Consider the following 56,146-nt stretch of genomic DNA (forward strand, 5'->3'; position numbering starts at 1 on the left):
GGTCGGCACCGAGCAGCAGCACGTCCCACGTGCCGTTCGCGAGCGTGTCGAGCGCCGCGCCGCCGGACGACACGCACCGGACCGTGCAACCGAGCACATCCAGCTGCTCGCGGAAAATCGACCCGTTGACCGCCGCATCGTCGGCCACCAGCACACGCGGCACACGCGCACTGGAGGCCGGCAACAACGGCTGCCAGAAATCGGTCGCGCGCCCCGGCCCGCGCGGCGACTCGGCGGTAGCGACTCGCGCCTGCGCGATCGCCATGCACAGCCCGTTCAGCGAATAACTCGACACGCGGATCGTCCGGCCCGCGACATCCGGCTGCAGCGGGCCGTCCGGCGTAGCCAGCACGACCGGGGTCTCCCCGCCGAGACTGTCGAGCTCCTCGCGCCGCCATTGGTCGGAGTCGCCGAAGAGCACGATCGCGTGTGCACGCGCGAGGCACCCGGCGGCAATCCCGATCGGACTCGGATGCATCGCGACGTCGAAACCCCATGCCCGCAGATGGGGAAATGCAAACGCACGCCACGCGTCCTCCGGCGACACGACGATCAGCGTCTGGCCGGCGCCCGCGCCGGCCGGGGATTTCGGCGCAATGCCCGCGCGCAGCGGCAAGCGCACGGTAAACAGGCTGCCGACACGCGGCGCGCTGTCGACCGAAATCGTGCCGCCCATCGCCGCGACCAGCCGATCGCACAGCGCGAGCCCGAGCCCCGTGCCGCCGTAGCGCCGCGTGATCGATGCGTCGACCTGCGAGAACGGCTTGAACAGCCTGTTCTGCTGCGCGAAGTCGATCCCGATGCCGGTATCCTCGATGCCGATCGCGATCTCGGGCGCACCACGCGCACTCCGCCCGACCGCCACGCGCGCGACGATACGCCCGTCGCTCGTGAACTTGATCGCGTTGCTCAACAGGTTGCCGACCACCTGTGCGAGCCGCGTCGGATCACCGCGCATCCGCTGCGCGCCGCTCGCATCGATATCGGCGAACAGCGACAACCCTTTTGCCTTTGCGACCGGTGCGAAGGCCGCGAGCTCGCGCTCGATCACCGCGATCACGTCGAACTCGATCGACTCGACCGACATCGCGCCAGCTTCGATCTTCGAGAAATCGAGCACGTCGCTGACGATCGCGAGCAGCCCTTCGGCCGACGCGCGCAACGTCCGCACGCGGCTCTGCTGCGATGCATCGAGCGCCGTGCGCTCGAGCAGCTCGAGGTTGCCGAGGATCACGTTGAGCGGCGTGCGGATCTCATGGCTCGTCGCGGCGAGAAACGACGACTTGGCCGCATTTGCCGAATCGGCCGCGCGCACGGCTTCCTCGAGCTGACGAACGAGGCGGCGCTGCGCGCTCGTGTCGGCGAACGTCGCAATCAGCACGTCCTCGCCCTGATAACGTGCGCTGTGCGCGATGACCTCCAGGTGCAGCGGCGCATCGCCGCGTGCGTCGAGCATGAGTTCGGTCGTCATCGTCCGGCCTGCCCCGCCGTTCGCGACGAACGCGTCGTACTTCTCGAGTACCTGCGCGGACAGCGCATGGTGATCGCCTTCATGCGGCAGCAGCATCTGCGTGAGCGCGTCGCTCGCGAGCATCACGCGCCGGTCGGACAGCGACACGAGGCCGATGCCGACCGGCGCCATCGCGATCACGCTGCGGCACAGCGCCTCGCTGTCGAACACGCGGGCCGAGCGTGCATACACCGGCACAAGCACGCGCCGGTGAAAGCGCACGAGCAGCAACCACATCACGACGATCGCAACGAGGGTCGACGCCGCGAGCGCGCCGGCCTGCACGCCGATGCCGGCCACCACGTCGCCCCACGACAGCGCATAGGCGATCGTCCAGCCGGTTGCCGCGAGCTTGCTGCTGAACACGATCGCGCCGTCGCGAAAGAGCGGCTCGGCGGACACGGCGCCACGATGCGCGACATCGAGGTTCAACAAGCGCTCGGTGAGTGCGTTCGTGCGTTCGACGTCGGGATCGATCGCGATCAGCCGGTTGTCCGCCGACGTGACGAAGAACGTGCCGGCCAGGGCCCGCCCGGGCAGCCATGACAGCAGGTATTCGGGTGCGTATTCGGTGACCAGCACCGCGAACGGCTGGCCGGCGGCGCGCGCCTCGGCGGCAACGCGGATGCGCACCTGCCCGGTGACGGGGTTAACGTAGGGCGGCAGCCAGCGGACATTCGGCCGACCGTCGTTCGGGGCCGGCGGCGAGCCGTCGAAATCGACGCGCAACGCATCGAGCACGTGCGCACGTGCGCCGGCCGACGCCAGTGCGGGATTGTCGCGCGTCAGGTGCGGCACGAGGCCGAAGACGCCCGTGCGCGTGCTGTAGTGGTAACCCTCGAGCGTGCGCCCGCGATTGAGCGAACTCGCCGCGCAGATGCGCGACAGCAGGAACGACAACGCGAGATAGCGCGCGACCTCGTCGCGCTGCGCCGTTTGCCCCGGCACGCCGACCACGAGCGACGGATACGGCTTGATCGCGAGCTGCTGGCCGTCGGCGAAGAACGTGTGCACGACGTCGGCCGGCGCCGCGCCGATCTCTCGCCAGATGAGTTGCGTATTCGTGACGCCGTTGCGGAACGACGTCTCGGCCACCTGTATCTCGTCCGAGGCTTCCTCGACACCGTTCAGGAAATTGCGCCGCTCGCCGTCCAGATAGCCGTAGACGATCGACGTGATCCCGAGCCCGCAGGCGATCAGGATCAGGATCGTGACGACGATGCCGCCCCCGAACATCGAAATGCTCTGGTAGCGGCGAATGGACTGAAGCGTGCTGTATGACATGACTCGGCGTGACGGAGCCCTGGGCGCGGACCTGCAGCAGATCCCCTGCGGATGGACGTCACGATGGAAACAATCGGGATAGCGATGTCCCGATCATGCCAAACGACACTGCGAAAATCAGGCGTGCATTATCCTTTTAGTACACGTCCTATTTGTTTGAATGATGGTTTTGAACTTGAACGAAACTCGACGGCGGAATCGTGTGTCGCGCACCTGTCCGTCCGGACAGGTTGCTTCATCGAATCGCGGGAGGCACGCCCGAAATGAAACACCGCCGGCAAGCCGGCGGCAAAAGATGCGTCAACGAATCTCGCGACGCACCGAGGCACCCGATTCGACCCGCGCGGAACGACCCGGCAGGATCGCCCGCGCACCGCCGTTGTGCCGGCAGCGCCCGCTCAGTTCTGCGTGAGCGGATTGAGCGTCGTGCACAGGAAGCCCGTGCAGTTCGTCGGCTTGAAATAGAACGATGCCGTCACGATCGGCGGCGTGGTGCCGAGCGCGATATCGCTCAGGTAAGCGGAGCCTTGCGCACCGAAACCGTTCGCCTGCTGCACGAAGCTCGCGCCGGTCGACTGGATCGCGGCCGACTGGTAGGTGAAGGTCGGCGATTGCGTCTGGTCCTTCACGTAGACCCACGAGATCGTGCTGCCGAACAGCATCCCGCCCTTCGCGCGATAACCCTTCGCGCCTTCGCTGTTGGCCTGCGCGATGAAGTCGCTGACGTTCGTCGTCGGCGCGAGGGCGTCGTACGTGTAGGTCGCGCCCGACGCATTGTTCTTCATGTACACGTTCGCCTGTACCGAGCCGATCACCATCGGGCCCAGGAACCAGTAGCCCGACTGGCCCTGGCCGTTCGCCTGCGTGAGGAACGCGTTCGGGTCGGCAGGCAGGCCGGTCGTCGTGTACGTGTAGGTGGCCGACGAACCGCCATCCTTGCGATACAGGTAGCCGTACGTGAGCGGCCCTTCGTAGCGATAGCCGTTCGTGCCCTGCGTGTTGGCCTGGTTGAGGAACGTCGTCCAGTCGCCCGGCGTGGATTGCAACTGGTACGTGTAGGTCTGCGCGGTGCCGTCGTTCACGAAGATCGAGCGCGAACCGCCGCTGGATGCGTTGTAGTAATAGTCGCCCAGATAGCGGTAGCCCTTTGCGCCTTCACTGTTGAGGAGCGTCAGGAAACTCGCCTGATCCGCCGCGGTCGGCTGCGCGTCGTAGCGCCACGTCATCGTGCCGCCGCCCGAACCGCCCGAACCGCCCGAACTGCCCGAGCCACCGCTGCCGCCGTTGCCGCCGCTTCCACTACCGCCTGTGCCACCAGTGCCGCCGTTGTTGCTCGTCCCCGATCCGCCGGACGCGGCGGGCGAGGAATTGTCGTCGCCGCCGCAAGCGGTCAGCGCCAGACAGGTCAATGCGATCAATGCAGCGGCTTTCATCGGGGTCACCTCGAAGCAAAAAAGATGAGCGAAGCCGGTACGCGCGGAATCACACCACGCGTACGGACAGTCTCGAATCGGAAATCGGCCCGCGGCGCGCCGCGGGCCGGTCAACGTCAGTTGACCTGCAGCTGGCCGCCGCGGCCGAGGCCGCCCTTGACGTCCTGCGCCTTGTAGCTGCGCAGTGCGACGACCATCTTGTTGTACGCGTCGATGAACGCGACGACCGTCGCCTTGCCTTCCGGCGTCGACGAGAAGCCCGCGAGCGCACCGCCCACGCCGCCGCCGAAGCCGCCCAGCGCGGCACCGTAGTTGGTCGCCGTCGAGCTGCCTTCCGATGCCGCGATCTGCACGGCCGAGCGCACGTCGAACAGCGTCAGCGTGACGACCGATGCCTTCGTCTGCAGGTGGCCGGCCACAGCCGCCACCGCGCTGTTGCCGATCAGCCCGCCGATCATGCTGCCGATGCCGCCGATCGGCGAATCGTTGATGACGATCTGCGGTTCCATGTAGTAGTCGGCCGCGACACGCTGGCCCTTCTGCTGCTTCGAGCCCGCGCGGTATTCGCCCGAGTTGCGCTGCAGCTGCGTGATGCGCGACAGGCGCGCGTCGCTCTTCTGGTTGCCGATCGACGTGATCACGAAGCAGTTCGACTGCTGGACGGCCAGGCGCAGCAGCGGGTCGATCGTCGTCATCTTGGTCGCGCTGCCGAACGGGCCCCACCAGTCGGCATTGCGGCCGTCGTCGACCGCGATCGTGCCGAGCGGCGACGCGCAGCGCTGCAGCCCCGTATCGGCGCCGGCGCTCGTGCCGCCCGCGGCGGCACCGGTCACGCCCGCGTTCTGACCGCCGGGCGTCACCATGCCGCCGCAGCCCGCCACGGACGCGCAAAGCGCTGCGACCAGCGCACCTTGAGTGAGACGTTGGGAAAGGTTGGTCTTCATGTCGTTGTCGATCGATTAGAGTCGTTGTTCGGCTTATGTGTTCGTGCGAACTTCGATAAGCCCCCCGGCTGGCGCGCGATGGTGGTCTCCCCGCTGCTGCCCCCGTTGCTTCAGGCCCGGTCAGTAGTACCAGTACGTCTGCTGCCAGACGCCGTAGTACGGATAGCCCGAGTACCAGTAGCCGTAATAGACGTCACGCCACTGCGTGCGCCATTTCCAGTCTTCTTCGTCTTCCTTCTTGGCCTTGCGTGCAAGGTCGAGCAGCTTCTTCGACTCCTTGTCGCCGCGGCCGGCCGCGATCGACAGCCACTTCTCCGCTTCGCGCGCGTCGGAGCCCATTTCCTCGAGGCCGAACAGGTAGAAACTGCCGAGCGCCTTCTGCGCCTGCAGGTCGCCGCGCTCGGCGGCCTCGCGCATCCACTTGAGGGCCTGGTAGCTGTCCTGGCGCACGCCGTCGCCGCGGAAGTAGCGCAGGCCGAGGTCGTACGCGGCCTTCGGCTGGGTCTTCGCGGTTTGCTTCAACGCGGCGATGCGCGGATCTTCCCGGTCTTCCGAATCGTCCTTTTTCTGATAGGAGACCTGATCTTTCGGGCGGTAAAAACAACCTGTGTCGTCGCAGATCCGCACCGTGTTGCCGGTGACGGACGGATCCTGCGCGCACGCGGCCAACAGCAACAGCAGCCCCGGTGCGAGTAGACGGCGGAACATTGGTACTTTCCTCAAGTTTTATTGGCGCCGCAATTCTTCGAGCCTTTCACCCCCGTGAGCTCGCACCCGGCGGCGCGCGGCGCAACGGATACAATCCGTCGACGCCGACACGCACCCCAAGGCTCTCTCAGGTTCTCTCTTCGAATCGTTCAGTCACCGCTTCATTGTTGTCGCTTTTCGTTGTACCGGCTCCCGCCGGCTGCGATCTCCAAACATGACGCGACAAACAAAGGTGACGTGGTGAGCAATAATAATGGAGAAAAACAGCATGTCAAGGTGATTCGCTTTTTCAAAGTTTGCGTGTCACGTCAGTTTTGATATGCTCTCCCTCGCCAAAACCCCTGGAGACCCCATCGAGATGTCCAACAGCGAGCAGGCCAACGTCGATCTGATCACCGCCAACAAGGTGCGCGACCTACTGAACCGGAACGGCATTCCGCCGCGAAGTCACAACACGACGATCGCGAACGTGCTCGGCCTCAGCTTCTCTGTCGTCACCCGCAAGATGAAGGGCCTGATCCCGTGGAACCTGTCGCAGTTGCAGGACATCGCGACGCATTTCGGCGTGCCGCCCGCGATCCTGCTCGACGACAAGGGCACGCAGCCGGCCGCCGCCGAGATGATCGACGCGACGCTCGTGATCGAGTCGCGGCGCTTTCGCTGCCGCGCCGCGATCTCGACCAAGGCCAGCAGCCAGATCGAGACGGACTTCGTCGCGCTGCAGTGGCAGGGCGAGTGGCTCATCACCGAGCGTCAGCACGCGCGCGAGGGCCGCACGTATCCGGTCGACGTGATCGAGCTGCGCTCGTCCCAGCCGAACGTGTATGCGGCGCGGATCGCCGTGGTCGACGATTCGCAGGACGTCGCCGAAACCGTATGTGAATATTTCATCGAAAAAGGCGTGAACGCGATTCCGTACTTCGACGGCGCATCGTTCCGCAAGGCACTCGAGGTAGAGGATTTCGACGGTTACATCCTCGACTGGATGCTCGGCGACCAGACCGCCGCCGAACTCGTGCGCGGCATCCGCTCGAGCGAGAACAGCGGCGCGCCGATCTTCCTGCTGACCGGCAAGATCTCGACCGGTGAAGCCAGCGAAGACGAAATCGCGCACATCGTGTCGCACTACAACGCGCGCTGCGAGGAAAAGCCGGTGCGCCTGCCGATCCTGTTCGCCGAAGTGGCGCGCGAACTGAAGATCACGCTGCCGGCCGCGGCCGCCGCGAACTGAGACCGGAAACACAAGCCACCACACCACGCGGCAAGACCGAGGGAATGACATGCGAATTCCGACCATCTGGACCAAGAGCCTGCTGACGGCCTGCCTGCTCGGCATGGCCGCCGCGGCGTGGGCCGCCTCGTCGTTCACGTTCACCGTCGACGGCAAGATCGACAGGCACAACCAGCCGGGCAAGACGGCCTACGTCTTCTCCGAACAGGCACTGATGGCGCTGCCCCAGCACACGATCGTCACGTCGACGAGCTGGACGCCGAAGGCGACCTTCACCGGTCCGCGCCTGTCCGACATCCTGAAGACCGTCGGCGCGCACGGCACGCAGATCGAGTTCCGCTGCATCGACGAGTACACGTTCACGATTCCCGTGTCCGACGCCGACCGCTACGGCGTGATCCTCGCGCGGACGATGAACGGCAAGGTGCTCGACAACGACAACTATGGCCCGCTGTGGATCATGTACCCGCGCGACCAGTATCCCGACGAACTGAAGACGCCGCTCGGCGAAGCCAAGTTCGCGTGGCAGATCATCGGCCTGACGGTGAAATGAAACGCGGGCGATGGAAAAATAGAAAAATCATCCTGGTCCTCGGCTCGCTGTGGATCATGGGGTTCGCCGCGTGGGCGTTCCTGCTGTGGGACCTCCTCGCCACCTCGGTCAACGAGGGCGTACTCGAAGGGCCCCGCGAAGGCGTGTTCTGGACCGCCGCGCAATACCGGAACGTCTATACGCGGTTCGACCGGCAACTGATCCTCTACGCGACGCACGAGGACGACGACTTCAATCACGTCCAGATGCAGCTCGACAGCCTGTCGGTGTCGTTCGGCTTTCTGCAGCGGCCGTCGGAAGTGTCCCAATACTGGCTGCGCATCCCGCGCGCGCGCAACGAGATCGATGCGCTCGGCGAATTCATGACGCGCCTGAAGCGCGACATACCGCCGTTGCGCGATTCGCCGAAGCGCGCACGGCAGGTGATCGACGACGTGAACGCGTACTGGCCGAAGGTCAACGGCCTCGCGAACTATTTCCGCGCGATCGAGATGGCGCAGCGCGACTTCACGTTCCATCAGCTGAAGGAAAAGCAGCGCGCGATCCTGATCCTCGGCATCGTGCTCGGCGTGATCCTCTGCGCACTGTTCCTGCTGCTGTTCTATACGATGCGCACGCGTGACGACCTGCTCGAACGGCAGGACGCGGCGCTCGACGCGGAACGCAAGGCGTCCGATCGCGCGTTCGAAATGATCGAGGCGAAGAACGCATTCCTCGGGATGGTCAGCCATGAGTTGCGCACGCCGCTGCAGGCGATCTGCGGATCGGTCGAGATCCTCCTCGCGCGCCCGCAGTCGGACGCGAACCTGAAGACGATCCGGCGGCTGCAGAATTCAGCGCTGTCCCTCGAAGCGCTCGTCAAGGACCTGACCGACTACATCAAGCTGCGCTCGACGAAGCGCCTCGCCGAGCGGGAAACCGTCGGCATCGCGTCGCTGCTCGCCGAGGTGCTCGACCCGCTGCGCGAGAAGATCGCGGCCAGGCGGATCACGGTCACGCAGCGAGTCGAGCCGCACGACCTCGCGATCCGCTCCGATCGCAAGCTGCTGCGCCAGGTGCTGTCGAACCTGATCGAGAACTCGGTCAAGTACACGCTTGGCGGCTCGATCGACGTGTCGATCACGCTCGCCGACGCGCCGGCCGGCCAGCAATTGAAGATCGCCGTGCGCGACACGGGCGCCGGCATCGCGAAACAGCACCTGTCGAAGATCTTCGAGCCGTTCTATCGCGCGAACGACGCGGTCGGGCTGCATGTGGACGGAATCGGCATGGGGCTCGCCGTCGTGCGCGAAATCGTGACGACGCTGCGTGGGCATGTGGACGTGCGCAGCACGGTGGGCGAAGGCAGCGAGTTCGTCGTGACGCTGCCGGCCGAAGTGCCCGGCATCGACACCGCCGGCAATGCGGCCGGCGACGCGCCCGCGCTGCCGCACGCGGCCGCGTACCGCGACCGGCGCGCGCTGGTGGTCGACGACGACGACAACGCACGCGAAACGCTCGGCGCGATGCTGTCGGCGCTCGGCATCGACGTCGATCTGTGCAGCACCGGGCAGGAAGGCGTCGCGCGCTTCGGTGCGAGCCGCTACGACATCGTCGTGCTCGATCTCGAGCTTCCGGACCTGAGCGGTTTCGACGTCGCACGGCGCATTCGCGCGGTGGCGCAACCCGACGACGACGGCCGGCATCCGGCGATCCTCGGCGTCAGTGCATATGAATCGGCTGCGCTGGGCGAAAACAAGCGGGTATTCGACGCATTCCTGCCGAAGCCCGTCCACCTGCGCGAACTCGGTGCGCTCGTCGACAAACTGCTCGCGTAAGCCCGCGATGCCGTGTGCGCACAGGCACCGCATTGCGAGCCGCGCGCGACGTCACCCGTAGAGACTCATTCGCCGATCAGATGCAGCACGATGTCGCGCCGGTGCGCGGCGCGGCGATGCTCGAACAGGTAGATGCCCTGCCACGTGCCGAGCACCATGCGCCCGTGCTCGACCGGGATCGACAGCTGTACCTGCGTGAGCGCCGTGCGCAGATGCGCGGGCATGTCGTCGGGCCCTTCGGTGTCGTGCTCGTAGCGCGTGGCGTCCTCCGGTGCGAGCGTCGCGAAGTAGCGTTCGAGATCGCGCTGCACCGACGGATCCGCATTCTCCTGGATCAGCAGCGACGCCGACGTATGGCGGCAGAACACCGTGAGCAGGCCGGTGCGGATCGCCTGCTGGTCGACGAATGCGCGCACCTGCGGCGTGAATTCGACGAGGCCGCTGCCGCGCGTGTCGACGCCGATGTGCGTGATGGCCTGTTGCATCTCGGCGACCTCAGGCGAGCGCGGCGAAGCCGTCGGCTTCGATCTGCTTCGCGTCGGCCGGACGCACGACGCGCGCGACCTCGACACCGTCACGCAGGAACACCAGCGTCGGCCACAGCTTGACGCCGAACGAGCGGCCGAGCGGACGGCCCGGGCCATCCTCGATCTTCAGGTGCCGCACCGCAGGATGCGCGGAGAACGACGCAGTGATCGCGGGCTGCGCGCCTGCGCAGATCCCGCACCAGTTCGCGCCGAATTCGATGACGGTTGCGCCGCCCAGTGCGTCGACTTCCGCGCGCGTCGGTGCATTGGCGGTGTAGCGTTGCTCGGTATCCATCGGGCCCTCGTGTGCGTTGGCGGAACGTGGCCGCGCCCGCGTGCGTGGTGCGGCGGTCGCGGCCTGCGATTTCCTACTCTAGCGGAAAAGCGCGCGTGATGCCGGCCTGCCCATTGCGGCGCCCACGCCGCCTGCGCCCCCTCCGGAATGACACGACAAGATTCGGAGCGCCGCGCCGCCGCGACAGGATCAGCATGCGGACTGATTCGTCACCGAGGGCACCCGCCATGAATGCGCCGCATTGCGTCACCGAACCGAACATCCTCTATTTCGGCACGCCCGTCGTGCTTGTCAGCACGCTGAACGAAAACGGCACGCCCAATCTCGCGCCGATCTCGTCCGCGTTCTGGCTCGGCTGGCGCGGCGTGATCGGCATCGCCGCCAGCTCGCAGACCACCCGCAACCTGCTGCGCACCGGCGAATGCGTGCTGAACCTGCCGTCGTCGGCGCAGGCGGACGCGGTCGACCGGATCGCGCGCACGACGGGCACGCATCCGGTGCCCGACGGGAAGCGCGCGAGAGGCTACGTATTCGAGCCCGACAAGTTCGGCACGGCCGGGCTCACCGCAACCGCGTCGCAAACCGTCGCGCCGCCGCGCGCGCTCGAATGCCCGGTGCACATGGAAGCGGTCGTCGCGGCCGCGCACGGGATCGGCGACGAGGCGCCGGACCTGCGCGGCCACATCCGCGTGTTCGAGTTGCGCATCCAGCGCGTGCACGTGCATCCCGACCTGCTGATGGAAGGCCACGCGGACCGCATCGATCCGGACAAATGGTCGCCGCTGATCATGAGCTTCCAGAAGTTCTACGGGCTGGCGCCGCGGCAGGTGCATGCGTCGCGGCTCGCGGAGATTCCGGAGCGCGCGTATCGCAGCCCCGATATCGAGCGTTCGCGTGAAGCGGGCATGTTGACCGGCGCCGGACGGTAACGAAGCACCCGGCGTAATGGCAGTAAACCAGGCGCGTCGTCGTGCCTCCACCGGCGGTATCGACGCGGCTACGCCGCCCCCGCACCGCCTCGTACTGCCGGCCCTGTGCATCGCCGTGCCGATCGCGCGGATCGACACCGCGAGCCTATCCCGCCTCGCGGCCCGCCATGCGTTCCATCCATTGCTCGAACGCGGACACCGCGGCATCGTCGGCACGATCGGCGTTCGTCACCAGCATGTAGTCGTCAGCACGCCATACGGGCGATGCGATCGGACACACGAGGTGCCCCTCGGCGAGATCGCGCCCGATCAGCGGCAGTGATGCCAGGGCCACGCCGAGCCCCTCGATCGCCGCGCCGAGCTGAAGATTCACATGATCGAATTCGACATGACGCGCGGCGCGCAGATCGGAAGCCCCCGCTTCCTGCAACCAGTGCGACCAGGCAGAGCGCGTCGTGGCCGAATGCAGCAGGGTGTGATGGCGCAGGTCGGCCACGCTCTGTATCGGTTGCCGGCGCAGCAATGCGGGATTGCAGGCCGGCACGCGCAGGTCGGGCATCAACGGGCGCGATACGACGCCCGCGCCCTGCTCGGGACCGGAACGAACACCGATATCGAAAGCGTCGGCGACATAGCGCAACTTGCGCGATGTCGTCGACACCCTCACGTCGATGTCGGGGTAGCGCGAATGGAAATCGGCGAGCCGCGGCAGCAGCCAGCACAGCGCAAAGCTCATCGGCACATTCACCCGCACGACGCCCGATATCCGGTGCTTGAACGTGTCGTGGCGCAGCCGCCCCACCGCGGTACCGAGGCGCTCGAACACGTGGCTGACGTCATGCAGCAGCGCGGCCCCTTCGTCGGTCAACACGACACCGCGCGGACGACGGTCGAACAACGGCAGGCCGAACCAGTCCTCCAGCAGCCGGATCTGCTTGCCTACGGCCCAGTGGGTGACATGCAGTTCCACCGCCGCCCCCGCGAAGCTGCCGTGCCGCGCGACCGCATCGAAAGCGCGCAGCGCATTGAGCGGGGGCAACTCGCCCCGGCGCTTCGCCGTGTCCTGGTTGTCGTTCATGACGTGACTTTTTCTCTCTGTTGACGCGATTTTAGTTCAATTGAAATGGCCGCTGCCTCAACCATAAAATTGACGCATCGAGCGTGAAAGCGATGCCACGAGCGGCTTCCACCGACCGCTCGCACGGAGCGAATGACAATGCGCCTGCCGGTTTTTTCCCCTCCCGCGACGCGGGAGACTGCGCCGCCCCGACGGCGCGTGCTGTGGCTGTCCTGCATTGCGCACGCAATGCACGATGGCTATACGGACATGATCTACGCGTTGCTACCCGTGTGGCAGTCGGAATTCGGGCTCGACTTTGCGGCCCTGGCGATCCTGCGCGGCATCTATGCCGGCACGATGGCGACGCTGCAGTTGTCTGCGGGGCGCCTCGCGCAACACCTGGGCAGCGGCACGACCCTCGCCTTCGGCACACTGCTCGCCGCGCTCGGTTATGCGCTCGCGGGCCTGTCGGGTGGCCTGCTCGGTCTGGGCGTGGCGCTGGCGATTTCGGGCGGCGGATCCAGCACGCAGCATCCGATCGCATCGGGCGCCGTCTCCCGCCTCTATGGACGCGATGCGAGAGGCCCGCTGAGCATCTACAACTTTGCCGGCGATCTGGGGAAATCCGCACTGCCGGCCGCCATTTCGCTGCTCGTGACCATGATGCCGTGGCGTCACGCGCTATGGATCGTCGCCGGATTGGGCTGCGTCGTGGCCGCCGTCATCGCGCTCTGGTTTCCCGCCGTGCCGCGTGGCGCCGGCAAGACGGCGGTCAAAGAACAAGCGTCCGCTCAACGCAGCGGCACCGGGGGAAGCGGATTCCCCACGCTGTTTTCCATCGGCGTGCTCGATACGGCGGTACGCATGGGACTGCTGACATTTCTGCCTTTCCTGCTCAAGGCAAAAGGTGTCTCGCCGCAACTGCTGGGAACGGCGCTTGCACTCGTTTTCACAGGCGGTGCGGCCGGCAAATTCATGTGTGGCTGGCTGGGCGCGCGTCTGGGTATGGTCAGGACGGTGCTGCTCACGGAGGGGGGTACAGCCGTGTGCATCGTCGCGGTGATGTATCTCCCTTTGGCACTTGCCATGGTGCTGCTGCCGATTCTGGGTATGATGCTCAACGGCACTTCGTCGGTGCTGTACGGAACCGTTCCGGAGATGTCCGCACCCGAGCGCACCGAGCGCGCATTCGCGATTTTCTACACAGGGACGATCGCATCCGGCGCGATATCGCCTGTTCTCTACGGTTTCCTGGGCGACAGGATCGGTGTGCATGGCGCCACGTATGCGACCGCGCTGACCGCCCTCGCGATTTTTCCGCTCGCCCTCGCACTGCGCCCGCATCTGGCGGATGACTGAACAGGATGAACACCATGACGAACGCTGACTACCCGACCGTCGCCCTCGTCGGTCCGGGCGCAATCGGAACGACCGTCGCCGCGGCCCTTCATGAAGCCGGCCGCACGCCGGTGATCTGCGGCCGCTCGGCGCACGAACAGTTGAAGCTGCGCTTCGACGGCGGCGAGATCGTCGTGCCCGGGCCCGTACTGACCGATCCGCACGCGGTCGAGGAAAAGTTCGATCTCGTGTTCGTTGCGGTCAAGTCGACGCAGATAGCGAGTGCGGCACCCTGGGTCTCCGCGCTATGCGATGCGAATACCGTCGTCTGCGTGCTGCAAAACGGCGTCGAGCAAAAAGCCGCGTTCGCACCGTATGCGGCCGGCGCCACGGTCGTGCCTTCGGTCGTCTGGTTTCCGGCGCAACGCGAATCGGGCGCATCGGTGTGGCTGCGGGGCAAGCCTCGGCTCACCCTGCCCGATACGCCGGCGAGCAACGTGGTGGTCTCCGCTTTGCACGGCACGCGCTGCGCGCCGGAGGTGGCGGAGGATTTCATCTCGCTCGCCTGGCGCAAGCTCTTGCAGAACGCAGTGGCGGGACTCATGGTGCTGACCGGTCGCCGCGCCGGCATGTACGCGCGAAGCGACATCACCGAACTGTCGCTCGCCTACCTGCGGGAATGTCTCGAGGTCGCGCGGGCGGAGGGCGCGAAGCTGGGCGATGAAGTGCCGCAGGAAATCGTCGATGGATTGCATGGCTTTCCGCCCGATTTAGGTACGTCCATCCTCGCCGACCGACAAGGCAACCATCCGCTCGAATGGGACTGCCGGAACGGCGTCGTGCAGCGATACGGACGAACGCACGGCATTCCGACGCCGATCAGCGATCTGGTCGTTCCGCTTCTCGCTGCCGCCAGCGATGGGCCGGGCTAGTCGCGAGCAAACCCCAGGGGATACGATCGACGCGAGACTCACCGCCTTACCGGTCATAGAATTCGGCCGCAGGTCACCGGCTCGCGCCGCACTGTTTCTCGTCAGCAGCGACGGGCGTTTCGTCAACGGCGTGAACCTGAGTGTCGACGACGGGAGGTCGCCGCGCTGACCTCCCGCCAGGACGCTCACTCCGCCGCCCGGTGATACATCGCAACGTAGCGAGCCCGTGCAATCACTTTCCCGTGCATCTGATATGCCACGAGGGCCGGGCTCGACGTGGCGTTCACGTCGATACTCGGAACAGAGAGTGCCGATGCCGTAACGATGTACCGGTGCGACTCCCCCTGAGGCGGGCAAGGCCCACCGTATTTCGCCGCGCCGAAGTCGGTCAGCGTTTCGATGGCCCCCGCAGGCATCCGCTTCGGATCGCCCGAGGCGCCCTTTTCGATCGACGTGTCGGATGCCGGAATATTGACGACGCCCCAATGCGTCCAGCCCAGTCCGCCCGTCGGGGCCTCGGGGTCGTGAATGGTCACGACGACGCTCTTCGTTCCGTGAGGAAGATGGGACCACGAAATGCGTGGCGAGACGTTTCCGCCGTGGCAGCCAAATCCGCCGTAGACCTGTTCGTTCTCGAACCGGCCATGGTTCAGGTCATCGACTTTGACGGAGAACGTTCCCGCGACAGCGATGGTCGGCACGATCGACAAGAGCATCGCGGAGCAGAGGGTCGATCGCGGCAAGAAATTGAATGTCATGGTTGCTCCGTTGAAAAGGACGGCGTTTCCGCAGCAGGCAAGAACGATCCAGCCGGACGAAGCGGACGGGTTGCCGGTTTCGTTGCGGCAGATACGTCGGGTTGGAACATGAAACAAGCGTTGTACAACCCGCGCTCAAACAAATTGTAGATTTGGATTCCCGACGTCAGTAGCGTCGCCAACGCGTTCACCGTGTTGTCTTGATGGCAACAATTGACGACCGGCATGTCTTGAAATTGCGATCGCGACTGTCACGCTGAAGCGGCGGCGGCACGAGAAGCAGGCATGGCAAACCGGCCGACTGCACGTCGCGGAGCATTCCCGCGTGCCCGCAATCGGCCGCCGCGCGCGCCTACGATCGGACGATCAGACTCCGTGCAGATCGCCCGGTTGCGTCGAAAAGCGCATCGCGGCGAATCAGATAACATACAGGCCGCCACCTTTCCACGATCAAACCGACGGAGTGTTTTCAGTGATTCAACCGACCCCTGTATTCAAGGACAATCTCGCGCAATTGCCGGCCATCGACGGCATCGCGCGCATCGATCTCGTCGACGCGAACGGCGACGTGGTCGCGACCATCGAGAACCAGCCGGGCAAGCAGGGCTCGCTCGCGGTGTACAACTATCTGCAGCAGGCATTCGGCACGCTCGACGCGAAAGCGGCCGAGCACGGCCTCGCCGTGTTCGCCGAACATACGGCCGACGCACGCAACCGCCCGGGCGCGCACCCGAACGTCGATCGTCTGCTGGCGATCGTCGACGGCGGCGAAGCGCTGCGCATCGACGTCGTCGCGAAGGGCTGAGCAAGCGGCGGAGCGACGATACCGGGCATCAAGGCGCGGTACGTTCCTGCATCTCGTCGACCGACGGAGGTGCGTGCGGCATCGTCGTTCCGACTGTAGCGCCGCGCCCGGTCTTGCCGGCTTGCCGCGCTGATGTCGCCGAGGACACATCTCTTTCGTCGAGCACATGCCACGGCCTGCTGCTTGTCGGCATGCTCGATGAAAGGCGCAACCCCACCCATGTCTCGACGCACGCACGCGCTCGCATTTGCACATGCAATAACGGCGCTGCGCACGGGTCATCGTCATCGCGAATCGCTACTCCGATTCAGTCTCCCGGGAAGATCGCTCGCGATACCGGCGCCGAATCGCCCCGCCATCCCTCCTGGGCGGCAAATTCCTTGCAACACATCACATAGCGCCTGCCGCTGAAGCCGCATGCCGTCCCGGCATCGCGAGATGCTGCCGCCGAGCCTCTACCAGGCAAGGTACAGATGGGTGATGGCCAGTCTTCCTGCTCATCGCAGAAATAGCGTGGTCGCCCAAGCGAAATATCCGTGGCCCCGGATCGCAGGTCGTCAACACCATTGCTTCCGAAACGACGAGCGCGTAGCCGTCGATTTGATCCATACGGTTCCGGACTGGCGGCACGAGCAACGAGATCACGGCCACGAGGAAGCGCACGGGGCTAGCCGGGCAGTGCTCCCCGGGTTGTGCATGACCGGAGGTGGCGCCCCGTGCTGAGGTCGCGCCAACGTCACCATCAAGAAATTCTTGATCCCGTGTCGCCTCTGCCCGAGGCAGCTCAACGCCGCGGATTGCAGATGCCACACGCACGCGTCGACGCGTCCGCCGGCGAGGATGCGTTGTACGCGTCAAATCGATCGAGGCGGGATTCGCGAGTATCTCATTCAACCGGATACGCAACCAGATCGCGTCCATCTCGAATTCACGGACAAAAAACACCGCCCACTTGAATAGGGCTTTATAAAAACAAGTAAAAAGTCTGAGAAAGATGATTTTTCCTCTTCGCCCGACATAAATTTCGAAAAACTCCATCGACGAATTCAAGCCAGTCATATATTCCGGAATACGTCGCCACCGATCGCCCGCCCGTCCTGCCCGTCCTGCCTGCCATCTCCGGCATTCGACCGTCTCAATGTCAAATCCTTCTGACAATTAAAGTAATCCCCCCCAAACCACCCCAAAAAATCTTTTTTCGTACTTGTACTACGAAATAGCAATACAACTTCGGACACATCCAATTCAAATAAACACCCCCCCAACAGTACCATTGCACCAACTCTTCCAAAGAGTTAACACCCCTCCTTTAAATCACGTTGAAACGGAAACATCATGGCTCTCAACAAAAATATTCTCGCTATCGCCGCGGCAGCGGCCACGTTCGCGGCAGCGGGTTCGGCTATGGCCGCCGACGGCACCATCAACTTCACCGGCGCGATCACGACGGCATCGTGCTCGCTGACGGGCGGCGCAGGCGCCAACGTGTCGCCCGGCGCCGGCGGTCAGAGCATCGCAGTCAACCTCGGCACGGTGAGCGCGGATTCGATCGGCAACACCGTTGGCGGCGGCGTCGCCGCAGGCACGCAGATCAACCTGAACCTCGACTGCGGCAACACCGGCACCGGCCTGACCACGGTCAAGATGAAGTTCGATCCGGCCACGGGTACGGGCCTCGACGGCAAGAACAACAAGCTGCTGAAGGTCTCGGGTGACGCGGAAGGCGTCGGCATCGGTCTGTACGACAGCAACAACAAGTTGCTGAACCTGGCTGCCAACGAAACGTTCGACGCCCCGCTCGTGAAGGGCGGCCCGGACGACGCGCCGACCTACACCGCCGCGCTGAATCTGCGTGCCGGCTATGTCGCGAACGGCGCAGCAATCAAGGCCGGTGTGGCAAACGGCACGCTGCCGTTCACGCTGACCTACGAGTAAGCACCTCTTCGGGCGACGCGCCGGGTCACGGTCCCGTCGCCCTTCTCACTTTTCAATTCCATCATGAAACGATCACTCATTGCCGGGCTGGTCGCGGCCAGCTCGCTATTACCCTATTCCGGCGCATCGTTCGCCGGCATCTCGTTGAATGGCACGCGCGTCGTTTACACGGCGCAGAGCAAGGAAGCGTCCGTTCTCGTCAGGAACCCGTCGAAGCAAGACGTGATGATTCAGTCATGGCTGGAATCGGACGACCAGAAAAGCGATCTGCCGTTCGCGATTACGCCTTCGCTGAGTCGCCTTGGCGCCGAAAAGCAGCAAACGCTTCGGATCTTCTACGCCGGCCAGGGTTTGCCGACTGACCGCGAATCCGTGTTCTGGCTCAGCGTGCAGGAAATTCCGCAGAAATCGGATGGCGATAACACGCTGCAAGTCGCGGTGCGCCAGCGCATCAAGCTGTTCTATCGGCCGGCCAACCTCGCCAGCAAGCCCGAGGATGCCGCCAAGCAACTGCAATGGCGCTGGCGCGCGGCGGGTGGCAAGTACGGCATGGAGGTCGTCAACGCCTCCCCATATTACGTATCGCTGGTCAGGGCAACGCTCAATAGCGGCGCGCAAACGCATTCGATCAATACGGAAATGATTCCGCCGCAGTCGACCCGTCAACTCAGCGTCAAGAACTACAACGGCCAATCGCTTGCACCAGGCGCCAAGGTCAACTTCGAGTCGATCAACGACTTCGGCGCGACCGAAGAGAACAACGCAACAGTCTCCAACTGACAACGCATTCCGTCAGCTTCAGCTTCGAGTCGCTCGATAGAAATTCGCATTACTAATTTACTGGAGGCGCGCATTCCTGAAATCAGGGCAGGTAGGAACGGCACGCGATCAAGGTCAAGGCATGGATACCACTGAAAAGAAAATCGATTTGCGGGTAGCGGCATGCCAGGGAGCTACCTGTCTGGTGGCGCTGGGAAGTCTCGTTGCGGCAACGACCGTTCAGGCGGCAGAGTTCAACGAACTCTTCCTCAAGAAAGGGGACGCACCTGTCGAGCTCAAATACCTCGAACAGGGTAGTTCCGTACCGCCCGGCACGTACGACGTCGACGTGTCGCTGAACCAGCAGCCCGGCAAGCGCGAATCGATCGTCTTTCAGGCGAACGGCGGCGAGGTCAAGCCCGTCATCACACTCGGCCTGCTCAAGGCGCTCGGCGTGGACTCGCAGCGGCTCGAGCGGGAAAACAGGATTCCGGCCGGCCTGCAAGACGACGCGGTGCTGAATCTCGCGGAGATCGTCGACGGCGCGTCGGCGGATTTCGACGTCGGCACGTTGTCGCTGAACATCAGCATGCCGCAGGCCTACGTGCCGGGCCGGTCGCGCGGCTACGTGGATCCGTCGAAGTGGGACGACGGCGTAGTAGCGGCCTACAGCAACTATCAGGCCAATTTCAGCCATGACTCCGACTCCGGTTACAACAGCTCCTACTATTACCTCGGCCTGCGCAACGGCTTCAACGTCGGCGGCTGGCGGCTCAGGAACGAATCGGCGCTAACCGGGCGCCGCGGCGCGAAGTCGCAGTTCACGTCGAACCGTACCTACGTGCAGCGCGACCTGCGCGGTATCAGAGGCACGCTGTCGGCAGGCGAACTGTATTCGGCCAGCGAAATCTTCGACAGTTTCCGCTTCGTCGGCGTGCAGGTCGGCTCGGACACCGGCATGCTGCCAGACGACGAGGTCGGTTTCGCGCCGGTCGTGCGCGGCATCGCGCAAACCAACGCGGTCGTCGAGGTGCGTCAGAACGGCTACGTGATCTACTCGACCACGGTCACGCCCGGCGCATTCGAGCTGAAGGACATCTATCCGAGCGGCTCCAACGGCGATCTCGAAATCTCTATCACCGAATCCGACGGCAGCGTCCGGCGTTATACGCAGCCCTATTCGTTCCTGCCCGTGATGATCCGGCGCGGCTCGGTTCGCTATTCGTTTTCCGCAGGGCAGTATCGCGGGGTCGGCGAAGTCCGCCCGAAGTTCGCGCAGGGCACGGTGGTGTATGGCCTGTCCGACAACTTCACCGGCTACGGCGGCCTGATCGGCGCACAGAACTATGCCGCGATCGCGCTCGGCGTCGGCTTCAACTCGCGGCTCGGCGGCATTTCGTTCGACATCACGCATAGCCAGTCGAACGCGCCGGGCCGAAAAGCGAACGGGCAGAGCTTCCGGTTCCTGTACTCGAAGACGCTGGCGGCCACCGACACCACGTTCACGATGGTCGGCTATCGGTATTCGACCGACGGCTTCCGTACGCTGAGCCAGCACGTCGACGACATGAGCAACCGGCAAGGCGACGGCGTGCGACGCCAGAAGAGCCGTGTCGACCTGAACATCAACCAGTCGCTCGGTCGCAACGGGTCGGTCTACGCGAGCGTCGGCGAAACGAGCTACTGGAACCGCGGCGGCACGAGCCGCAACATCCAGCTCGGCTACAGCGGCTCGCTGAAGAACCTCAGCTACAGCGTCGCGCTCGCGCGCACGCAGGACACGGGGCCGTTCGGGCGCACCGACAACCAGATTTCGGCGACGGTCAGCATTCCGTTCGGCAGCAGCGCACGCGCGCATCGCGCGTACTCGAACGTCACGGCGTCGACGCGCGGCGACGTGAGCGTCCAGGCAGGCGTATCGGGCTTCCTGAACGACAGGAACACGGTCAACTATTCGGTACAGGGCGACTACCAGAAGGGCAACGGCGGCTCCGGCGGCGTGGGTCTCGGCTGGGATACGCCGATGGCGAAACTGACGTCGAACTACACCCAGTCCGGCCACGGCAAGCACGTCGACGTCGGCGCAACCGGGTCGATCGTCGCGCATCGCGGCGGCGTCACGCTCGGCCAGCCGGTCGGCGAGACGTTCGCGATCGTCGAGGTGCCCGGCGTGAAGGGCGCACGCTTCGCTTCGTCGTCGACGGTCAGCACCGATCGTCGCGGTTATGCGGTGCTGCCTTACGCGCAGCCGTACCGGTACAACTGGCTCAACATCGACACGGAAAGCCTCGGCAACGACACCGAGATCACCGAGAACGCAAAAACGATCGTACCGACGCGCGGCGCAATCGTGAAAGCACGCTTCGCCGCGGAAACGGGCCGCCGCATCCAGTTCGACGTGACGACGACCGACGGCAAGAAGGTGCCGCTCGGCGCAACCGCTTACGACCAGAACGACAAGGTGCTCGGCATGGTCGACAACGCATCGCGCGTGCTCGTTTTCGGCGTGAAGGATCAGGGGCGCCTGTCGATTCGCTGGAGCGAAGGCTCGTGTGAAGGCAATTACGCGCTGCCGCAGCAGAACAAGGCGCTCATGTACGAGCGTGTTGCGATGAGCTGCCGCATGGCCGGCCGGTAACGCGAAGCGGTGATCGTGCACAGATGCTCGGTACATCCTGCAAGCCCGGCGCACACGACAACGAACACTTGAAAGGTATACGAATGCGCAACACGATCTTCTCTGTCATTTTGTTTGGCGCTGCGGTCTCGCCGGCCCTTGCCATGTCGGCCTCGGATTGCGAGTGGGGGAACGGAACATCTCTCGCGGGTAATATCGCTATGTACTACGTTAACGGTTACTCCACCCCTGAATTCAATCCATCGGTTCCAATCGGCACCGTACTCGATTCGAGAACAGTCTCCGCATCGGGACTAAGCAATACTCTTTCTTGTAGCCAGATCGCCGATACCATACTCCACGGACGATTATTCGGAACAGCAGAACCCGTATATAACACTTATCCGACTACCATTCCTGGTGTTGGGGTGCGCATTCGCTTTTCGAATAACAAAAATTGGCTCCCATTCACTGTCAACTGGGGTACATCGATGATCAATATAAGCACCTCATCCTTGATCATCGAATTCGTCAAGGTCGGCCCGATCACTGCAGCGGGAACGTTGAAGGGCGAACTCGCTGGAAGTTATGTGAATGGAACGATTCAATACAGGTCGATCCGCATCCAGGGCGGGATCGAGATCAAGCCGAAGGTGCCGACCTGTTCAGTCGCGACCAAGCAGATCGCCGTCAAGATGAGTCCGACCGGCAACGACTTTTCGTCGAAAGACTTCAGCGGCGTCGGTAGCACTACTCCCGAGCGCGACTTCAGCATTCAGTTGAATTGCACGGGCGGTGACCTAGGCACATCGACCAACGCATACGTGACGCTGACCGACAACTCCAATTCAGGCAACCGCTCGAATCGGCTGTCGCTCACACCGAACTCCGAGGCATCGGGTGTCGCAGTCCAGATTCTGAGAAACGGGTCTCCGCTGAATTTTGGTCCGGATTCCAGCGCCCCGTCGAACCCCAATCAGTGGAAAGCCGGAAACATTCCGCAAGGACAGGGGGTATTCACGATTCCGTTGACCGCGCGCTATATCCAGACCGGCACGTTGAAGGGCGGGACGGCAAATGCGGTTGCGACGTTCACGATGAGCTATCAATAGCGGGAAGGCAGCGAACGGCGTGCATGGTGCATGGCACCTGACTGGGCAGGATCGCTCGAAGCGAGCGTTCGATCGCATCCCGCCTGCCGGTTCGCTCATCGCGCCCTCTGCACGGCCAGTCAGCTCAACGCCCGTTCATGCCGCAAACGGCCTGGGTGTGGCTTGCGCTTCGCAGCACCGCTCGATACACGGCGCAACAGCAAACAACAACAACTGGCCCCTCCAGGAATCCCGGCTACCTCATAACCCGTGGAGCCGCACGCGCACACGTGCCCCGCCGGCCAACGTCCGCTCGTCGAACTCGACACGACCGATCATCCGCTGTCGATTGACCTCCACAACGAGATGCCCGCCGAACGCGCGCAGGCGCTGTTCGAGAAGGTGCTGCATCAGGACAGATCGGCGCACTGACGTCGCCGTCTCGCGCATCGCGCGCCACCGAACCGGGCGTACGCGTGCCCCATCGTGACACCGGCGCGGAAACCCGCGATCATCGCGGTTGCCTGTTCTTTCCTGGAGACCATCCACATGCCTCGCATGACTGTCCAGCTATTTGCCCGCCACGTCGCATCGATCGCGGCATTTGCATGCGTGGCGCTCGGCGGCGCTGCGTCGGCCGAGACGCTGCGGACGGCCTCCGATATCGTCGGCGCGTCGCTAGTGCCGCTTGGCGCGCTGCCGCACTCGCCGGAGAACGGCACGCTCGATGCGTTTTGCGCGCGATATCGTGCGAAGACCACCACCGCGGCCGGCCGCGACGTCGCGAGGCTCGGCTGGATCGTGACGTCGGAAGCGCCGCTCGGCCGCTACACGGTCGTCACGTTCGCGAGCGGGTTCAAGCCTGGGACGAGCGCGATCTGTTTTGCGCGCAACGCAAACATCGGCGTCTTCGACGGCACGACGCTCGTCGCGCTCGGCTACACGGCACGCGCGGCCGGCTGGCAACTCGGCTCGGTCGAGTCGCTGGAAAGCGGTGCGCTGCTCGTCTGGGGCGGCGATGGTCCGTCGGCGCCCGTCGGCGAGCTGCGCGAAGAGCATGGCGGCTTGCGGCTGACCGCGGTCGCCGCGGAGCGCACTTATTGTCACGGCCGTGCGGTCGTGCCCAATGTGTACGGCAAACCACTCGACAAGGCGCGCAAGATCCTGATCTCGCACGGCTGGCAGCCGCTGCGGCCGCACGAGAAGCCGGACCCGCTGGACGGCGCGGCGACGCTCGCGAAGCACGGGATCATCGAAGCCGAAGCGTGCTCGGGCACCGGCATGGGGTATTGCGCGCTGCGATACCGGAGCGCGGCCGGCGTGCTCGGCGTGACGACGGCCGGCGGCGAGCCGGACACGCCGTCGGCGAATACCGTGATCGATTATCAGGTGGCGTGCCGAAAGCAGTAAACGTCACGGAGCGGTGCGTCGGTGCGTGTGTCTGATTCACGCGAGACGGCGCGGGATACCTGCATCGTTGCATCGAAATCGGAGCAAATCCGTTGCCGGGCGGCTGCGTCGGCACATCGAATCATCGGCCTTTCGGGCGATTGACCCGCACCGCCCCCCCTCTTAAACTGACCTCCCTTTCACGCCTCCCCGGCACAAAAGGACTTCCATGATCGACCTATCCACGCTCGCGCTGTTCTCCGGCGCATGTCTCGCGCTGACCGCCACGCCCGGCCCCGACATGCTGCTGATCGCGTCGCGCAGCGTGAGCCAGGGGCGGCGCGCGGGGTTCGCCACGCTCGCGGGCATTCAGGCCGGCACCTACTGCCACGCACTCGCGGCCGCGCTGGGCTTGTCGCAGCTCTTCGTCGCAGTGCCGATCGCGTATGACGCCGTGCGCTTCGCAGGCGCCGCGTATTTGCTGTATCTCGCATGGAAGACGTTCCGTTCGGATGCGACCGCGCTGTCGCCCGTCGCGTCGCCACGCCGCCACTCGACCGCGACGATCTTCCGCCAGGGCCTGACGACGAACCTGCTGAACCCGAAGATGGCGCTGTTCGTGCTCGCGCTGTTTCCGCAGTTCGTGCACCCCGAGCACGGTTCGATCGCCGTGCAGATTCTCGTGCTCGCGACGGTGCTGAACCTGATCGGACTCGTCGTGAACGGCGCGGTCATTCTTTCCGCGAGCCGGCTGAGCCAGCGGATCGGCGCGCGCCGCCGGCCGTCGAAGCTGCCTCAGTATCTGCTTGGGTCGGTATTCGTCGGATTGGCGGCACGGCTTGCGGTGGCGGGGCGGCAGTAGTCGTAGCCGCTGCCCGATTCAGGTGCCACCCGAACGGCCACGTTCAGGCCCGTTCTCGACACACCCGCGCGTATCCGCCACTACCCGCAACGCGTCGCTCTCGAGCAAGCTCGCCGGCGTCACGGTGCGACGCCGCCACGGAATCCGGCCGAAATACCAGATCCTCCAGAAACCGAGCGGATGATCGGGATTCCGGCGCAGCAGCATGTCGAGGGTCTCGACGTCGCCGAGCACGATCCGCGTCGCATCGCGCACGACTTCGCGCACGAACCGCGAGCAGAACTGCCGGCGCGACGCGAGATTGAAACCCGTGTCGTACACCACACCGGTCCGGCGCATCGCCGCGTCGACAAGCCGCCGCCGCTGCTCTGCATCGAGCGGCTGCTTCAGCCGCGCGATCACGCATGCGCCGCGATCGGAGCGCGCGAGAAACCGCGACATCGTCGTCACGCGCGATAGCGGGAACGTGCTCTCGGCAACGAGCGGTTCCCCGTCGCGCTCGCCGACGACAATGCCCACGTGATTCGTCCATGAACGCGTCGCGTTCGCCACTTCGAGAAACGGCCGCACGGTCACGCGGATGAAGACGATGTCGCCGATCTCGGGCTCGGCCGGCAACGACCGTTCATTGCGACGGGAAGCGCCGACGGAGAAGAAACGCCGCCAGTCCGTGCCGGGCGAGCGGATCATGAGCGGCTGGCAGCCGGTGTCGACAACCATACTGACCTCGCGCGAGTGATGATGGCGCGAGCATGTCAGCAGCGGCCGGGCTCCGCATCCGCTTCGTGCGCGAGGCCAGGTATTCGCGCCGCCCGGTGGCGGATTTCGATACCGGCGTGAATCAGCGCGCGGGCGCGGCTGCCTTCAGCGCGTCGCGCCCAGCGCCACGCGCAGCCGCTCCATCAATTGCGTGTAGTGGCGCAGCACGTCGTCCCTCGGCACGACATTCGCCGTCGCGAAACGGTCGGACCACGCAGGTTTCCACTCATACGAGCCGTGCACGCTGCGGTCCCCATCGGGCGCCTGGATCAGCGAGCGGATCCGCGCATCGCGGCCCGGGCCCGTATGCATGTCGAACAGCGCGTGGATATACGTGTGATACGCGTCGTACACGTCGTCGTCGAACAGGTAGCGGTAGATGTGGAACGTACGGTCGAGCTCGCGCTTCGCGCGGATCACGTCGTCCGGCGAGATGTCCTTCCAGTAGCCGATCCATGTGTAGAAGCACAGCAGCGCATTGAGCTGCGGCGCGACCGCGTCGTACAGCGCGAGCCGCTTCTCGATCAATCGCTGGTTGGTCCATTGCACCAGTTCAAGGCGCTTCAGCCGACGCGCGACGAGCCAGCCGAGACACGCGACCGACAACGGCGTCAGCACACCCAGCACGAGCTTGACGATTTCCAGCGAATTCCACGGATTGTTGATTGGCTGCATGAATGGCCCGACAAGAAGAAACGCATCCGCGCCGGCGCATGATTCGGTGCGCGCGGCGCCTGCCCGATTGCGTCGAAATTGACCGTTAGTTGCTTGCGCATCGAACGTCGCGCGACAGCACGGGCGACATGCCCGAAGCGGCATGATGCGTCAGTCTATCGGGCGATTGTCACCGAGCCGTGACCGTTCGTCGACCCGTCGTCGTGAGTCGCCGCGCCCGCGTCGCGTTACGTCGGCAGCGCCGACGTCAGCTTGACCTTCTGCATCGGAATGTCCGTCTTCACGCTCAGCACGCCCGGGATGCGCGTGAGGGTTTCCATCTGGAAGCGCCGGTAGTCGTCGATATCGGCCGCGACGACGCGCAGCAGGAAATCGCAGTCGCCCGCCATCAGGTGGCATTCGACGACTTCCGGCATCTGCTGGACGGCGTCGGCGAAGCGGTTCACCGATTCCGCGTCCTGCCCCTTCAGCCACACGCGCGTGAAGATCGTCAGGCCCTTGCCGACTTTCGCGGGATTCAGCACGGCCACGTATTTCTCGATCACGCCGGCTTCCTCGAGGAGCCGCACGCGCCGCAGGCACGGCGACGGCGACAGTCCGACCTCGTGCGCGAGTTCCACGTTCTGCATGCGGCCGTCGCGCTGGAGCGCGCTCAGGATCCGGCGGTCGATGGCGTCAAGTTTCATTTGGCATCCGATTCCAAGAAATTCCCAAATCCTTCGTTCGATGCCAAATTCTCCGAAAATCATGGCCACAACGCAACCCGATTCGAGTCAAAAAAGCAGACAATTCCTCCCCCGAAGGAGGAGTAATGAGCAGTAGCGTTTCAACGTCGTCAGGGCTTCGCGACAAGCCCGCCTATGTCGCCGAGATGGGTCGCGGATTGCGCGCGGCGCTGCCCGTCATGCTGGGTTTCGTGCCGTTCGCGCTCGTGCTGGGCGCGCAGGCCGCGCAGAAAGGGCTGAGCCTGTTCGAAGTGCCGATGATGACCGGCATGAACTTCGGCGGCGGCTCCGAATTCGCGGCGATCCACCTGTGGACGTCGCCGCCGCACATCGCGCTGATCGTCGCGATGTCGTTCCTCGTGAATTCGCGCCACATCCTGATGGGCGCTGCATTCGAACCGTATATCCGCCGCCTGCCCCGCCGCCGCGCGTTCTTCGCCCTGTTCTTCATGTGCGACGAAAGCTGGGCGATGTCGCTCGCCGACGCCCGGGCGCGCTCGGCCACCCACATCAGCGTGCCCTATTACGCGGGCATCTGCGTGGGGCTCTACCTGACATGGATCTCGATGACCACGCTCGGCGCGGCGGTCGGCCCGACGATCGGCGACGTCGAGCAGTACGGCTTCGACATGGCGTTCACGGCCGTCTTCCTGGTGCTGCTGCGCGGGATGTGGAAAGGAATGCGCGCGAGCCGCCCGTGGTTCGTGAGCCTCGTCGTCGCGGCGGCCACGCACCTGGCCGTGCCCGGCGCGTGGTACGTTGCGGCCGGCGCCTGCGCGGGGCTGATCGCCGCGCTGCTGTGGGAGCCGCGCGATGCCTGATTTCCCGGATATCAGCACGGTCGCGACGATCGTGCTGATGGCGTCGACGACTTACCTGTCGCGCATCCTCGGCTACGTGCTGCTGCGCAATCGTACGCTGAGCCCGCGCATGGCATCGGTGATGGAGAACGTGCCCGGCTGCGTGCTGATCTCGGTGATCGCGCCGGCCTTCGTGTCGACGCGCCCGGCCGACCTGCTCGCGCTGGCCATTACGCTGATCGCGGCGACACGCCTGTCGATCCTGCCGACCGTCATCGTCGGCGTCGTGTCGGCCGGCCTGCTGCGGTACCTGCTCGGATAAACGCGAGTAGCGCGGGTAACGCGGATCCGACCCGCCGCATGGGCGGTCTGTCGAACCCGAGAACGGGCGCACGATGCGCCCGTTTTCGCATGCGCGCACGGTGCAAGGCACTGCGCGGCACGACAGGCGTCGCGGCGGGATGCTAGCCTTCCGGGTGTACCCGCGATGCCATCTCCCCTCATTGCCTACCTGCGAGGATCGTCCCGATGCAAGAAACCCGCCCGCTGTTCGACCGTGTCCTGCTCACCAACGACGACGGATTCGACGCCCCCGGCCTTGAAGTGCTCGAACAGGTCGCCACGCAACTGGCGCGCGAAGTGTGGATCGTCGCGCCGGCGGAAGACCAGAGCGGCACGTCGCATTCGCTGAGCCTGCACGAACCGCTGCGCGTGCATCGCAAGGGCGAGCGCCGTTTCGCGGTGCGCGGCACGCCCGGTGATTGCGTCGCGATCGCGATCAGCCACCTGATGAAGGATGCGCGGCCCGACGTCGTGTTGTCCGGCGTAAATCGCGGCGCGAACCTCGGCACCGAAACGGTGTTCTCCGGCACGGTCGGCGCCGCGATGACGAGCATGCTGGTCGGCGTGCCGGCCATCGCGCTGAGCCAGGCCTTCACCGACCGCAATGCGGTGCCGTGGGGCACCGCGCTTGCGCTCGCGCCGGACGTCATTCGCCGGCTCGTCGCCGCCGGCTGGGACAGCGACGCGTGCCTCAACGTGAATTTCCCGGCACGGCCGGCCGACGACGTGCGCGGCCTGAAGTTGACGAACCAGGGGGCCGGTACGCTGCAGGGCGTCGAGATCGTGTCGGGCCGCGATCCGCGCGAGATCGACTATCACTGGCTGAAGCTGGCCCGCGCGCCGCGTGAGGACGATCCGGATTCGGAAACGGTCGCACTCGGCGAAGGGTATGTCGCCGTCACGCCGCTGAAGTTCGAGCGCACGCACGACCAGGCGCTCGCGCAACTGCGGTCGCGCCTCGGCTGATCCGCGTACGCGGGCAGGAAAGCGGTCGCGGCAATCGCGTGCATGATTCTTGCGCGCAGCTGTCCGGCCGCGACATTGCATCACGACATCACCGCATCGCCACAACACCGCGACGCTGTATCCCCACATCCCTTGCATCACGGCATCACTGCATCACCGCATCGCCGCATCGCCGCATCGCCGCATCGCCGCATCGCCGCATCACCGCATCACCGCATCACCGCATCACCGCATCACCGCATCACGTCAGGTTCATCCCCCCGTCGAGCATCACGATCTCGCCCGTCACGTAATCGGACGCGACGAGCATCGCGACCGTCTGCGCGATGTCATCCGGCGCCGCCGCCCGCCGCATCGGCGCGCGCTCGCGCCAGAGCTGCTGCGCGTCCGTCCAGTCGGCCGTGAGCGGCGTATCGACGAGCCCCGGCGCGACCGCATTGACGCGAATCGCCGGCGCGAGCGTGCGGGCGAGCAGCCGCGTCGTGTGATTGAGCGCCGCCTTCGCCGCCGCATAGGGAATCGACGCGCCCTTCGGCCGCACGCCCGCATGCGAACTGACGTTCACGACGCACCCGGCCCGCCCGTGCGACGCCGCCTCGCGCAGCGCAGCCTCCGCTTCGGCGACGAGCCGGAATGGCGCGATCACGTTGATCTCGTGCATCTCGCGCCACACGTCGGGCGTCGCCGCGGCAAGGTCGTCATGCGGAATCACGCGGCTGACGCCCGCATTGTTGACGAGGACGTCGAGCCGCCCGTGCACGGCCAGTGCGTCGCGAATCAGCCGCACGCGTTCGGCATCGTCGGCGAGATCGGCCTGCACGTAGGCCGCGCCGAGTTCGCGCGCCATTGCGCGCCCCACGTCCGCCGAACTGCGCGAATGCAGAATCACCGCATAACCGTCCGCCGCCAGGCGGCGCGCGATCGCCGCGCCGATTCCCGACGTCGATCCGGTGACGAGCGCGACCGGCCGATGCAGCCGCGACGCGCGCGGCTCGGCGACGGTTTCGGTTTCAGGTTCCGTTTCGGGAATCGGGGCAGAAATCGGCGGAAGCGGCGCGTCCATGTCGGGGAACCCTGTCAGTGGCGTTCCCGCATCATAAGCGCGACGACGTCTCCCAGACGCGAAAGTCACCGCGACCACCACGAGGGTCGCTCCGGCGAAGCCGAATCGGCCGGCCATCCAGCCGGCCGGCAACGCGCGGATTGCACAGCCGAGATCGCATCAGAACCGATACACGCTCGGCGAGCGAGCGCGCCCGCCAGCCTGGCCCGGCCGCATCGGACGCATCGGACACGGCGGCAATCAGGCCCGGACAGACCATCGCCGTGCCGAGACCGGGCAACACGCTCGCCACGAGCCGCCAGCCACCAGCGCAACCGCCCCGTCAGCGCGGTCGGCGCACGCCCGGCCGCCCGCACCCGCATCCCGGCGACGATCAGCCCCTTGCTGCCCCAGCGGTCGCTCAGCGGCCCGGTGACGATCCGGCAACTGCCCCACACGGCCGGATAAGACGGCCGCAAAGATGCCGATCCGCTCGAAACCGGCGCCGCCGGATGAAGCCAATCGGCCCGCGTCGATGCAGGCCGCTTGCTGTTGCCAGCCGCTACTTCCCTGCCAACGCCAGCGAAGGTGCGAGCGCGCTGTTCGGATCCTGCCCGTTCCACTGGCTGACCCAACCATCGTTCGGCGTCGCCCCCATCACGAAATCGAGCGTGCCGCCGGCCTTCATCTCGTCGTACGTGATGTACGGCCGATGCAGCGGCACACCGTTCAGGCTCACCGACTGCACATAGCGATTGACCGACGACGGCGCGCCGCCGCCGGCCGTGTGCGCCGTCACGGTGAAGCGCCGCGACTTGCCGAACTTCAACGCACCGCCGTCTCCGCCGCCCGATGCAACCGGAATATCGAGCGTCGCTTCCTCGAACAGCGGCGTGCCAAGGTAGAACACGCCGCCCACCGGATTCAGCGAATAGATGGCGAGCGCGGACAGCACGTACCACGCGGACAGCTGCCCGCAGTCGTCATTGCCGGGAATAGCCGAATCGCGCACGCGGCGCGGGTCGGCCAGCGCCGCCTTCAGGCTATCGCCGCTGAGCAGCGCGCGATCGCCGGCCGTCAACGTCAGCGAATACATGTCGTCCATCACCGTGCGCACGCGGTCCTGTGTCTTCGACGGCATGCCCGCGACGTCGTACAGGTACGGCAGATGGTTCGCCGGCTCGTTCCCGGCGAAGAACTGGCCGCTGCGGCCGGTCAGGTCCGGAAAGCCCTGGTTGCCGAGGAAGGTCAGCGGGTTGGCCGGATCGAACGTGCGATCGAGCTGCGCGATGAACTGGCTTTTCCCGCCGAGCAACGCAACGAGCCCCGGGAAGTCGTGGAAGATGTTCCACGTATCGATCCACGCATTCGATTCGGAGAAGTCCGTCTTCTCCGCCGCAGTCGGATCGAAGCCCGCCACCCAGTTGCCCTGCGCATCCTTCGGCTGCGAGAACTTCCAGCCGTTGTTCAGCGTCGGGTTGAACACGTTCCGGTAATTCTGGCTGCGCTGCAGGTAGGGCCGGTAGTCGGCCGTGCTCTTGCCCGCCGCCTTGCCGACCGCGGCCGTCGCCCAGTCGTCGAACGCATAGTCCTGCGTCGTCGACACCGATGCGTTGTCGCCCGCGACCACGTAGCCGCGCTGGCGGTACTGGTCGAAGCCGTGCGCGCTCGCGCCCTGCGTGGTGGTCAACGCGGTCCAGATGTCGTCGATGCCCGCGCTCGTCAGGTGCTTCAGGTACGCATCGGCGATCAGCGGGATCGACGGGTGGCCGGCCATCGTGAAGGTTTCCGTTTGCGCGAGCGGCCACACCGGCAGCTCGCCCTTGCCGTTCTGCCTGAACTGCGTGAGCAGCGACTTGACCCAGCCGTCGACGCGCTCGGGCTGCACCAGCGTCATCAACGGCGACTCGGCACGGAAGGTGTCCCACAGCGAGAACGTCGACGAATAGTCGAAGCCCGGATTCGCATGCTTGCTCGTCGTCGGCGGCGACGTCATGCCGTCGTTGGTCGAATCGGTGCCGACGTAGCTGCCGTCCGCGTTGTTGTAGACGGTCGGCGCGAGCATCGTGCGATACAGCGACGTATAGAACATCGTCCGCTGGTCGGCGCTGCCGCCCTTGATCCTGATCCGTCCGAGCGCGTCGGCCCACACGCGTTCGGCCGCGCCGCGCACCTGGTCGAACGACTTCGCACCGACTTCCGCGGCGAGATTGGCCTGTGCATCCGCGATGCTCGACGGCGAGATGCCGACCTTCACCGTAACCGCGCCGCTGTCGTTACCGTCGGCGAACGTCAGGTAGGCCTTGAAGCCGTCGGCGCCGAACGCGACGTGTTTCGTATCGAACGGCTTCGAGAAACGCGCGACGAAATACGTCGGCTTGTTGTTCGCCCAGTTGTTCGTGATCTCCCAGCCGGCGATCGTCTGCGCATCGACGACCCGGATCTTGCCGCTCGCGGTCGAGCCGCCGATCGGGTTGTCGATGCTGACGATCATGCTGCGCTTCTGCGCAGCCGCGCTCGGGAAATACGTGTAGCGATGCACGCCCGCGTGCGCGGTGGCCGTCATCTCCGCGAGAATCTTCGCGCCCTTCACGTTCCACGGCGTGTTGCCGCTGCCGACCGGCGCCATCTTCACGCGGTAGTAGCCGGGGCTCGCGGTTTCGTCGTCGTGGCTGAACGACGCGTTGTAGGTGATCGACGCATCGGCGGCCACCTTGGCCAGCGTCGCGGTGTCGACCGGCGCCAGCGTCGGCAGGAACCGCACTTCGCCGCCCGAGCCGATGCCGGTGCCCGACAGGTGCGTGTGCGTGAAGCCGGTGATGAGCGGATCGTCGTACTGATAGCCGGACGTGCGATCCCAGTTCCACGGCAGCGTGTGCGCGCCGCCGGTCGTGTCCGGCCCGAGCTGCACCATGCCGAACGGCACGGTCGCGCCCGGATACACGTGGCCGTGGCCGCGCACGCCGCTGCCCCAGTCCGCGTTGATGTCGAGGTTCGCGGTGCCGATCATCGGATCGACGCTGCGCAGCAGCGACCGCTTGCCCGCACCGCCGTTCTCGCCCTGGTCGTTCTGGTTGCCCTGCGCGTTCGACATCTGCGCGAGCACGCTCGCATCCGTCGAAGCCTGATCGCCCCCGCACCCCGACAACACGGCAAGACACCCGATACCCACCACATGACGTAGCTTCATCCGTTCGTCCCTCCCTCTCTCTGCGTCGATCCTGTCGGCAAGAACCGCTCGTTGATCTTCTCGACCGTTACGGCGCGCCGGCCGCCTGCGGGAACGACGGCATCGCGGATGCGTCGGTGCCCCACGTCGCCGCGCTCGCGTCGGTCGTCATCGAATACGACAGCTTTCCGCCCTTCGCGATGTGCTCGAACGGCAGCCACGCGGTCGGGTAAGGTGCGCCGTTCAGCTTCAGCGACTTCACGTAGAACGACGCGGCATCGCCCGAACCCGCCCCCGGCGCGACGATGTGCAGCAGGCGGTAGCTGCCGTCCTGCTGCCCGACGCGCACGACGATCTTCTCGAACTGCGGGCTCGACAGCGCGACGCCGCTCACGCCCGGCACGACCGGGTAGAGACCGAGCGCGGCCCACACGTACCAGCCCGAGATCGCGCCGAGATCGTCGTTGCCGGGCAGCCCGGCCGCACCGGTGCCGAACTCGTTCGCGAGCGACGCGTGCAGCACGCGCTGCGTATGCGACGGCGCGCCCGCCCATGCATAGACCCACGGCACGGCCATCGTCACTTCGTTGCCGACGTAGAAATACGGCTGCACGGTGCCGATGTTCAGGTGCGTGAAGAACGTGTCGAGCCGCTTGACGACCGGTGCGGCGCCCCCGGCCTGCGCGATCACGCCGCCGAGATCGTGCGGCACGTACCACGTGTACTGCTCAGAGTTGCCTTCCATGAAGCCGGTGCCGTCGGTGACCCACGCGCCCGCCGACGTCTTCGGCTGGATCGCGTTCCTGTCGAACAGGTTCTGCCAGTTGCCGCTCGACTTCAGCAGCGTGCCGGCCGTCGCCGTATCGCCGAGCGCCGTCGCGAAGCGCGACACCGCGAAGTCGCGCACCGCATATTCGAGCGTGTTCGACGCGGTCTGGTTGTCGCCCGGGCCCGACGACGGCACGTAGCCGAGCCGGTCGTAATCCGCGCGGCTGCCCATCACCGGCGTGCCGGCGCATGCGGCGCCCGGCGTCGTGCTGCGCTTCATGATCGACAGCGCGGCCTGCGTGTCGAAGTTCGTCGCGCCGAACGCATGCGCGTTCGCGACGATGATCGAGCCCGCATCGCCGGGCATCACCGCCGTCTCGGTATTGAAGTATGCCCAGCGCGGGAACGCGCCGCACGCTTTTGCATCGAGCACGAGCGACTGCACGATGTCGCTGGTCCGCACCGGATCGAGCAATGCCTGAAGCTGCATGAACGAGCGGTCGATGTCCCAGCCGGAGAAGTTCGCGTACATCGTGCGGCCTTGCTCGACCTGACGCGTCGGCGCGGCCGATGCGCCGTTCGACGCGTAGAAGTCCGGATACTGGCCGTTCACGTCGTTGAACACGTTCGGGTGCAGCGACGCGTGATACAGCGCGGTGTAGAACTTCGTCTTGTCGGCGTCGCTGCCGCCCGTGACCTGGATCGCGTTCAGGCGCGCGTTCCACGCGGCGCTCGCCGCGCGGCGTACCTTGTCGAAGCGCCAGTTCCGGTTGCCCTGCGCATCGGTGCCCGGATTCTCGGCGAGCAGGTTCGCCTTCGCATTCGCTTCGCTGACGAACGAAATGCCGAGCTTCATCATCACGTCCGGATGCTTGCGGTCGACATTGAACGTCAACGCCACGGGGCTGTCGTTCGACAACGCCGGCTTCACCGCGAACGGCTGGCTGAATTCCGCGTAGTAGTAGACGGGCACCGCATGCCCGGCCCAGCAGAATCCGCCGCCCGCGATCGTGCCGGACAACGTGCGGTCGCCGACCTGGCTGATCGTGTCGCCCGTCGAGCCTTGCGCGCGGTTGTTCAGCACGGTCGGATTGATCGCGATCGTCGCCTGCTGGCCCTGCGCGAGTGCCGGATACGTGAAGCGCGCGAAACCGGTGCGCAGCGTCGTCGTCAGTTCCGCCTTGATGCCGTTGCCGAGCGTGACGCCGTAATAGCCGGCCTGCGCGGTTTCGTTCGCGTGGCTGAAGCTGGCGGGGGTGCCGGCGTCGCCGGGCGCGAGCTGCGGCATCACGTTCAGGTAGCCGCCGTTCGCCCAGCAGCCGGTGCCGCTCAGGTGCAGGATGCTGAATGCGTTGATCGACGTGTCGCCGTACCAGTAGCCGCCGGAGAAGCCGGAGCCGTCGCCTTTGCGGCTGTCGTACTGGGCGGTGGGCGTCATCGGGCTCCACTGCATCATCCCGAACGGGACCGTCGGCCCCGGGAACGTGCCGCCGCCCAGACCCGAGCCGACCGGGTCGGCCGGTTGGTCGGTCGCGTAGTCGGTACCGATCAGCGGATTGACGTACTGAACGACGCGAATGTCGGCGTTCTTCTTCGATGCTGCGTTGCCGTCGTCGTTTCCATTGCCGTTGCCGCTGTTGCCGTCTTCGTTGCCTTGCGACTGCGTCGCGGCCGACAGATTCGAAGCGGCTGCCGACGGCGAATCGCCATCGCCCCCGCACGAAGCCAAGCCAACACAAAGCGCCAGCAGCGTCGCTCCCAACCCCCAGTTCCTCGACATCGCCTGTCTCCGTTTCGTTCTTGAATCAAGCTGCTGGTTCGAACTACTGAGCTTTAAATCAGGAATCTTTTCGTGACTTGTCGCGTACGCGGCCAATCGGTCGAAACTGCCGGACGCGTGTATTTATTTCCGTACCCGGATGCCCGAAAAAGACGCGCCGGCAGGTCGAAATGCCGGCACCCGGGAACGGACAATGCGCACAAGCGTGCCCAAATAAACGTGGTTTCTCTACCCCGTATTTTTACGAATTTTTATTTTGTTTATCTAAACAATAGGTAATTGATTCGGTTTTTTATACGGAATTCGACATTGCGAATGCGATCGGCAATCAGGGCTGTTTCGGCAGCTCGACATAGTCTTCAAGCTCGCCGGCGATATAAAGCCGCTTGCCGATACGCGGGTATTCGCAGACATCGTGTTCGAGCCGCTGCCCGCCGACGAGCAGCTCCAGCGGTGCATCGCCGGTGTTCTGCACCGTGTGCGCTTCACCGCCGCGCGGAAAGCCGATGAAATCACCGGGCCCGATTTCACTGACGCGTTCGCCGATCGTGACCGAGCCCGTGCCGGACAGCACGTAGACGAATTCTTCTTCGTACAGATGACGGTGATACTCGGCCGATTCGTGACCGGGCATCAGCGTGAGCAGGTGGATACCGAATTGCGTCAGGCCGGTCAGGTCGCTGAGTTGTCGTTTGAGCCGGACGGCATTGGGATTCAGCGAATGCACCGCGCGCGTCGGTTCCATCTTCGCGATATCGGCGGCCTTCAGCAGTTCCCGGGGAAAGGGAGTCGACATGGGGATCTCGCAAGCGTGAATGCATCGGTTGAACGCTGCGCCGGCGCGGCGCGCGCAGCGGCTATTGTCCGACATTTTCACGCTGGCAGCCGTGGCATCCGCATCGCCGTCGCACACGGCTCACACGCCCTCGTTCGTTGCGCGAGCGCGTCGATGCGAATGGTGCGCGCCGCGCTGCACGTCTTCGAATGCTCGAAGGTTGCGCCCGCCGACGTGACGGGCGCGGACGCCGCGCGACGCTCAGCGCACGTGCACGCCGCGCAACGCCGTCAGCAACGCGACGAGCCGATCGATGTGCGCATCTTCCGTGCGCCACGACGACACGCTGATCCGGAACGCCGGCCGCCCCTGCCACACGGTCGCGCCGAACCACACGTCGCCCGATGCCTGTGCGGCTTCGAGGATCGCCGCGGTTTCGTCGTCGGTGCCGGCGCGCACGAGCACCTGGTTCAGCACGACGCGGTTCAGCACCTCGTAGCCGGCCGCACGCAGACCGTCCGCAACCCGCGCCGCCTGCGCGCAATGCCGCTCGACCATCGTCGCCACGCCGGCGCGGCCGAGTGCACGCAACGCAGCCCACACGGGAATGCCGCGCGCCCGCCGCGAGAATTCGAGGTTCAGGTTCTTCTGCGCATCCTGTGCACCGCTCAGGTAGACGGCATCGCTGTTCATCGCGGTGGCGAGCGCCGCCGCGTCGCGGCAGATCACCATCGCGCCGTCGTACGGCGTGTTGAGCCACTTGTGGCCGTCGGTCGTCCAGCTGTCCGCGCCGTCGATGCCGTCCGTCAGCGCGCGCTTCGACGATGCGCGTGCCCACAGGCCGAACGCGCCGTCCACGTGCACCCATGCGCCGGCCGCCTTCGCGGGCGGAATCAGCGCCGCGAACGGATCGAATTCGCCGGTGTTCACTTCGCCGGCCTGCACGCAGAGGATCGTCATGTCGTCGAGCGGCGGCAACTGGGCGGGGTCGATGCGACCGTGCGCATCGACCGGCGCGACGACGATGCGCTTCATCCCGAAGCCGAGCACGCGCAGCGCCTTCTTCACCGTGATGTGCGCGAGCGCGGAAATCACGACCTTCACTTCGGGCGCGCCGATCAGCCCGTCCTCGTCGATATCCCAGCCCTTGCGTGCGAGCAGCGCGCGCCGCGCGGCCACCAGCGCGACGAGCGTGCAGGCTGTCGCGCTCGTACCGAACCCGACCGCGCTGCCTTCGGGCAACGCGAGCGCATCAACCACCCAGCGCGCGGCCTGGCGTTCGATCGTCGCCGCGACCGGCGAATTCGCGTACGACGACGCGCACTGGTCCCACGCGAGCATCAGTCGCTCGGCCGCGGCAGCAGCCGGGAGCGCCGCGCCGATCACGAAGCCGAAGTAGTTCGGGCCGTTCGACGCGACCGTCGCGGGCGTGCCGTGCTCGTCGAGCAGGCGCAGCACGTCGTCGGCCGGGCGGCCCGCGTCGGGCAGCGGCTCGTCGAAGGCGGCGAGGCCGGCCAGCGCGGCCGCGTCGGGAAACGCGCGTCGCTCGCCGGTTGCGGCCAGATACGCGTGCGCGCGCCGGTCGGCGTCGGCCAGCAGTGCAAGTTCGTCCATGTCGGTTGCCTCGGGGGAAATGGAATCAGAGTTGCGAAAGATCTTGGCCGAGCTGCTGCAGCGCGCCGTCGATCCGCTTGTAGTACGTGAACTTGCCGACGCGGGTCGCCCGCACGAGCCCGGCATCCGCGAGGATGCGCATGTGGCGCGTGGTCGTGGCCGGCGCGATGCCGAGCTTCTCGGTGATGTACGTGCAGCACACGCCGAGCTCGTCGAAGTCGCCGTGCGGCTGCGGCGGGAAATGCTTGCGCGGCTGCTTGAGCCAGCGCATCACGGCCAGACGGCTTTCGTTGGCCAGGGCGCTGATGCGAGTAACGTCGTCCATGGGGTGCGGTTTCGTTTGACGTTTCGAATATTAGCTAAATGACAAAATGTGGGCAATTGGTTTGAAGGACGATTGCTGCTGGCGATGTGGTGTGCACGGGCGTTGCATCGACACGCGACGCAAAAGCAGCGGGATCGCTGCTTCAACGTTTCGCGACAGCCCGTGTAATCCGCATCACGCCGCAGTCAGTGCCTGCGCCAGCCGGTCGATCAGCGCGCGCACGCGCGTCGGCTGCGCGGCACGGCCCGGATACACGATCTGCAAGTCGACGTCGCCCGGCGAGAAGTCGCGAAGGATCTCGACGAGCGCGCCGGACGCCAGATCCTGCTCGACGTCGACCAGCGACTTCAGCGCGACGCCATGCCCCGCGATGCACCACGCCCGCACGAGCGCGCCGTCGTTGGCCACGCGCCGGCCGCGTACCATCACGCGCTTCGGTTCGCCGTCGATGCTGAACGGCCATTCGGCATACAGGTCCGGCCCGAAACGCATCACGAGGCAGTCGTGAGAAACGAGATCGTCCGGATGCGTTGGCGTGCCGTGCGCGGCGAGATACGCAGGCGACGCACATACCACGCGCCGCGCGCGGCCGAGCGAGCGGCTGCGCAGCGAACTGTCCGCGAGCGTGCCGCGGCGAATCGCGAAATCGAGCCCCTGCCCGACGAGATCGACGTAACCGTCGCCGAGATGCAGGTCGACCGTCACACCTGGATGCTCGGCCAGAAACGCATCGACAACGGGCACCACGCGCTCGCGACCGAGATCGGCCGGCGCACTCAGCCGCACGGGCCCCGACAATGTCTGCACGCCCAGCCGCACGCGGCTTTCGAGTTCATCGGCTTCGGCCAGCAGGCGCCGCGCGCCGTCGACGAGCGTGCGGCCCTCGTCGGTCAGGCTGATCGCGCGCGTCGTGCGCGTGAGCAGCGCCGCGCCGTAGTGACGCTCGAGCGCCGTCAGTCGCTCGGACACCGTGGCCGGCGACAGCCCGACCTCGCGGCCCGCCGCAGCCAGCCCGCCCTTCTCCACGATGCGCAGGAACAGCGCGAGATTGTCGAGCAGCATTGTTCGCTCCTTCCGAAGGATATTTTCGAAGCCTGCCCGATTATCCGAAATGTCCGCAAGCGATACAGTGCGGCAACGCTCGATGTCACGGCCGTCCGCCCCGGCGCTTCGATCATCCACAGGAAACCCGCCATGGAATACCGCACCCTCGGCCGCTCCGGCCTCAAGGTTCCCGTCCTGAGCTTCGGCGCCGGCACATTCGGCGGCACCGGCCCGCTGTTCAGCGCATGGGGCAACACCGGCGTCGACGAAGCGCGCCGCCTGATCGACATCTGCCTCGAAGCCGGGGTGAACCTGTTCGACACGGCCGACGTGTATTCGGATGGTGAATCCGAGCGCGTGCTCGGCGCCGCGATCAAGGGACGTCGCGACCAGGTGCTGATCTCGACGAAGACGGGCCTGCCGACCGGCGACGGCCCGAACGACGCGGGCACGTCGCGCGCGCGACTGATCCGCGCGGTCGACCATGCGCTGCGCCGCCTCGACACCGACTACATCGACCTGCTGCAACTTCATGCGTTCGACGCGGGCACGCCGGTCGAGGAAGTGATGTCGACGCTCGACGATCTCGTGCGCGCGGGCAAGCTGCGCTACATCGGCGTGTCGAACTTCGCGGGGTGGCAGATCATGAAGTCACTGGCGGCGGCGGATCGGCACGGCTGGTCGCGTTACGTCGCGAACCAGGTCTACTACTCGCTCGTCGGCCGCGACTACGAGTGGGACCTGATGCCGCTCGGCGCCGACCAGGGCCTCGGCGCACTCGTGTGGAGCCCGCTCGGCTGGGGCCGGCTCACCGGCAAGATCCGGCGCAACGTGCCGCTGCCCGAAGGCAGCCGCCTGCATGAAACGGCGAGCTACGGGCCGCCGGTCGACGAAACGCGCCTGTACGACGTGGTCGATGTGCTCGACGCGATCGCGGAGGAAACCGGCAAGACGGTGCCGCAGATCGCGCTGAACTGGCTGCTGCAACGGCCGACCGTGTCGTCGGTGATCATCGGCGCGCGCAACGAGGAACAGTTGCGCCAGAACCTCGGCGCGGCAGGCTGGGCGCTGACCGATGCGCAGGTCGCGAAGCTCGATGCGGCGAGTGCCGTCGAAGCGCCTTATCCGTACTTCCCGTATCGCCGGCAGGCGGCGTTCGCGCGGTTGAACCCGCCGATGCGCGGGTAAGGGACGGTAGCGGCGACGCGGTTGCGTGCCTGTGTCAGGCCGGCACGCCTGCCCGGCCGAGCCGCACGACCTTGTCGGCCGCGCCGATGACCGAGCGCCGGTGGGTGATCGCGATCACCGTGACATCGCGGGCGAGCAGTCGCACGTGTTCCATGATGTCGCGCTCCGTCGCTTCATCCAGCGCGGAACTCGCCTCGTCGAGAAACAGTACGGTCGGGTTGCCGTACAGCGCCCGGGCGATCGCGATGCGCTGGCGCTCGCCGCCGGACAGCTTCAGCCCGCGCTCGCCCACCGTCGTGCGGAAGCCGTCCGGCAGGCCGTCGATGAACGTCAGGATCGCGGCCCTCGCAGCGGCTTCCCGCAAACGCCGAGCATCGTGCGGCCGGCCGAGCAGAATGTTGTCCTCCAGGCTTTCGTTCAGCAGCACTACGTCCTGCGGCACGACGGCGACCGCACCGTACCAGTCGGCGCGGTCGATGTCCGCGAGATCGACGCCGTCGACGAGAATGCGCCCGCCGGTCGGTTCGATCGACTTCAGCGCCAGCTTGAAGATCGTCGATTTCCCCGCCCCCGTTTCGCCGACGATGAACGTGACGGCCCCGCGCTCGGCGACGAAATCGACATCGGTCACGCCGCGCCCGTTGCCGTACGCGTAGCCGACATGATCGAACACCACGCGCCCTTCTCGCGGCACGAACGCCGATGCGTGCGACACCTGCCGCTCCTCGGGTGCCGCCCAGAGCGCCGCGAACGGCACGAGGGCCGCGCGGGAGCGCGCACTCTCGTCGATCGAGCGCGCGAGCATTTCGAACGGCAGGTTCAGTTGCAACAGCAACGTGTTGAACAGCACGATGTCGCCGATCGACAGCGCACCGGCTTCATGGCGCGGCAGCAGCAACCAGAACGTCACCGAGAACTGGACCGCGAGGCAGAGACCCAGCAGCGCGAGATAGCCGACGTGCTGCAGCACGTATGCGCGCCAGCTGTCGCGCTCGACGCGCGCTTTCTCGGAGAAACGTTCGCTCATCCACCGATGGCTGCCGAAATGCCGAAGCGTCTCCATCGCATTGATCGCGCCGCCGACGAAACGCGCATTCTCCTGCCCGGCCTCGATGGCGCGGTCGAGAAACGCGCGCGAGCGCCGCGCGGCAACGATCGCGATCGTCACTGCGACCGCGCCGTAGGCGGCCGTGATGGCCACGACCTCGAAATTGATCAGCGCGCCGAGCGTGGCGAGCGTCAGCACGATCTGAAGCGTGCCGGGGATCAGGTCCATCAGCGCGAGTTGCACGAGCACCGACAGTGCGCGGCTGCCGCGTTCGTTCGCACTCTGGATTTCAGCCGGATTGTGTTCGACGAAGAAGGCCGTGGTCTTCTTCAGGATGCGCTCGAAGAAGCGCGTGCCGGTGATGAATCCGAGATTCTTGGAACTCGTGAAGGACAGGTACTGCACCACGCGTTGCAGCGCGCTGGACAGGCCCAGCAACACCGCATAGAGCACAAAGCCCGGGATCAGCGCATGGAGCACGCCGCGATGCGACAGCGCGTCGATCAGACGCGAGAACAGATAGGGCGCGGCGACGGCGCTCGCACTCGACAGCACGACGACCGCCGCGACCGTCAGCAGCATCCAGCGATCGGCCTTCCAGTAGGCTCGCAGCACCTCGACAATCGGATTCGGCGCGTGGTGTTCGTTCATGACGCGAAAAACCGGGGGCGACCCGGATGGCGACAGACGGCCGAAAAGTCTAACAGACCGAAAGCAAAGACACGGCGGCGTTCCGGCGGCACGGCGGCAGCAACGCGGGGCCTTCGAAGACCGGTTAGCCCTGGACACTACCAAACGGCGGATGCCCCTCACATTGACATATCGGTAAATCTCGATATACTCCGCGCCATGGAATTGCTCGACATTTTCAAGGCCCTCTCGAACCGGACTCGTCTCGAGATCCTGCAAGGCTTGAAGGATCCCGTGAAAAACTTCCCTCCGCAGGACGAAGGGGACGTGCTCACGGTGGGCGTTTGCGTCAGCAGCATTCAGGAGGGTGTCGGGCTGTCGCAGTCGACGGTGTCCGATTATCTTGCCACGCTGCAACGCGCCGGCCTGGTCGAGGTCAGGCGCATCGGCCAGTGGACCTACTACAAGCGCAACGAAGCAGCCATCAGTGCGCTTGCCAAGGCCATTGGCAAAGAGCTGTAATTTTTTGCCGCATCATATCGATAATTCCCGATATCTCTTTTTGTCGAAACAAGGAGTTCCAATGAAAGCGCTCATGCTCAAATCATTTGGCGGCCCGGAATCGTTCGAACTGCGTGACGTACCCAAGCCCGTGCCGCACGCGGGACAAGTTCTGGTCCGCGTCCATGCGACGTCCATCAACCCGCTGGACTATCAGGTCCGGCGTGGCGACTATCCCGACCTGGTGCCGCTGCCGGCCATTACCGGGCATGACGTCTCCGGCGTGGTCGAAGCAGTCGGGCCGGGTGTGACAGCCTTCTCTCCGGGAGACGAAGTCTGGTACACCCCGCAAATCTTCGACGGGCCGGGCAGTTATGCCGAGTACCACGTTGCCGCCGAACACATCGTCGGGAAGAAGCCGCCGTCACTGAGCCATCTCGAAGCGGCAAGCCTGACCCTGGTCGGCGGGACGGCATGGGAAGCACTGGTCGTGCGTGCGGCGCTGCGCGTGGGGGAAAGCATTCTGGTACACGGTGGCGCGGGAGGCGTCGGCCATGTGGCGATCCAGCTCGCCAAAGCCATCGGCGCGAGGGTGTTCACGACCGTGCGCGCAGCCAACGTCGAATTCGCCCGAAGTCTGGGGGCCGATGAGGTCATCGACTACGAAAAGGACGATTACGTCGACGCCGTCATGCGGACCACGGGTGGCCGCGGAGTCGACGTAGTGTTCGACACCATCGGCGGCAACACCTTGTCGCGCAGCCCCGACGCGCTCGCACAGCTTGGCCGCGTCGTCACGATCGTGGACATCGCACAGCCGCAAAACGTCATTCAGGCCTGGGGCAAGAACGCGAGCTATCACTTCGTTTTCACGAGGCAAAACCGCGGCAAGCTGGATGAGCTGAGCGCGTTGGTTGCGCGCGGACAGCTGCGGCCACACGTCGGCGCCGTCTATTCCCTTGCCGATATTCCGCTCGCCCATGCCCGGCTGGAAAGTCCCCGCCACGGTGTTCGAGGAAAGATCGCGATCGCGGTCGAGCCGTCGACTCATCTCGACCGTGTTGCCGCGTCTTCATGAGCCTGTTGCGCGGATGCTCGACCGCTGGCCGTGGCACCATGAAATGTAGTCGTCATGGGCCTACCGATGGTGCCGCGAACGTCCTATCGTAGAGACCTGCGACGCGCCGGCCGGATCGGAGGCGCGCGCCCTTCTCCTCGAAAGGTCCGCCAACATGAACGCCAACGAAACAGGACTGACCGTACGCGCGGTCACTAAAAACGACTACGACCAGTGGCTGCCGCTGTGGGACGGCTATAACCGCTTCTACGGCCGCTTCGACGATACGGCCCTGCCGATGCGCATCACGCAGCTCACGTGGTCGCGCTTCTTCGACGGCTACGAGCCCGTCCATGCTTTCGTCGCGGAACGCGACGGCAAGCTCGTCGGGCTCGTGCATTTCCTGTATCACCGCAGCACGACGCACGCCGGGCCGGTCTGCTACCTGCAGGATCTGTTCACGCTCGACAGCGAGCGCGGCAAGGGCGTCGGCCGCGCGCTGATCGAAGCCGTGTACGACACCGCGCGTGCGCATCGCGCCGAACGCGTGTCCTGGCAGACACACGAAGCGAACCACACGGCGATGCGGCTCTACGACACCGTCGCGGAAAAAACCGGGGCCGTGCTCTACCGGAAGGAGCTGTTGCGCTGAAACGGATGAAAATGGGTGTCGGAATGCTGGCCGTCTCACGTCGACAGGCCACAGTAGCCCAGGGGACACAAGATCCGTCATTCCGTCGGTTGCTGTATCCCCACGGCTACCAATTCAACGCGTCAATTTGTGTTCTCTTCCGTACTGGCGAACCCATCGTCGTCGCCCGACATTGACCGCCCGCGCTCACCCCACCGGCCGCGCCTTGATCCACAGAAACAGCGGCACGCGCGCCCACTGCTTCAGTTGATCCGTATCGGCGTGGTCGGGCGGCGGCTCGCGCAGCGACACGATCGCGAACCCGGCCGCTTCCAGCGCGTCCATATACGCCTGCAGCGGCAGCGACCAGCCCGCGAAATGCATCGACAGCCCGTCGCGCGTTTCCACGCCGTCGAAGTGCTCGCGCCCGAAATAGCTGCCCTTCAGCACGAACGGCGCATCGGGTTGCGGCCCCGCGAAGCCGCCGCGATCGCGAAACGGATGCACGAGCGAGATGAACAGCAGCCCGCCCGGCTTCAGCACGCGGCGCGCCTCGTTCAACGCGCGCTGCATGTCGTCGAGATCCATCAGCACGTTGTATGCCATCACGAGATCGAAGCTGGCCGCGTCGAACGGCAGCGACGCCGCGTCGGCCAGCTCGTAGCGATGCGCGGAATCCGCATGACGGGCGGCGTCGAGCATCGCGGGCACCACGTCGGTCGCGGTCACGTCGTAGCCGAGCGCCTTCAGTTCGCGGCTCACGCGGCCTTCGCCGCAGCCGATCTCCAGCGCGCGGCCGGTGTCGCGGCCGATATAGGCCGCGAGCCCCGCGCGGTATTTCCAGAACGCATCGTGCCCGGGCTTGCCGGCCCAGCCGATCCATTGGTCGGCGACCTGTGTCCAGTGTTCGGTGATGGCTTTCGTGTCGGTCATGCGCGCTCCCGCCCGGTGTGCGTCGTTGGCTCAGGATGCGCATGGTAAGCCGATGCGGCGGAACGCGCGACCAGGCTGTGCCGCGCCGCCGGTTTCCGTTTCCGGCGGCGACGTTCTACAGTGACATAAAACAATCCGCGCCGCCGCGCGTCGCCCCCGCCCGGCGATGCGCACCCGATTCCGAGGACATCCCATGCCGAGCATCCTGGCCGCGCCCGCCAATCTCCCCCCGAGCCCCGTCGCGGCGGAAACGCGCATGGTGCACGACGTCGCGACGCTGAAGCCGTCCGACTACCGTTCGGCGGACGGCGTGTCGTGGGTCATCGCCACCATCACGCCGGCCGCGGACAGCGGATCGAACGTGACCGGCACGACGTACTTCGACACCGCGAAAGGCCGGACCGTCCCGGTGCCCGACGCGCGGCGTCGCTACGCGAATCGCGGCACGTGGCAGGTCGTCGCGAGCTCGAGCCCTGCCGTGCCCGCCACCGGCCGCTACGACTGGCTGACGCTCGCCTGGCTGCCGATCAACCGGCGGCCGCTGCCGCAAACGCCCGAACACCTGTATTCGCCGTTCATTCGCGGCGGCACGATCGTGTATCGATGGAATCCGGCGGCGGAAGGCGGCGAGCAGTTCGGCAACGTGCGGATGATCTTTCCGGAATGGACGCAGCAGGTGGCCGATGCGTTGCGGTCTGCGCCGGCAGCGTCGCCGGACGGCGCCAGCACGTCGGCCGCACCGTCGGCGCTCGATCGCCTGACAGCGGACACGAACCCGATGACCGCCGTGCTCGACTTCGGCGACGCACTGCGCGACGAGCCGGTCGAGCGAATCGTCGCGCGGCTGCCGGCGCTGCTGCGCGTGAAGGACCTGCACGAACTGTCGGCGATCGTGTTCCTGTGCCTGTCCGGATCGCGCGCCGAAGACCGGCCGCGCCTCGCCGAAGCGATCAACGGATCGATCGCGTCGACCGACGACAGCGCACGCCTGCTCGCGATTGCATATGGCGCGTTCGCGGCCGGCCGGGCACGGCCCCATCCGTTCAACGATGCGGGGCAGGCCGCGCGTATCAACGACGTGTTCGGCGCGTTGAAGCGGCGGACCGCGGCGCTCGACGTGCCGGTCGCGGAAGGGTCGCCGTGGTACGAGTTCTTCACGGCATATCGGCTCGGCGGGGCGGCGCCGGGTAACAACCCGTGACGAGACGCACGTAGCCGGTGCCGCCACGCTGGAAGCCGGCCTCCCGCATGCGCGTGGACCCCATCGCTCCGGCGAGCTGTGCGCCGTCATCGCCCGTCACGTGAGCGGCGCAGGTTTGCATCGGCACCGAAGGCGCGACGAATCCGGATCAAACGGCATGTTCGATCTATTCGACCATTTGAACCGGATCGCCCTGTGCTAGATTCCCGCCCGGCCATAGAGCCATCTCAAATAACCCGAACTAAAAAGACCAAATCATGAAATCTGTATTCCGTCATGCCGCTCTGGCATTGGTGACGATCGGCTTCCTGTCGGGCTGCGCCAGCAGCGTGACACGCGACGCCAGCGATCAGGCGGGGCCGCCGTGACCGCATCGACGATGAAATTCGGCACGAAACCCGTGGTCGTGAAGGTCACGCTCGACAATACCGCGCAGGAAGCGTTGAAAGACAACCTGAAGTTCGACGCGAAGAAACTGCAGGAAAAAATCGAAGGCGCACTGGACGCACGCAAGCTGCTGGCAAAAGCGGATTCGACCGATGCAATGCACCTGAACGTCGAAGTCAACGGCATTCGCGTGCGCTCGAGCTTCTCGGCCGTCATGTTCGGCTTCATGGCGGGCAACGATCACGTCGACGGCACCGTGACGTTGCTCGACGCCGACAATCATCAGATCGACCGCTTCAAGGTATCGGCTTCGTACGCGCTCGGCGGCATCGCAGGCGGCATGGACGATACGCGCATGAACTGGTTGTACGAGAAGTTCACCGAGCAGACGCTGACGACGCTCGAACCGGCGGCCGGCGCGCAACAGGCGAACGCCACGCAGACGAAGACGCAGTAATGCCCGACGCCCGGCCGGCCGCGAATGCGCGGCCCGCCGGGCGGCAGCGGTCGCGCTCATCCGCCGGCGACGATGCGGATGTCGCACGCAACGATCGTCGCCGACCGGGGCCTTTCAGCCTGCTCGCCAGTCACCGGCCATGCCCCGCCGCTCACCGCGCGCCCGCGCGCGGCATGACAGCATCGCCGAATTCCTAAATTCGGTCGCAAGCCTCGCTTGCACAAATGCTCAGCCATCAGTCGGCCGATCAGCAACGACGGTTCATATGTGTTGCCTTCATCGGAACCCTGTGCCTGCCACCAACCTGGCGCCACGCCGTGCGCGAGTGACTGCCCGGTGCCCGTATCCGGCAACGATCCCGTTCCATCGAATCAGCCGGCATGAATCGGATCGCGGCCGAGCCCATCCACCGCCACAACGCATTCACGATTGCATGTGAAACGACGGGAATGCAGCCGCTCGGGGGAACCGACCGTCAGGCAGAGATCCCTTTCGAGACACCGACGGACACCACGCCGGACCGGCGACCGCATTGTCGACGAGCGATTCGCAACCGATCATCAGACCAGCCTGAACGACCGCGCACCGACCGAACAATGACGGCATCCCGAATATGCGCACGCCGCGCCGGGAACCCGCACACATCGCGCCATGTCGAATCGCATCACGACCGTTGACCGCATCGCGCTCATCGGCCGATCATCGTCCTCCTGCCCCCGCTCGATCAAGTCGCCCCTTTCCTGCTCATGTTAAGCATCGGTCCCTTCTCGATCCGCGTCGTCGCGGTGGCCGTCGCCGCGCTGCTCGCGTGGCTCGTCGCCCGTTTCATCCAGCGCCGCCCGCCGGACGGCCAGCACAAGACCGCATCGAGCCTGATCCTCGATACCTTGTTGCTCGGGCTGATCGCCGCGCGCATCGGCTACGTCGCGCAGTGGTGGCACGAGTACGCCGCCGCACCGCGCTCGATCGTCGCGCTCGGCGACGGCGGTTTCGACTGGCGCATCGGCCTCGCGGCCGGAATCGTGTTCGCGGGCTGGCGCCTGCGCCGCCTGCCCGCGCTGTGTCGCCCGGTGATGGCCGGCATGCTCGCGGGCCTCGCCGCGTGGGGCATCGCGCAGGGCACGCTCGCAACGTTGCAGCACGGCGCGCCGCCGCTTGCCGCGTTGCGGCTCGAAGCGCTCGACGCCACGCCGGTGCCTGCGCAACGCTTCGCGGGCAAGCCGGTCGTCGTGAACCTGTGGGCCACGTGGTGCCCGCCGTGCCAGCGCGAAATGCCGATCCTCGCGCAAGCGCAGCAGGATCATCCGGGGATGACGGTGCTGATGGTCAACCAGGGCGAAGATGCGCACGCAGTGCGCGCGTTCCTCGAACAGAAAGGGCTGCGGTTCGATCACGTGCTGCTCGATCGCACGCTGCACGCGATGCAGGCCTACGGTTCGCGCGGGCTGCCGACGACGCTCTTCTTCGATGCGAAAGGCAATCTCGTCGAATCGCACATGGGCGAGATCACTGCCGCACGGCTGAAGGACGCCGTGGCGGACCGCTTCGGCCAGTAACGCGCGTCGGCCGAAAGGCCGCGGCATCGCTGCGTCACATCCGCGCCTCGACCGCGGCGAGCCGGGCCGGGAGATGAACACGCTGCACGCATGATTCGCGGCCGCCGTGGCGGAAAGCACGGCGGTTTCCCGCGCAAGTTCGGGCGGCCCTGCACGACGCCCATGACATCCTCGTGCGACGTGTGGCAGGCGAATCGGAGCATTCGACCGACACGCTTTCTGACATATCGTCAATAAAGTGACGACGCGGCCCGCCGGCGCAATCGCCGGGGAAGCGTTTCGCAGCAAGCCTGCAAGACATCGGTGCGTCCGTCAGTGCAGACGAAGGCGCTCCGGACCGACACCTGATGCCGGCCGATCTCGGCTAGAGTGATTGCACGTTTTCGCCTGGAATGCCATTTCATTTCGCCATGCCAACCATGTGACGGGATGCCGATCGAAATCCACTGCGTAAACGAGCGCGGCCCGCGCGTGCACTACCACGCGCGGGCCGCTGACCACAACCCACTCTGTACAGGAGTCAGTCATGGCTGACGGGAATCATAACGCACCGGTTCGCTTTCACGATTGTTCCATGCCCGCTCGCACGTCTTTTCAGACTCGCCGCATCGTTCCACATCTCAGGCTCGCCGACACGGCACCGCCGGCCCTCCATCTGTGGATGAAGCTGTCCGGCCGCTGGATCGACGCAGCGGGTTTCGAACCCGGGCAGCGCCTGCGGATCGAGGTGATGCACAAGCGGCTGGTGGTCACGCCGATCGAAGAAGCGCCCGGCGACGATATCGGCCAGGATGCCGATCGCTCGACAGGCCAGCCGCGGCCGACGTTCTCGGTGATCACGGGAGGCGCGCAATGAATCGCAACGCCTCGCGACAACGTGCCGGCACCTTGCCGGCCGACTTCGGCCTCGATGACGCGGGCGCACTGTCGGCCAAATCCGCGCTCGTCCTGAAGATCAACGCACTGACCGTCTCGCGCGGCCTGAGCGAAGACGAGGCTGCGGCGCTCGCGGAGATGGCCCGGCCGGTCGTCACGCCCGAGCAACGCGAAAGACTCCGGAACGTCTCGCTGGAACTGCTGATGCAGACGCTGGCGTCGCTCGGCCAGCAGGTGGAAATCGTGGTGCGGCCTGCGGGGCCGCCGCATTCGGCAGGCATCACGGTTTCAGTCTGACAGTCGACAAAAGGAACGAAGGGGGCGTAGCAGCCGCGCCCCGGTCGCCCCGCGTTCCGACGATGCGCCGGACCTGACGGTCAGGGACGCGACAACACCATCACACGACCCGACACGCGCTGCAGCTTCAACCAGCCCGTGTCGGCCGTAAATTGAAGCTGCTGCAGCGGAAAATCGAACTCCGCGCGCTGCGCGGCGCTGATCACCGCATCGGCGATCCAGCGGATCAGTTCCTTGCCTTCGTCGGTCGTCTGGTGGCCGTTCTGGACACCATAGAAATAGCGGTTCCCGGCGTTGACCTCGTTCTGAACCTGCATCCAGTGCCCCGGCAGGCCCCGCTGCGTCCTGAACAGGTCGGCCACCCGCTGCGTCGTCAGTCCGCGCGCCCACAATGCGCCGTTCACGGCGGGGCGCGCCAGGTTGTGGCGATCGGCTTCCTGGGCTTGCTCCTTGATGTCGCCTTTCAGGGAATCGGGTTTCGTCATGACGCTTTCCTCGCGATGGGCCCGACAAAGGGCCGGTTGAATGGACAAGGACCACGGAGAGGAGGGGCCTGAAGCGCGGATCTGCGCGACCCTGGCGTCCGTGGCCACCACGAACGACAGGCCGGCGACATGCGCCGGCCTGCCTCACGATATCGGCCGCAGGCCGGTCGTCCCGCCTGCGCCGGGTGAACGATACGCCCATTGCAGGAATTCTTCGCCTGTCAGGTATGTCAGGCTTCGATATCGGGCGTCCGTCCCCATCACGCTGTCCTTTTCTCCTTCAACAGGAACGCCGCCGCCGTACATCCCGCCATCGCAACACCCGCGATCAGGAACGTATCGCTGTACGCCATCAACAGCGCCTCACGCATCACGCGCTGGTTCACGAGCGCGAGCGCCAGCTCGTGCACGCCGCCGGTCGCAGAACCCGGCAACGCATCGGCACGCGGCACATGCACGCGCGACAGCAGCCGCACCAGCATCGCCATGCGTTCCTGAAACGCTTCCGAGAACGGCGTCACGGCCTCGCCGATCCGCATCGCATGCAGCTTCTGCCGCTCGACGACGATCTGGCTCGCCACCGCGATGCCGATCGCACCGCCGACATTGCGCACCATGTTGAACACGCCGGACGCCGAACCGAGCTGCGCCTTCTCGATCCCGTCGACGGCCATCACCGACAGCGCGATCACGACGAGCGACTGCCCGATCCCGCGCACGACGAGCGACGGCACGATCACGTTCGACGCGGCGTCGGCGGTCAGGTGGATGTTCATCAGGCAGCCGGCCGCGACGAGCGCGAAACCGAGCACGATCGTCGCGCGCGGGCTCGTGCGGCGCATCAGCGGCGGCGTCAGGAACGACATCACGAACTGCACGAGCCCGTACGGGATCATCGCGAGGCCGATGTCGCGCGCGCTGTAGCCGTGCAGCTCCGCGAAGTAGTTCGGCACGAGGAACACGACGCCGAACACCACCGCGCCGAACAGGAACTGCATCAGGCTCGCGATCCCGAAGTTGTAGCGGCCGAGCAGCCGCAGGTTGATGAACGGCGCCTCGCGCCGCAGCTCGATCGCGACGAACGCGACGAGCCCCGCCACCGCGACGATCGACAGCTCGACGATCAGGTCGGACGCGAACCAGTCCTTGCGCCCGCCCTCCTCCAGCACGATCTGCAGCGCGCTCAAGCCGATCGCCATCGTCGCGATCCCGAACCAGTCGGCCTGGCGCAGCTTCGACAACTGCACGGGCACCGGCCGGATCGCCCACGCGATCGCCGCGATCAGCGCGATCGCGGGCGGAATCTGCAGATAGAAGATCCAGCGCCACGAATACATGTCGGTGAGCCAGCCGCCGAGCGACGGCCCGGCCGCCTGCGCGACGTTGTTCGCGACCGCGAACAGCGCCATCCCGAGCGGATGCTTCGACGGTGGCAGCTCGGTGACGATCAGCTGGAACGACAGCGGAATCAGCACGCCGCCGAACGCGCCCTGCAGCGCGCGCGCGACGATCATCGTCGAAATGGTCGGCGCGACCGAGCACGCGATCGAGAACGCGAGGAACCCCGTTGCGCCGACGAGCAGCACGCGGCGCGCGGAGAACACCTGCACGAGCCAGCCGGTGAGCGGAATCACGACGATCTCGGCAACGAGGTACGCGGTCGAGATCCACGAGCCTTCCTCGAAGCTCGCGCCCAACGACCCGCGGATGTCGGGCAGCGACGCGTTCGTCACGTGCACGTTCATCCCCGCCATGAAGCAGCCGAACACGCCGCCGAGCACCGCGACCCACGCGCGCAGCGAGACGGTTTCGTCGTGCGCGGCCTGCGCGCCCCGTGATGCCGCGGCCGTCACGATCCGGCTCCCGGTGCGCCGCGCGTATCGACGCGCGCGATCACCGACATGCCGGGCCTCAGCACGAGGCCCGGCGGAGGCGCATCGAGGCGGATCTTCACGGGTACGCGCTGCACGATCTTCGTGAAGTTGCCAGTCGCGTTGTCGGGCGGCAGCAGCGCGAATTCGGCGCCCGAGCCCGGGGCGAGCCCGAGCACGCGGCCGTGCAGCGTGCGGCCCGAGTAGGTATCGACGTCGATCTCGACCGGCTGCCCGTCGCGCATCGCGCCGAGCTGCGTCTCCTTGAAGTTCGCGACGACGTACACGTCGCGCAGCGGCACGACCGCGAGCAACGGCATCCCGACCTCGACGTACTGACCCGCGCGCACCGCCCGCTGGCCGATCGTGCCGTCGCGGGTCGCGCGGATCACCGTGTGCTCGAGATCGAGTTGCGCCAGCGCGAGCTTCGCGCGGGACGCCGCGAGCCGCGCACGCGCCTGCTCGATCGCGGCCGTGCTTTGGGCACGGCGCCGGCGCAACACCGTCTGCTGGTCGTCCTGCGCGCGCACGGCCGCACCGGCGCGCGCCAGTTCCGCGCGCGCCTTCAGCGCATCGGCGTGCGCCTGTTCCCAGCGCTGCCCGCTGGCGGCCGATTCGGCGAGCAACTGCTTGTAGCGCGCCGCATCCGCGTCGCGTCGGGTCGCCTCGGCACGCGCGGCGGCCGCGTCGGCCTGCGCCTGCTCGATCACGCTGCGCTGCTGGCCGACCTGCGCGTCGAGCGTCGCGGCCGCGGCTTCCTCGGCCTGCAACGTCGCATCGGCGGCGGCAACGGCCGCCTGCGCGTCGTCGAGCCTCGCGCGATAGTCGCGATCGTCGAGCGTGACGAGCACGTCGCCGCGCTTCACGGGCTGGTTGTCGTCGACGGCCACGCTTGCGACATAACCGGCCACCCGCGGGCTGACGGTCACGATGTCGGCGCGCACGTAGGCATCGTCGGTGTGCTCGATGAAGCGGCCGACCGTCCACCAGCGCCAGCCGAACCCGGCCAGCACGATGACGGTGATGAAGGCGCCGGCGGCGATCCAGTGGCGCCGCGCGAAACGGGCGGATTTCTCGGGTACGGCTGTGGTGCTCATGATCGGAATCGGAAGGGTTGAGTGCGTGCGGATTCACGAACGGCCGGTCACGGCCCGTTCACGTCAATAACGGGCTTGCGCTGGCCCTGACGCTGCCAGCCGCCCCCCAGTGCCTTGAAGACGGCAACCTGATCGAGCGCGACCTGCTGCGTCGACGCGGCGAGCGCCGCATCGACCGCGACGAGGCTGCGCTGCGCGTCGAGCACGCCGAGAAAATCCAGCGCGCCCGCGTCGTAGTTCAGTTCCGCGAGCCGGAAAGCACGCGCGTGCTCGGCGCGCGCGGTTTCGAGCGCGGCCTTGTGGCGCCACTCGGCGCCGTATCGCGCGAGCGCCTGTTCGGTTTCCTTCAGCGCGCGCAGCACCTGCGCGTCGAACGACGCGCGTGCGGCCGCATCGTCCGCGCGTGCCTGCGCGAGCTGCGCGCGGCTCGCCGCGAGATTCGGAAAGCGCCAGGTAATCAGCGGCCCGACGCCCCACGCGATCGCGTACTTGTCGCCGAGCGACGACGGATCGCCGGTTGTCGACAGCCAGTTCACCGACCCGCCGAGCACGATCGACGGATACAGCTCGGCCGTGGCGGCACCGATCCGCGCGTTCGACGCGGCGAGCCGGCGCTCGCTTTCGCGCAAGTCGGGCCGGCGCCGGAGCAGCGCGGCGCCATCGCCGACCGGAAACGGCCGCGCCAGCGCCGGCGTCGCATGGCAGCGCGCGGCCGCATCGGGAATCGCGCCGGGCGCGTGCCCGGTCAGCACCGCCAGCTCATACAACGCGGCGCGGCGCGCGCCAGTCAGCGCCGGCAGTTCGGCACGCGTATCGTCGGCGAACGCGCGCGATCGCGCGACTTCCAGATCGGACACGAGACCGTGCGTGCGCTGCCGTGCGGTCAGCGCGGCGAGGCGGTCGGCGATCGCGACCGAACGCTCGGCCACGTCGATCCGCTCGCCGTACGCGCACGCCTGCGCGTAGGCGGCTGTCGTCTCGGCGGCCACCGTGACGCGCATCGCATCCGATGCCGCCTGCACGGCGTCCGAATCGGCGCGCGCGGCATCGACGAGATAACCGACACGCCCCCACAGATCGACTTCCCACGACAGCGCGAACGACGGCGCGAATCCCCGGCGCGTACGTGCATCGGTGCCCTTCGCGCTCGCGACGATCTGATCGGGCGCGTGCTTGCCGTAGTCGACGCCGAAGCCGGCCGTCGTGTCGGGCAATCGCGCGGCGCCCGCTTCGTCGAGCACGGCGCGCGCCCGCGCGACGCGTGCCGCGGCCACCGCGAGATCGCGGTTTTGCGCAAGCGCTTCGCGCACGAGTGCGTCCAGCGCCGGATCGTCGAACAGTTGCCACCAGCGATCGGGCAACGCGCCGCCCGGCGCGACGGGCGCATCGACGGCGGCATCGAACGGCGCGCGATGTGCCGCGTCGATCGACGGCGGGCGATACGGCTCGCCGACGGAGCATGCGCCCAGCATCGCCGCGCTCAGCAGCGTGGCGGCGATGCGCGGCGCGCAAGACGAGGCGGCAACGGGTAAAACGAAGGAAAGCGAAGCAAGGAAGGAGGCGCGCATCGTGCGGTGGCAGTCGAACAAACGATGGGCCTATGGTAATTTCGGCACATTCAGTCGATCTCGCGCGCAAAGCGCATTCGTCGTCGAGAAAAGGACAAGTGGACCCATTTTTCAGCGCGCTCGAGCGCAAGGACAAGCACAAGCAGATCGCGGTCGCCGTGTCCGACGCGGCGTCCGGCGTCCTGTATCCGCCGCATTCGCACCGGCACGGCCAGCTGATTCACGCGATTTCCGGCGTGATGCTCGTGCATGCGGATGCCGGCAGCTGGGTCGTGCCGACAGGGCGCGCGGTGTGGGTGCCGGCCGGCACGCAGCACGAGATCCGGATGGCCGGCGACGTGCAGATGCGCTCGGTGTTCGTCGCGCGCGAAGTGCGGCCGAGCCTGCCGGGCGAGTGCCGCGTGATCGAGGTCGGCACGTTGCTGCGCGAACTGATCGTGACCGCGTGCGAACTGCCGGCCGACTACGACCTTTCGCATCGCGCGGGACGCGTGCTCGCGCTGATCCTCGACGAAATCGAAATCGCGCCGCTGCTGTCGCTGCATGTGCCGATGCCGCGCCATCCGGCACTCGCCGCGCTGTGCACGCAGCTGGTCAACGACCCGTCGTTGGCCGTCACGCTGCAGTCGTGGGCGCGCGATGCGCACATGAACGAGCGCACGCTCGCACGCACGTTCAAGCGCGAGACGGGCATGACGCACGGCGCATGGTGCCGCCACGCGCGATTGCTGCTGAGCCTGCCGCGCCTCGCGGCCGGCACGCCGATCCTCGAACTCGCGCTCGAGCACGGCTACGACAGCCC

Annotated in this window: 51 protein-coding genes and 2 pseudogenes (2 of these 53 only partly in view); 27 read left to right on the forward strand and 26 right to left on the reverse strand. The window is 66.0% G+C overall.

Translation table 11 applies throughout. The features are described 5' to 3' along the window. The 4 genes from ACTJLD_RS04665 to ACTJLD_RS04680 form a co-directional block, all read right to left on the reverse strand. Window positions 1–2,794, reverse strand: partial view of an ATP-binding protein gene (locus ACTJLD_RS04665; RefSeq protein ID WP_440658147.1) — the 5' portion only. 284 nt of this gene lie to the left of the window's left edge; the window shows 2,794 of its 3,078 coding nt (coding positions 1–2,794); its start codon is at window positions 2,792–2,794; its stop codon lies off the left edge, out of view. Window positions 2,795–3,192: 398 nt separating this feature from the next. Continuing rightward, window positions 3,193–4,227: a hypothetical protein gene (locus ACTJLD_RS04670; protein WP_440658148.1), complete on the reverse strand. Its 1,035-nt coding sequence runs from the start codon at window positions 4,225–4,227 to the stop codon at window positions 3,193–3,195. A gap of 116 nt (window positions 4,228–4,343) precedes the next feature. Beyond that, window positions 4,344–5,171, reverse strand: a complete 828-nt coding sequence (locus ACTJLD_RS04675) for a hypothetical protein (protein WP_027789930.1) — start codon at window positions 5,169–5,171, stop codon at window positions 4,344–4,346. 120 nt (window positions 5,172–5,291) lie between these two features. Continuing rightward, window positions 5,292–5,879 carry a tetratricopeptide repeat protein gene (locus tag ACTJLD_RS04680; protein WP_091925279.1) on the reverse strand — a complete coding sequence of 196 codons (588 nt, stop codon included), beginning with the start codon at window positions 5,877–5,879 and terminating at the stop codon, window positions 5,292–5,294. 358 nt (window positions 5,880–6,237) lie between these two features. On the opposite strand from ACTJLD_RS04680, the gene ACTJLD_RS04685 reads away from it, so the two are divergent. The 3 genes from ACTJLD_RS04685 to atsR are packed head-to-tail and all read left to right on the forward strand — an operon-like array spanning window position 6,238 to window position 9,480. After that, window positions 6,238–7,110, forward strand: a complete 873-nt coding sequence (locus tag ACTJLD_RS04685) for a response regulator (protein WP_027789932.1) — start codon at window positions 6,238–6,240, stop codon at window positions 7,108–7,110. A gap of 49 nt (window positions 7,111–7,159) precedes the next feature. Further along, on the forward strand, window positions 7,160–7,663 hold the full coding sequence (locus ACTJLD_RS04690; RefSeq protein ID WP_027789933.1) for a molybdopterin-dependent oxidoreductase: 504 nt from the start codon (window positions 7,160–7,162) through the stop codon (window positions 7,661–7,663). Next, window positions 7,660–9,480, forward strand: a complete 1,821-nt coding sequence (gene atsR / locus ACTJLD_RS04695) for a hybrid sensor histidine kinase/response regulator AtsR (protein WP_333997909.1) — start codon at window positions 7,660–7,662, stop codon at window positions 9,478–9,480. The genes ACTJLD_RS04690 and atsR overlap by 4 nt, the downstream gene beginning before the upstream one ends. 65 nt (window positions 9,481–9,545) lie before the next feature. Here atsR and ACTJLD_RS04700 read toward each other — a convergent pair whose 3' ends face one another. Both ACTJLD_RS04700 and ACTJLD_RS04705 read right to left on the reverse strand, forming a co-directional pair. Further along, a complete protein-coding gene (locus ACTJLD_RS04700; protein ID WP_059696117.1) occupies window positions 9,546–9,965 on the reverse strand; it encodes a secondary thiamine-phosphate synthase enzyme YjbQ in 420 nt (139 codons plus the stop codon). A 10-nt stretch (window positions 9,966–9,975) separates the two neighbouring features. After that, complete coding sequence (locus ACTJLD_RS04705; RefSeq protein WP_006485487.1) at window positions 9,976–10,302, reverse strand: thioredoxin family protein; 327 nt, start codon at window positions 10,300–10,302, stop codon at window positions 9,976–9,978. Window positions 10,303–10,529: 227 nt separating this feature from the next. Here ACTJLD_RS04705 and ACTJLD_RS04710 point away from each other — a divergent pair, with 227 nt between their 5' ends. Next, a complete protein-coding gene (locus ACTJLD_RS04710) occupies window positions 10,530–11,231 on the forward strand; it encodes a flavin reductase family protein (RefSeq protein WP_060194282.1) in 702 nt (233 codons plus the stop codon). Window positions 11,232–11,376: 145 nt separating this feature from the next. On the opposite strand, the gene gcvA is transcribed toward ACTJLD_RS04710, so the two are convergent. Beyond that, window positions 11,377–12,309 (reverse strand): transcriptional regulator GcvA, encoded by a 933-nt coding sequence (gcvA, locus tag ACTJLD_RS04715; protein ID WP_334011634.1) that lies wholly within the window; start codon window positions 12,307–12,309, stop codon window positions 11,377–11,379. A 138-nt stretch (window positions 12,310–12,447) separates the two neighbouring features. Here gcvA and ACTJLD_RS04720 point away from each other — a divergent pair, with 138 nt between their 5' ends. Continuing rightward, entirely contained in the window at window positions 12,448–13,650 is a 1,203-nt protein-coding gene (locus ACTJLD_RS04720; RefSeq protein ID WP_060086118.1) for an MFS transporter, read from the forward strand. Between the two features lie 14 nt (window positions 13,651–13,664). Then, window positions 13,665–14,561, forward strand: a complete 897-nt coding sequence (locus ACTJLD_RS04725; RefSeq protein WP_059696221.1) for an oxidoreductase — start codon at window positions 13,665–13,667, stop codon at window positions 14,559–14,561. Between the two features lie 185 nt (window positions 14,562–14,746). Here the strand turns inward: ACTJLD_RS04725 and ACTJLD_RS04730 are convergent, their stop codons facing one another. Further along, a complete protein-coding gene (locus tag ACTJLD_RS04730; RefSeq protein ID WP_060086074.1) occupies window positions 14,747–15,319 on the reverse strand; it encodes a YbhB/YbcL family Raf kinase inhibitor-like protein in 573 nt (190 codons plus the stop codon). A gap of 472 nt (window positions 15,320–15,791) precedes the next feature. On the opposite strand from ACTJLD_RS04730, the gene ACTJLD_RS04735 reads away from it, so the two are divergent. Next, window positions 15,792–16,124 carry a DUF2322 family protein gene (locus ACTJLD_RS04735; protein ID WP_060194279.1) on the forward strand — a complete coding sequence of 111 codons (333 nt, stop codon included), beginning with the start codon at window positions 15,792–15,794 and terminating at the stop codon, window positions 16,122–16,124. Window positions 16,125–16,514: 390 nt separating this feature from the next. Here ACTJLD_RS04735 and ACTJLD_RS04740 read toward each other — a convergent pair whose 3' ends face one another. Further along, a complete protein-coding gene (locus ACTJLD_RS04740; RefSeq protein WP_175756696.1) occupies window positions 16,515–17,162 on the reverse strand; it encodes a hypothetical protein in 648 nt (215 codons plus the stop codon). A gap of 297 nt (window positions 17,163–17,459) precedes the next feature. Between ACTJLD_RS04740 and ACTJLD_RS04745 the strand changes: the two genes are divergently transcribed. The 7 genes from ACTJLD_RS04745 (at window position 17,460) to ACTJLD_RS04775 (ending at window position 24,777) form a co-directional block, all read left to right on the forward strand. Next, entirely contained in the window at window positions 17,460–18,059 is a 600-nt protein-coding gene (locus ACTJLD_RS04745; RefSeq protein ID WP_059696129.1) for a fimbrial protein, read from the forward strand. 63 nt (window positions 18,060–18,122) lie between these two features. Then, complete coding sequence (locus ACTJLD_RS04750; protein ID WP_059696131.1) at window positions 18,123–18,839, forward strand: fimbrial biogenesis chaperone; 717 nt, start codon at window positions 18,123–18,125, stop codon at window positions 18,837–18,839. A 121-nt stretch (window positions 18,840–18,960) separates the two neighbouring features. After that, the gene (locus ACTJLD_RS04755) at window positions 18,961–21,456 is read left to right on the forward strand and encodes a fimbria/pilus outer membrane usher protein (RefSeq protein ID WP_059696133.1); all 2,496 of its coding nucleotides are present in this window, start codon (window positions 18,961–18,963) and stop codon (window positions 21,454–21,456) included. Between the two features lie 83 nt (window positions 21,457–21,539). Further along, window positions 21,540–22,547, forward strand: coding sequence for a fimbrial protein (locus tag ACTJLD_RS04760; RefSeq protein ID WP_226182801.1), 1,008 nt, complete (start codon window positions 21,540–21,542; stop codon window positions 22,545–22,547). A gap of 249 nt (window positions 22,548–22,796) precedes the next feature. Continuing rightward, entirely contained in the window at window positions 22,797–22,958 is a 162-nt protein-coding gene (locus ACTJLD_RS04765) for a hypothetical protein (protein WP_155637989.1), read from the forward strand. Window positions 22,959–23,075: 117 nt separating this feature from the next. After that, a complete protein-coding gene (locus ACTJLD_RS04770; RefSeq protein WP_060174187.1) occupies window positions 23,076–23,936 on the forward strand; it encodes a PASTA domain-containing protein in 861 nt (286 codons plus the stop codon). 208 nt (window positions 23,937–24,144) lie between these two features. Next, the gene (locus tag ACTJLD_RS04775; RefSeq protein WP_175863935.1) at window positions 24,145–24,777 is read left to right on the forward strand and encodes a LysE family translocator; all 633 of its coding nucleotides are present in this window, start codon (window positions 24,145–24,147) and stop codon (window positions 24,775–24,777) included. 18 nt (window positions 24,778–24,795) lie between these two features. Here the strand turns inward: ACTJLD_RS04775 and ACTJLD_RS04780 are convergent, their stop codons facing one another. From ACTJLD_RS04780 to ACTJLD_RS04790, 3 genes are all read right to left on the reverse strand, one after another. Next, window positions 24,796–25,497: a YebB family permuted papain-like enzyme gene (locus tag ACTJLD_RS04780; protein ID WP_440658154.1), complete on the reverse strand. Its 702-nt coding sequence runs from the start codon at window positions 25,495–25,497 to the stop codon at window positions 24,796–24,798. A 144-nt stretch (window positions 25,498–25,641) separates the two neighbouring features. Further along, window positions 25,642–26,211: a hypothetical protein gene (locus ACTJLD_RS04785; protein ID WP_060086065.1), complete on the reverse strand. Its 570-nt coding sequence runs from the start codon at window positions 26,209–26,211 to the stop codon at window positions 25,642–25,644. A 227-nt stretch (window positions 26,212–26,438) separates the two neighbouring features. After that, window positions 26,439–26,897 carry an Lrp/AsnC family transcriptional regulator gene (locus tag ACTJLD_RS04790; RefSeq protein WP_006749370.1) on the reverse strand — a complete coding sequence of 153 codons (459 nt, stop codon included), beginning with the start codon at window positions 26,895–26,897 and terminating at the stop codon, window positions 26,439–26,441. A 125-nt stretch (window positions 26,898–27,022) separates the two neighbouring features. On the opposite strand from ACTJLD_RS04790, the gene ACTJLD_RS04795 reads away from it, so the two are divergent. The 3 genes from ACTJLD_RS04795 (at window position 27,023) to surE (ending at window position 29,044) form a co-directional block, all read left to right on the forward strand. Beyond that, the gene (locus ACTJLD_RS04795; protein ID WP_059684991.1) at window positions 27,023–27,757 is read left to right on the forward strand and encodes an AzlC family ABC transporter permease; all 735 of its coding nucleotides are present in this window, start codon (window positions 27,023–27,025) and stop codon (window positions 27,755–27,757) included. Beyond that, on the forward strand, window positions 27,750–28,058 hold the full coding sequence (locus ACTJLD_RS04800) for an AzlD family protein (protein ID WP_060194275.1): 309 nt from the start codon (window positions 27,750–27,752) through the stop codon (window positions 28,056–28,058). Before ACTJLD_RS04795 ends, ACTJLD_RS04800 begins: the two co-directional genes overlap by 8 nt. A gap of 206 nt (window positions 28,059–28,264) precedes the next feature. Next, a complete protein-coding gene (gene surE, locus ACTJLD_RS04805) occupies window positions 28,265–29,044 on the forward strand; it encodes a 5'/3'-nucleotidase SurE (RefSeq protein WP_059696144.1) in 780 nt (259 codons plus the stop codon). 241 nt (window positions 29,045–29,285) lie between these two features. On the opposite strand, the gene ACTJLD_RS04810 is transcribed toward surE, so the two are convergent. The 8 genes and pseudogenes from ACTJLD_RS04810 to ACTJLD_RS04845 form a co-directional block, all read right to left on the reverse strand. Then, window positions 29,286–30,107 (reverse strand): SDR family NAD(P)-dependent oxidoreductase, encoded by an 822-nt coding sequence (locus ACTJLD_RS04810; protein WP_021160587.1) that lies wholly within the window; start codon window positions 30,105–30,107, stop codon window positions 29,286–29,288. Window positions 30,108–30,121: 14 nt separating this feature from the next. After that, window positions 30,122–30,593: pseudogene (locus tag ACTJLD_RS04815) on the reverse strand (MFS transporter); the annotation flags it as partial. 55 nt (window positions 30,594–30,648) lie between these two features. Beyond that, window positions 30,649–33,276 (reverse strand): GH92 family glycosyl hydrolase, encoded by a 2,628-nt coding sequence (locus tag ACTJLD_RS04820; protein WP_440658157.1) that lies wholly within the window; start codon window positions 33,274–33,276, stop codon window positions 30,649–30,651. A 67-nt stretch (window positions 33,277–33,343) separates the two neighbouring features. Beyond that, entirely contained in the window at window positions 33,344–35,803 is a 2,460-nt protein-coding gene (locus ACTJLD_RS04825; protein ID WP_440658159.1) for a GH92 family glycosyl hydrolase, read from the reverse strand. 328 nt (window positions 35,804–36,131) lie between these two features. Continuing rightward, entirely contained in the window at window positions 36,132–36,599 is a 468-nt protein-coding gene (locus ACTJLD_RS04830; protein WP_027789984.1) for a cupin domain-containing protein, read from the reverse strand. Window positions 36,600–36,839: 240 nt separating this feature from the next. After that, entirely contained in the window at window positions 36,840–38,192 is a 1,353-nt protein-coding gene (locus tag ACTJLD_RS04835; RefSeq protein WP_027789985.1) for a pyridoxal phosphate-dependent decarboxylase family protein, read from the reverse strand. A gap of 25 nt (window positions 38,193–38,217) precedes the next feature. Then, complete coding sequence (locus ACTJLD_RS04840; protein ID WP_021160594.1) at window positions 38,218–38,517, reverse strand: ArsR/SmtB family transcription factor; 300 nt, start codon at window positions 38,515–38,517, stop codon at window positions 38,218–38,220. A gap of 174 nt (window positions 38,518–38,691) precedes the next feature. Further along, the gene (locus tag ACTJLD_RS04845) at window positions 38,692–39,579 is read right to left on the reverse strand and encodes a LysR family transcriptional regulator (protein ID WP_027789986.1); all 888 of its coding nucleotides are present in this window, start codon (window positions 39,577–39,579) and stop codon (window positions 38,692–38,694) included. Window positions 39,580–39,711: 132 nt separating this feature from the next. Between ACTJLD_RS04845 and ACTJLD_RS04850 the strand changes: the two genes are divergently transcribed. Next, window positions 39,712–40,749, forward strand: a complete 1,038-nt coding sequence (locus tag ACTJLD_RS04850) for an aldo/keto reductase (RefSeq protein WP_440658161.1) — start codon at window positions 39,712–39,714, stop codon at window positions 40,747–40,749. A gap of 34 nt (window positions 40,750–40,783) precedes the next feature. Here ACTJLD_RS04850 and ACTJLD_RS04855 read toward each other — a convergent pair whose 3' ends face one another. After that, window positions 40,784–42,448 (reverse strand): ABC transporter ATP-binding protein, encoded by a 1,665-nt coding sequence (locus ACTJLD_RS04855; protein ID WP_176114519.1) that lies wholly within the window; start codon window positions 42,446–42,448, stop codon window positions 40,784–40,786. Between the two features lie 198 nt (window positions 42,449–42,646). Between ACTJLD_RS04855 and ACTJLD_RS04860 the strand changes: the two genes are divergently transcribed. The 3 genes from ACTJLD_RS04860 to ACTJLD_RS04870 all read left to right on the forward strand — a co-directional run bounded on the left by ACTJLD_RS04860 (window position 42,647) and on the right by ACTJLD_RS04870 (window position 44,637). Next, complete coding sequence (locus ACTJLD_RS04860; RefSeq protein ID WP_048021417.1) at window positions 42,647–42,949, forward strand: ArsR/SmtB family transcription factor; 303 nt, start codon at window positions 42,647–42,649, stop codon at window positions 42,947–42,949. 61 nt (window positions 42,950–43,010) lie between these two features. Beyond that, window positions 43,011–44,006 carry a zinc-dependent alcohol dehydrogenase family protein gene (locus ACTJLD_RS04865; protein WP_440658163.1) on the forward strand — a complete coding sequence of 332 codons (996 nt, stop codon included), beginning with the start codon at window positions 43,011–43,013 and terminating at the stop codon, window positions 44,004–44,006. 154 nt (window positions 44,007–44,160) lie between these two features. Continuing rightward, entirely contained in the window at window positions 44,161–44,637 is a 477-nt protein-coding gene (locus tag ACTJLD_RS04870; protein ID WP_440658165.1) for an N-acetyltransferase family protein, read from the forward strand. A 186-nt stretch (window positions 44,638–44,823) separates the two neighbouring features. Here the strand turns inward: ACTJLD_RS04870 and ACTJLD_RS04875 are convergent, their stop codons facing one another. Further along, window positions 44,824–45,549 (reverse strand): class I SAM-dependent methyltransferase, encoded by a 726-nt coding sequence (locus ACTJLD_RS04875; RefSeq protein ID WP_059696165.1) that lies wholly within the window; start codon window positions 45,547–45,549, stop codon window positions 44,824–44,826. A gap of 193 nt (window positions 45,550–45,742) precedes the next feature. On the opposite strand from ACTJLD_RS04875, the gene ACTJLD_RS04880 reads away from it, so the two are divergent. The 5 genes and pseudogenes from ACTJLD_RS04880 (at window position 45,743) to ACTJLD_RS04900 (ending at window position 50,323) form a co-directional block, all read left to right on the forward strand. Next, window positions 45,743–46,750 carry a hypothetical protein gene (locus ACTJLD_RS04880; RefSeq protein ID WP_440658168.1) on the forward strand — a complete coding sequence of 336 codons (1,008 nt, stop codon included), beginning with the start codon at window positions 45,743–45,745 and terminating at the stop codon, window positions 46,748–46,750. A gap of 257 nt (window positions 46,751–47,007) precedes the next feature. Next, window positions 47,008–47,594: pseudogene (locus tag ACTJLD_RS04885) on the forward strand (DUF4410 domain-containing protein). Window positions 47,595–48,340: 746 nt separating this feature from the next. Beyond that, window positions 48,341–49,150: a prolipoprotein diacylglyceryl transferase family protein gene (locus ACTJLD_RS04890; RefSeq protein ID WP_440658169.1), complete on the forward strand. Its 810-nt coding sequence runs from the start codon at window positions 48,341–48,343 to the stop codon at window positions 49,148–49,150. 574 nt (window positions 49,151–49,724) lie between these two features. Then, the gene (locus ACTJLD_RS04895) at window positions 49,725–50,006 is read left to right on the forward strand and encodes a SymE family type I addiction module toxin (RefSeq protein ID WP_226153309.1); all 282 of its coding nucleotides are present in this window, start codon (window positions 49,725–49,727) and stop codon (window positions 50,004–50,006) included. Continuing rightward, the gene (locus ACTJLD_RS04900; RefSeq protein WP_124840481.1) at window positions 50,003–50,323 is read left to right on the forward strand and encodes a helix-turn-helix domain-containing protein; all 321 of its coding nucleotides are present in this window, start codon (window positions 50,003–50,005) and stop codon (window positions 50,321–50,323) included. Before ACTJLD_RS04895 ends, ACTJLD_RS04900 begins: the two co-directional genes overlap by 4 nt. An 80-nt stretch (window positions 50,324–50,403) precedes the next feature. On the opposite strand, the gene ACTJLD_RS04905 is transcribed toward ACTJLD_RS04900, so the two are convergent. The 4 genes from ACTJLD_RS04905 to ACTJLD_RS04920 all read right to left on the reverse strand — a co-directional run bounded on the left by ACTJLD_RS04905 (window position 50,404) and on the right by ACTJLD_RS04920 (window position 55,344). Beyond that, complete coding sequence (locus ACTJLD_RS04905; protein ID WP_021160608.1) at window positions 50,404–50,808, reverse strand: hypothetical protein; 405 nt, start codon at window positions 50,806–50,808, stop codon at window positions 50,404–50,406. Between the two features lie 260 nt (window positions 50,809–51,068). Then, entirely contained in the window at window positions 51,069–52,661 is a 1,593-nt protein-coding gene (locus ACTJLD_RS04910; protein WP_440658170.1) for a DHA2 family efflux MFS transporter permease subunit, read from the reverse strand. Next, entirely contained in the window at window positions 52,658–53,776 is a 1,119-nt protein-coding gene (locus ACTJLD_RS04915; protein ID WP_440658171.1) for an HlyD family secretion protein, read from the reverse strand. The genes ACTJLD_RS04910 and ACTJLD_RS04915 overlap by 4 nt, the downstream gene beginning before the upstream one ends. A 47-nt stretch (window positions 53,777–53,823) precedes the next feature. Beyond that, window positions 53,824–55,344: an efflux transporter outer membrane subunit gene (locus tag ACTJLD_RS04920; protein ID WP_440658172.1), complete on the reverse strand. Its 1,521-nt coding sequence runs from the start codon at window positions 55,342–55,344 to the stop codon at window positions 53,824–53,826. A 98-nt stretch (window positions 55,345–55,442) separates the two neighbouring features. Here ACTJLD_RS04920 and ACTJLD_RS04925 point away from each other — a divergent pair, with 98 nt between their 5' ends. Then, window positions 55,443–56,146 carry the 5' portion of an AraC family transcriptional regulator gene (locus tag ACTJLD_RS04925; protein WP_027790000.1) on the forward strand. Its footprint extends 70 nt past the window's final position, so the window shows 704 of its 774 coding nt (coding positions 1–704); it begins with the start codon at window positions 55,443–55,445; its stop codon lies beyond the right edge, outside the window.

This window comes from Burkholderia sp. 22088 (genome assembly GCF_052045915.1).
Taxonomy (GTDB): Bacteria; Pseudomonadota; Gammaproteobacteria; order Burkholderiales; family Burkholderiaceae; genus Burkholderia; species Burkholderia cepacia.

What these genes read in the sequence shown, in the direction of transcription:
- ACTJLD_RS04670 (WP_440658148.1), bottom strand. Translation starts at nt 4,227, where the DNA reads ATGAAAGCCGCTGCATTGATCGCATTGACCTGTCTGGCGCTGACCGCT.
- ACTJLD_RS04675 (WP_027789930.1), bottom strand. Translation starts at nt 5,171, where the DNA reads ATGAAGACCAACCTTTCCCAACGTCTCACTCAAGGTGCGCTGGTCGCA.
- ACTJLD_RS04680 (WP_091925279.1), bottom strand. Translation starts at nt 5,879, where the DNA reads ATGTTCCGCCGTCTACTCGCACCGGGGCTGCTGTTGCTGTTGGCCGCG.
- ACTJLD_RS04685 (WP_027789932.1), top strand. Translation starts at nt 6,238, where the DNA reads ATGTCCAACAGCGAGCAGGCCAACGTCGATCTGATCACCGCCAACAAG.
- ACTJLD_RS04690 (WP_027789933.1), top strand. Translation starts at nt 7,160, where the DNA reads ATGCGAATTCCGACCATCTGGACCAAGAGCCTGCTGACGGCCTGCCTG.
- atsR (WP_333997909.1), top strand. Translation starts at nt 7,660, where the DNA reads ATGAAACGCGGGCGATGGAAAAATAGAAAAATCATCCTGGTCCTCGGC.
- ACTJLD_RS04700 (WP_059696117.1), bottom strand. Translation starts at nt 9,965, where the DNA reads ATGCAACAGGCCATCACGCACATCGGCGTCGACACGCGCGGCAGCGGC.
- ACTJLD_RS04705 (WP_006485487.1), bottom strand. Translation starts at nt 10,302, where the DNA reads ATGGATACCGAGCAACGCTACACCGCCAATGCACCGACGCGCGCGGAA.
- ACTJLD_RS04710 (WP_060194282.1), top strand. Translation starts at nt 10,530, where the DNA reads ATGAATGCGCCGCATTGCGTCACCGAACCGAACATCCTCTATTTCGGC.
- gcvA (WP_334011634.1), bottom strand. Translation starts at nt 12,309, where the DNA reads ATGAACGACAACCAGGACACGGCGAAGCGCCGGGGCGAGTTGCCCCCG.
- ACTJLD_RS04720 (WP_060086118.1), top strand. Translation starts at nt 12,448, where the DNA reads ATGCGCCTGCCGGTTTTTTCCCCTCCCGCGACGCGGGAGACTGCGCCG.
- ACTJLD_RS04725 (WP_059696221.1), top strand. Translation starts at nt 13,665, where the DNA reads ATGACGAACGCTGACTACCCGACCGTCGCCCTCGTCGGTCCGGGCGCA.
- ACTJLD_RS04730 (WP_060086074.1), bottom strand. Translation starts at nt 15,319, where the DNA reads ATGACATTCAATTTCTTGCCGCGATCGACCCTCTGCTCCGCGATGCTC.
- ACTJLD_RS04740 (WP_175756696.1), bottom strand. Translation starts at nt 17,162, where the DNA reads ATGGAGTTTTTCGAAATTTATGTCGGGCGAAGAGGAAAAATCATCTTT.
- ACTJLD_RS04745 (WP_059696129.1), top strand. Translation starts at nt 17,460, where the DNA reads ATGGCTCTCAACAAAAATATTCTCGCTATCGCCGCGGCAGCGGCCACG.
- ACTJLD_RS04750 (WP_059696131.1), top strand. Translation starts at nt 18,123, where the DNA reads ATGAAACGATCACTCATTGCCGGGCTGGTCGCGGCCAGCTCGCTATTA.
- ACTJLD_RS04755 (WP_059696133.1), top strand. Translation starts at nt 18,961, where the DNA reads ATGGATACCACTGAAAAGAAAATCGATTTGCGGGTAGCGGCATGCCAG.
- ACTJLD_RS04760 (WP_226182801.1), top strand. Translation starts at nt 21,540, where the DNA reads ATGCGCAACACGATCTTCTCTGTCATTTTGTTTGGCGCTGCGGTCTCG.
- ACTJLD_RS04770 (WP_060174187.1), top strand. Translation starts at nt 23,076, where the DNA reads ATGCCTCGCATGACTGTCCAGCTATTTGCCCGCCACGTCGCATCGATC.
- ACTJLD_RS04775 (WP_175863935.1), top strand. Translation starts at nt 24,145, where the DNA reads ATGATCGACCTATCCACGCTCGCGCTGTTCTCCGGCGCATGTCTCGCG.
- ACTJLD_RS04780 (WP_440658154.1), bottom strand. Translation starts at nt 25,497, where the DNA reads ATGGTTGTCGACACCGGCTGCCAGCCGCTCATGATCCGCTCGCCCGGC.
- ACTJLD_RS04785 (WP_060086065.1), bottom strand. Translation starts at nt 26,211, where the DNA reads ATGCAGCCAATCAACAATCCGTGGAATTCGCTGGAAATCGTCAAGCTC.
- ACTJLD_RS04790 (WP_006749370.1), bottom strand. Translation starts at nt 26,897, where the DNA reads ATGAAACTTGACGCCATCGACCGCCGGATCCTGAGCGCGCTCCAGCGC.
- ACTJLD_RS04795 (WP_059684991.1), top strand. Translation starts at nt 27,023, where the DNA reads ATGAGCAGTAGCGTTTCAACGTCGTCAGGGCTTCGCGACAAGCCCGCC.
- ACTJLD_RS04800 (WP_060194275.1), top strand. Translation starts at nt 27,750, where the DNA reads ATGCCTGATTTCCCGGATATCAGCACGGTCGCGACGATCGTGCTGATG.
- surE (WP_059696144.1), top strand. Translation starts at nt 28,265, where the DNA reads ATGCAAGAAACCCGCCCGCTGTTCGACCGTGTCCTGCTCACCAACGAC.
- ACTJLD_RS04810 (WP_021160587.1), bottom strand. Translation starts at nt 30,107, where the DNA reads ATGGACGCGCCGCTTCCGCCGATTTCTGCCCCGATTCCCGAAACGGAA.
- ACTJLD_RS04820 (WP_440658157.1), bottom strand. Translation starts at nt 33,276, where the DNA reads ATGAAGCTACGTCATGTGGTGGGTATCGGGTGTCTTGCCGTGTTGTCG.
- ACTJLD_RS04825 (WP_440658159.1), bottom strand. Translation starts at nt 35,803, where the DNA reads ATGTCGAGGAACTGGGGGTTGGGAGCGACGCTGCTGGCGCTTTGTGTT.
- ACTJLD_RS04830 (WP_027789984.1), bottom strand. Translation starts at nt 36,599, where the DNA reads ATGTCGACTCCCTTTCCCCGGGAACTGCTGAAGGCCGCCGATATCGCG.
- ACTJLD_RS04835 (WP_027789985.1), bottom strand. Translation starts at nt 38,192, where the DNA reads ATGGACGAACTTGCACTGCTGGCCGACGCCGACCGGCGCGCGCACGCG.
- ACTJLD_RS04840 (WP_021160594.1), bottom strand. Translation starts at nt 38,517, where the DNA reads ATGGACGACGTTACTCGCATCAGCGCCCTGGCCAACGAAAGCCGTCTG.
- ACTJLD_RS04845 (WP_027789986.1), bottom strand. Translation starts at nt 39,579, where the DNA reads ATGCTGCTCGACAATCTCGCGCTGTTCCTGCGCATCGTGGAGAAGGGC.
- ACTJLD_RS04850 (WP_440658161.1), top strand. Translation starts at nt 39,712, where the DNA reads ATGGAATACCGCACCCTCGGCCGCTCCGGCCTCAAGGTTCCCGTCCTG.
- ACTJLD_RS04855 (WP_176114519.1), bottom strand. Translation starts at nt 42,448, where the DNA reads ATGAACGAACACCACGCGCCGAATCCGATTGTCGAGGTGCTGCGAGCC.
- ACTJLD_RS04860 (WP_048021417.1), top strand. Translation starts at nt 42,647, where the DNA reads ATGGAATTGCTCGACATTTTCAAGGCCCTCTCGAACCGGACTCGTCTC.
- ACTJLD_RS04865 (WP_440658163.1), top strand. Translation starts at nt 43,011, where the DNA reads ATGAAAGCGCTCATGCTCAAATCATTTGGCGGCCCGGAATCGTTCGAA.
- ACTJLD_RS04870 (WP_440658165.1), top strand. Translation starts at nt 44,161, where the DNA reads ATGAACGCCAACGAAACAGGACTGACCGTACGCGCGGTCACTAAAAAC.
- ACTJLD_RS04875 (WP_059696165.1), bottom strand. Translation starts at nt 45,549, where the DNA reads ATGACCGACACGAAAGCCATCACCGAACACTGGACACAGGTCGCCGAC.
- ACTJLD_RS04880 (WP_440658168.1), top strand. Translation starts at nt 45,743, where the DNA reads ATGCCGAGCATCCTGGCCGCGCCCGCCAATCTCCCCCCGAGCCCCGTC.
- ACTJLD_RS04890 (WP_440658169.1), top strand. Translation starts at nt 48,341, where the DNA reads ATGTTAAGCATCGGTCCCTTCTCGATCCGCGTCGTCGCGGTGGCCGTC.
- ACTJLD_RS04895 (WP_226153309.1), top strand. Translation starts at nt 49,725, where the DNA reads ATGCCCGCTCGCACGTCTTTTCAGACTCGCCGCATCGTTCCACATCTC.
- ACTJLD_RS04900 (WP_124840481.1), top strand. Translation starts at nt 50,003, where the DNA reads ATGAATCGCAACGCCTCGCGACAACGTGCCGGCACCTTGCCGGCCGAC.
- ACTJLD_RS04905 (WP_021160608.1), bottom strand. Translation starts at nt 50,808, where the DNA reads ATGACGAAACCCGATTCCCTGAAAGGCGACATCAAGGAGCAAGCCCAG.
- ACTJLD_RS04915 (WP_440658171.1), bottom strand. Translation starts at nt 53,776, where the DNA reads ATGAGCACCACAGCCGTACCCGAGAAATCCGCCCGTTTCGCGCGGCGC.
- ACTJLD_RS04920 (WP_440658172.1), bottom strand. Translation starts at nt 55,344, where the DNA reads ATGCGCGCCTCCTTCCTTGCTTCGCTTTCCTTCGTTTTACCCGTTGCC.